The sequence below is a fragment of the Streptomyces sp. NPDC102259 genome (genome assembly GCF_044766465.1).
GTDB lineage: Bacteria > Actinomycetota > Actinomycetes > Streptomycetales > Streptomycetaceae > Streptomyces.
Genome location: NZ_JBIWMA010000002.1, coordinates 264,252 through 321,480, shown reverse-complemented (window position 1 = coordinate 321,480; position 57,229 = coordinate 264,252). Strand labels below are relative to the sequence as shown.

Genomic DNA, 57,229 nt, shown 5'->3' with positions numbered 1-57,229 from the left:
GACGGACTGACCAGCTGCACATCGACGCCCTGCGCGTCCATGGCGGCGAGCCGCACGGTGACGTCGGTGAGCCGCGGGACGCGCTCACGGACCATGGGACCGCTGACGGCCAGCGAGGCGGGGCCGTTGCGCCGGGCGTCCAGCTCCCTGGCCGCGGTCAGACCGGGGAGGCCCGCGACGAGGGCCTCGACCTCGGGGAGCAGGACGTGGGCGTGCACGTCGACGGTCGGCGACGGGTGAACGGTCACGGCAGTTCCTTGAGCATCGTCATCGTCCGGCCGATCAGGCCCGGGACGTCGGCGTCGCGGACGCCGTCCAGCTGCCACCGTCCGAGCCGCACGGACGCCTCGACGACGGCCCGCACCCGGGGGATGCGGCGCTCGTAGTACCGCTGGAGCAGGTCGTCGTCCCAGTCCCGGCCGCCGGTGAGGAGTTCCACGAGAACGGAGGCGTCCTCCAGGGACATGGCCGCGCCCTGCGCGAGGGTGGGCGGACAGCAGTGCGCGGCGTCGCCGACCAGCACGACCCGGCCGCGGTGCCAGGAGCCCTCGACCAGCAGCCGGTCGAACCAGGTGTAGTTGACCTTCGCCGGGTCCGTGATGTGCGGGGTGATCTCGGCCCAGTGACCGCCGTATCCCCGTGTGAGCCGGCGCATCTCGTCGGCGTGGTCGGCCGGGTCGATGGTGGCCCGGTCGCGGCAGGCCTCGACGACGTAGGCGTAGAGGGTGTGCTCGCCGGTCGGACAGTAGCCCGCGATGTACGCCGGGCCGCCGTACGCGAGATCGGTGCGCACCAGGCCCGGGGGACGTGGGGCGGTGGTGCGCCAGATGGCCATGCCGGTCGGCTCGGGTTTCGCGGTGATGCCGATGGCGGCCCGGGTCGCGGAGTTGAGCCCGTCGGCGGCGATGACCAGGTCGTAGCGGCCGTGGGCGCCGTCGCTGAAACGCACCGAGACGCCCTCGGCGTCCTGGTCCAGGGTCTCGGCGGTGGTGCCCAGGCGGACCCCCGCGCCACTGGCGCGGACGGCGTCGATGAGGATCTGCTGCAACCGGGGCCGCTGCATGCCCAGGGTGGCGGGCAGGTCGTCGCCGCCGGTCCGCAGGTCCTCGGCCTCGTGGAGGAGGGTGCCGTCGGGGGCGATGACGCCCAGCGAGCCGAAGGCCCAGCCGGCGGATTCGACCTGGTCCCGGACGCCGAGTTCGCGCAGCACGCGCAGCGCGTTGCCCTGGAGGGTGATGCCGGAGCCGGTCGTGGCGTTCCAGTCGGGCCTGGCCTCGATCAGGTCCACGGTGACGCCTGCGCGGCGCAGCAGGACGGTGACGGCGTTGCCTGCGGCGCCGCCGCCGATGACGAGGACCGTGCGGGGTGTGGTCATGGGAAGCTCCCTTGTCACGCGGGCTACTTGACCGCGACCGGGTTGACGGGTGAGCCGACGGCTCCGGTGATGGGCAGGGGTGCGGCGGTGAGCCAGAACGCGTACCGGCCGTCGGCCGCGCAGTCGGCGGCGAGCCCGTCGAGATCCCACATCTCCCCGATGAGCAGGCCCATGTTGGGGATGGCGACCTGGTGCAGGGGCTGGAAGGCCGCGTCGAACTCGTTCGGCCGTACCTCGAAGCCCCAGGTGTCGGTGGCGACGGCGGCGATCTCGGTGCGGTGCAGCCAGCCGGCCGTGGTGAACGACAGGCCGGGCGAGTCGCCGCCCGCGTAGTCGCCCCAGCCCTCGCGCCGGGCCCGGGCCAGCCGGCCGGTCCGCACGACGACGATGTCACCGCGGCCGACCGCCACGCCGTGCGCGTCGGCGGTCGCGGTCAGGTGCTCCTCGGTGATGGCGAATCCGTCGGGCAACTCACCTTCCTGTCCGATGACCTGGCCTACGTCCAGGAGGACCCCGCGTCCCGCGACGTACGGCGCCATGTGCTCGATGCCGGTGACCAGGTCGCCGTCCGAGGTGACGACCCGCTCGGCCGGCCGGCCGTTCCAGGCCTTGCCGTGGTCGAAGATGTGGCCGAGCCCGTCCCACTGGGTGGAGCACTGGAGCGGCATCGCGATCACGTCGTCGGCGCCGCCGATGCCGTGCGGGAATCCCTGGTTGCCGAGGGCGGCGTCGGTACCGGTGTCGAGCATGGTGTGCACCGGGTTGGTGCGCCGCCGCCAGCCCTTCTGCGGGCCGTTCATGTCGAAGGACTGCGCGAGCGAGAAACTGACTCCCCGGCGGACCAGCGCGGCGCCTTCGCGGCGCTTCGCCTCGTCGAGGAAGTTCAGGGTGCCCAGCACATCGGCCTCACCCCAACGACCCCAGTTGGAGTAGGACTTGGCTGCTTCGGCGATGGCGCTCTCGGGGTCGTGCGGGTCCAGGCTCACGACGTCGCCTCCGCGATACAGCGGGTGCGCTGGGCGCCGAGTCCGGTGATCGAGCCGTCCATGACGTCGCCGTCCCGCAGCAGCCGTCCCCAGTGCATGCCGTTGCCGGCCGGGCTGCCGGTCAACACCAGGTCCCCGGGCAGGAGTCGGGCGGTCTGAGAGGCGTAGGACACCAGTCGGGCGATGCCGAAGAGCATGTCCTTGGTGGACTCGTCCTGCATGGTCTCGCCGTTCAGCTTCAGGGTGACCCGCAGATCGCCCGGGTCGGCGACCGACGTGGTCGGCACGATCCAGGGGCCGAGCGGGGTGAAACCGGGGGCGTTCTTGCTGCGCAGCCAGTCGGTGCCGATGGCCTTCATGTCCCGGCGGAAGACGGTGGCGCGGTCGGTGAGGTCGTTGGCGATCGTGTACCCGGCGACGTGCGCCAGGGCCTCCGACACGGACACCCGGTAGGCCGGTCGACCGACGACGACCGCCAACTCCAGCTCCCAGTCGGGCTGTTCGGCCCAGGAGGGCAGGACGACATCGTCGTAGGGCCCGGTGATCGCGCTCGGCAGACCGATGAACACGTACGGCAGGTCCTCCGCCGCCCGCCGGTCCATGATGTCGGCGATCTCCGCCCGGGCCGCTTCCGGCGTGCGCGGATCGTCGGGCGCGCGCTGGGCGACCTCCAGGTCGATCACGTGCTGCCGGTAGTTGGCGCCGGACTGGAAGACCTGGCGGGGCTCGACCGGGGCGTGCACCCTCAGCCCGTCGAGCGACCGCCAGGCGGCGGTGGTGGCGGTGGCTTCGACGGTGTCGGTGGCGTCCCTGGCATCGGTGGTGGCGATGGCGCCGTCCGCCGCGAGGGCGCTCAGGCGCGGCAGCGCCTCGTCCCAGCGCTCGAAGAGCCGCCGGGTCGTCAGGGCGGGGTCGCCGAAGACGGTGCGAAGGTCCAGGACCCGCCCCTCGGGGAGCACGAGACCGGGGAAAGGTTCCTGGTCAGGGGCGGAAAGGGTGCCGAGGGCGAAAGGTCCGGAGAAGGACGCGGAAGGGGCTGCGGGTTTCACTGACATGTCCTCCTGATGGCGATGCGACCAATCTGGCCCCCCTCCCGTAATCTGGGAAATCGATTCTTTGGATATCGATCATCCATCGTGTGAATAACGCCGCCTGAGGGCGGCCCTCGGTGTGGAGGCGTCGTGTACCTGTCCGGCCTCGATCTCAACCTCGTCCTGTCCCTACGGGCGCTGCTGGAGGAACGCAACGTCACCCGGGCCGGACAGCGCATCGGGCTCAGCCAGCCCGCGATGAGCGCGGCCCTGGCCCGTCTGCGCCGCCACTTCGACGACGAGCTGCTCTCCCGCGTCGGCGGCCAGTACGAGCTCACCGCACTCGGGCGCGCCCTGCTCGACCGCACCGCCACCGCCTGTGACCTGCTGGAAAGGGTGTTCAGCAGCAGGGCCGAGTTCGTTCCCGGCCGTGAGGAGCACGAGTTCACCCTGCTCTCCTCCGACTACGCCGTCGCCGTGTTCGGCGCCGAGCTCGCCCGGACCGTGCACGCCGAGGCTCCCGGGGTACGGCTGCGCTTCCAGCGGCCTCCGACCGACGTGACGGAGGAGACGGCCCCCCTGCTCGGCGCGGCGGACGGGCTGCTGATGCCGCACGGCGTCATCAGCGGCTTCCCCGCCGTCGAGCTGTTCACCGACGGCTGGGCCTTTCTCGTCGCCGAGACCAACGAGGAGGTCGGCGACCGGCTGACCATGGACGACCTGGCACGGCTGCCCTGGGTCACCTACCAGCGCACCTACGACGCCCCCGCCGCCCGCCAGTTGAGCATGCTCGGCATCGAACCCCGCGTCGAGGTTTCCGTCGACAGCTTCCAGGTGCTGCCGTTCCTGGTGGCCGGCACCCGCCGGATCGCCCTGGTGCAGCAGCGCCTGGCCGAGCAGCTGCGCGGGGTGGCCGCCGTACGCGTCATGGCGGCGCCGTACGAGGTGGTCCCCCTCCAGGAAGCCCTGTGGTGGCACCCGGTCCACACCCACGACGCGGCCCATATCTGGCTGCGCGAGACCGCTGCCCGCGTGGGAGCGGAGCTGAGCGCGCTCGCCTCCGGAGCCCGGACCCCGGGCCGCGTCCGAGGCGTGAATGCGTGAATGCCCCCTCAGCCCGTCGTCAGCAGGCCCTTGAGCGCGAGGTTGAGCTCCAGGACGTTCACCCGGGGCTCACCGAGGAAGCCCAGGGTGCGGCCCTCGGTGTGCTCGTCGACCAGCTCGCGGACCTGGGCCACGGACAGGCCGTTCCTCTCGGCGATCCGGTGCACCTGGATGTCCGCGTACTGCGGGGAGATGTCCGGGTCCAGTCCGGAGCCCGAGGAGGTGACCGCGTCGGCCGGCACGTCCGAGGGACTGACCCGGTAGTCGGCCGTCGAGTTGTCCTCGACGACCGCCGCCTTCGCGGCCGTCACCCAGTCGATCAGGTCCTTGTCGTCGGCGGACCGGTTGGTCGCGCCGGACAGGATCAGCTTGTACCGGGTGTTGACGCTGTTGACGCCGAGGCCGTTGCGCGGACGGCCCTGGAACCACTTCAGGTCGGGCTCCGGGGTCTCCTGGCCCTTCTTCAACGGCAGGTCGTAGGCCTGGCCGATGAGGGAGGAGCCGACGACGTGGCCGTCCGCCTCGATCTCGGAGCCGTTGGCCCGGCCGGGGAAGACCCCCTGGGCGATCCCGGTGACCACCAGTGGGTAGACGACACCCGTCGCCAGGGTCAGCACGAGCAGGGCTCGCAGGCCCGCCCACAGCAACCGGGCCGTGTTCGTAACCGAGTTGTTCATAGCCTTCAGCACGCTTTCGAGAGGTTACAGCCCGGGAACGAGGGAGATCAGCAGGTCGATGAGCTTGATGCCGGCGAAGGGCGCGACCAGGCCGCCGATGCCGTAGATCGTCAGGTTGCGCCGCAGCATCCTGTCCGCGCTCACCGGCCGGTACCGCACGCCCCTCAGGGACAGCGGGACCAGGGCGATGATGATCAGCGCGTTGAAGACGACCGCGGACAGGATCGCGGAGTCCGGCGAGGACAGTCCCATGATGTTGAGCCTGTCCAGGCCCGGGTAGACCGCCGCGAACAGCGCCGGGATGATCGCGAAGTACTTCGCGACGTCGTTGGCGATGGAAAACGTCGTCAACGCGCCCCGGGTGATGAGGAGTTGCTTGCCGATCTCGACGATCTCGATGAGCTTGGTCGGGTTGGAGTCGAGGTCGACCATGTTGCCGGCCTCCTTCGCGGCCGACGTCCCCGTGTTCATCGCCACCCCGACGTCCGCCTGGGCCAGCGCGGGTGCGTCGTTGGTGCCGTCGCCGGTCATCGCGACGAGCTTGCCGCCCGCCTGCTCCCGCTTGATGAGCGCCATCTTGTCCTCGGGGGTGGCCTCCGCGAGGAAGTCGTCGACGCCGGCCTCCTCGGCGATCGCCTTCGCCGTCAGCGGGTTGTCGCCCGTGATCATGATGGTCTTGATGCCCATCCGGCGCAGTTCGTCGAACCGCTCGCGCATACCGTCCTTGACGACGTCCTTGAGGTGGATGACTCCCAACACCCGTGCGCCGTGCGTGTCTTCGACGGCGACGAGCAGCGGTGTCCCACCCGCCTCGGAGATCCGGTCGGTGAGCGCGCCCGCGTCCTCGGACACCTCGCCGCCCCGCTCCCGGACCCAGGCGACGACCGAACCGGCCGCGCCCTTGCGGATCCTGCGCCCGTCGACGTCCACGCCCGACATCCGGGTCTGGGCGGTGAAGACGATCCACCCGGCGCCGGACAGGTCACCCTGATGGCGCTCCCTCAGCCCGTACCGCTCCTTCGCCAGGACGACGACGGAACGGCCCTCCGGCGTCTCGTCGGCCAGCGACGACAGCTGGGCCGCGTCCGCGAGTTCGGCCTCGGTCGTCCCGCGCACCGGCACGAACTCGGCGGCCCGGCGGTTGCCGAGGGTGATGGTGCCGGTCTTGTCGAGCAGCAGGGTCGAGACGTCGCCGGCGGCCTCGACGGCCCGGCCGGACATGGCCAGTACGTTCCTCTGCACCAGTCGGTCCATCCCCGCGATGCCGATCGCCGACAGCAGCGCGCCGATCGTGGTGGGGATGAGGCAGACCAGCAGCGCCACCAGCACGACCATCGTGAGGTGGGTGCCCGCGTAGTCCGCGAACGGCGGCAGCGTCGCCACCGCGAGCAGGAAGGCGATCGTGAGCGAGGCGAGCAGGATGTTCAGCGCGATCTCGTTCGGCGTCTTCTGCCGGGCCGCGCCCTCCACCAGGCTGATCATCCGGTCGATGAAGGTCTCGCCGGGCTTCGTCGTGATCCTGATGACGATCCGGTCGGAGAGGACCTTCGTGCCGCCGGTGACGGCGCTCCGGTCACCGCCCGACTCACGGATGACCGGCGCCGACTCACCGGTGATCGCCGACTCGTCGACGCTCGCGACGCCCTCGACGACGTCACCGTCGCCCGGGACGACGTCACCGGCCTCGCACACGACGAGGTCGCTGATCCTCAACTCGGTTCCGGGGACCCGCTCTTCGGAGCGAGAGTGCCCGGCGAGCCGTCGGGCCACCGTGTCGGTCTTGGCCTTGCGCAGGGTGTCGGCCTGCGCCTTGCCCCGGCCTTCGGCGACCGCTTCCGCCAGGTTGGCGAAGACCACGGTCAGCCACAGCCAGGCGCTGATGGTCCAGCCGAACCAGTCGCCCGGGTCCTTGAAGGAGAAGACGGTGGTGAGCAGGGAGCCGATCCACACCACGAACATCACGGGTGACGTGACCATCACCCGCGGATCGAGCTTGCGGAAGGCGTCCGGCAGTGCCTTGACGAGTTGCCCGGGGTCGAAGAGCCCCGCGCCCACCCTGCTCTCCTGGTGACGGGTCCGGACGTCCTGGTGGGGTGCCCGGGTGGGAGTGACTGTGGACATCGAGTCCTCTTGCTTCGTTACGTCGGTCGTCATGACGCCAGCCCTTCGGCGAGGGGTCCCAGCGCCAGAGCGGGGAAATAGGTCAGCCCGGTGATGATCAGGATCGCGCCCACCAACAGACCGGTGAACAGCGGCTTCTCGGTGCGCAGGGTGCCGGCCGTGACCGGCACCGGCCGCTGCTCGGCGAGCGAGCCGGCCAGCGCCAGCACGAACACCATCGGCAGGAATCGGCCGAGGAGCATCGCCACGCCCAGGGTGCTGTTGAACCACTGCGTGTCCGCGTTCAGACCGGCGAAGGCCGACCCGTTGTTGTTGGACGCCGAGGTGTAGGCGTAGAGGATCTCGGAGAAGCCGTGCGCGCCGGAGTTGCTCATCGAGTTGCCCGGGGTGGGCAGCGCCATCGCCGCGGCGGTGAAGACCAGTACCAGCGCCGGGGTGATGAGGATGTAGCAGGCCGCGAACTTGATCTCGCGGGTGCCGATCTTCTTGCCCAGGTACTCGGGCGTACGGCCGACCATCAGTCCGGCGATGAACACCGCGACGACTGCCATGATCAGCATGCCGTAGAGGCCGGAGCCGGTGCCGCCGGGCGCGATCTCGCCCAGCATCATGCCGAGCAGGGTGATGCCGCCGCCGAGGCCGGTGAAGGAGGAGTGGAAGGAGTCCACCGCGCCGGTCGAGGTGAGCGTCGTCGACACCGCGAAGATGGACGAGGAGCCGACCCCGAAGCGGACCTCCTTGCCCTCCATCGCGCCGCCGGCGATCTGGAGCGCCGGACCGTGATGGGCGAATTCGGTCCACATCATCAGGGCGACGAAGCCGACCCAGATGGCGGCCATCGTCGCGAGGATCGCGTAACCCTGCTTGACGGAGCCGACCATGATGCCGAAGGTGCGGGTCAGCGCGAACGGGATCACCAGCAGCAGGAAGATCTCGAAGAGGTTCGTGAACGGGGTCGGGTTCTCGAACGGATGGGCGGAGTTGGCGTTGAAGTAGCCGCCGCCGTTGGTGCCCAGCTCCTTGATCGCCTCCTGCGAGGCGACCGCGCCGCCGTTCCACTGCCGCGAGCCGCCGAAGAACTGGCCGACCTCGTGGATTCCGGAGAAGTTCTGGAGGGCGCCGCAGGCGACCAGGACGATCGCGGCGACGGCGGCGAGCGGCAGCAGGATACGGACGGTCCCGCGCACCAGGTCCGACCAGAAGTTGCCCAGTTCACCGGTACGGGACCGCGCGAACCCCCGTACGAGAGCCACCGCCACCGCGATGCCCACGGCCGCGGAGACGAAGTTCTGCACGGCCAGACCCGCCGTCTGCACGACGTGCCCCATGGCCTGCTCGCCGTAGTACGACTGCCAGTTGGTGTTGCTGACGAAGGACGCGGCGGTGTTGAACGCCTGGTCCGGGTCGATGGCCCTGAAGCCGAGCGAGCCGGGCAGGTGGCCCTGGAGCCGCTGGAGCAGGTAGAGGAAGAGGACGCCGACCGCCGAGAAGGCCAGCACACCGCGCAGGTAGGCTGGCCAGCGCATCTCGGTGTCCGGGTCGGCGCCGATGCCCTGGTAGATCCACTTCTCGACGCGCCAGTGCCGGCGGGAGGAGTAGACCCTGGCCATGTAGGTGCCGAGGGGGATGTAGGCGAGCGCCAGCGCCGCCGTGAGAGCCAGCAGCTGGAGCACGCCGGCGAGTACGGGACCCATGGCCGCTCAGAACCTCTCCGGGAAGATCAGGGCGAGTACCAGATAGCCCAGCAGGGCGACGGCCACGACGAGGCCGACGATGTTCTCGGCGGTCACAGCTTGGTCACCCCCTTGGCGACGAGGGCCACCAGCGCGAAGACCGCGAGCGTGGTGACGACGAAGGCCAGGTCGGCCATCGCGAACTCCTTGAAGAGGTGCGGAAGAGGTACGGACAGTCCGAGAGAACACCGTCCGTGGCCGGAAACGACCGTCGTTGACACGTCTCTGACGGCGGCGCCCACGCCTTTGACGCGGCCCTTACGGCCGACGGTCGGTGGTGGGGTCCGCAGGAGGCGCGGACCGGGTCACGGGATCTCCTGCTCGGCCCAGATGATCTTTCCGTCGGCCGTGTACCTGGAACCCCAGCGATGGGCCAGCTGTGCCACCAGAAAGAGGCCGCGGCCCCCCTCGTCCATGATCCGGGCATGCCTCAGCCGTGGGGCCGTACTGCTGGCGTCGGAGACCTCGCAGGTCAGGCGCGCGTCGAGGATCAGCCGCAGCCGAATGGGCGGCGTGGCGTAGCGCACGGCGTTGGTCACCAGCTCGCTCACGATGAGCTCGGACGTCATGGCCAGATCGCCGAGCCCCCAGGCCTCCACCTGCCGGGTGGCCCGGGCCCGGACGTCGGCGACGGCGGCCGGGTCCACCGGCACCTCCCAGGAGACGACATGGTCGGCGCCGAGGGCGTGCGTGCGCGCCAGGAGCAGGGCGATGTCGTCGGGCTGGGGCACGGGCACGAGCTGCCGCACGGCCGAGGTGCACAGGGTCGCCAGATCGGCGTCGGACCGGGCCAGCACCTCGCCGAGCCGGGACATGCCCTCTTCGATGTCCCGGTCGGCTCCCTCCACGAGTCCGTCGGTGTAGAGACCGATCAGGCTGTTCTCGGCGAGCTCGATCTCGGTCGATTCGAAGGCCATCCCGCCGAGCCCCAGCGGAGGCCCGGCCGGAGGCTCCGGGAAGGACACCCGTCCGTCGGGGCCGACGACGACGGGCGGCGGATGGCCCGCCCGGGCCATGGCGCACCGGCGGGTGACCGGGTCGTAGACGGCGTACAGGCAGGTCGCCCCGAGGAAGGCGGTGGCGGACTGGTGGGCGGCCGGGTCGTCCGTCCGTTCCACGCTCAGCCGGAGCACGAGGTCGTCGAGGTGGGCCAGCAGCTCGTCGGGAGGCATCTCCATGTCGGCGAGGGTCTGCACCGCGGTGCGCAGCCGGCCCATGGTCGCCGCGGCGGCGATGCCGTGCCCCACCACATCGCCGACGACGAGGCCCACCCGGGCCCCGGACAGCGGGATGACGTCGAACCAGTCGCCGCCCACCCCGTCGGTCGCGTCCGCCGGCAGATAGGAGGAGGCCAGCTCCAACGCCGTTCCGCCCGCCAGGGCGTGGGGCAGCAGGCTGCGCTGAAGGGTGACCGCGGCCGTGTGTTCCCGCGTGTACCGGCGGGCGTTGTCGACGCACAGCGCCGCCCGCGCCACCAGCTCCCGGGCCAGCAGGACGTCGTCGGACCGGAACGAGACGGGGTTCAGGGACCGGACGAAGGTGGCGAGGCCCAGCGCGGTGTTGCGCGCCCGCATCGGCACGGAGATGAGGGAGTGCAGGCCGAACTCGCGGATGCTCACCGCCCGTTCGGGCTGTTCGGTGGTCCACAGCTCGTCGGAGGGATCGAGTACGGGGATGAGGATCGGCTCGCCGTCGATGAGCAGGTGGGCGTCGTGCGGCGGCGGCAGGAAGTCCACCCGGTCCCCGATCCGTGCCACGGCCTCCGGGCAGCCCTCGCGCACCGAACACATCCCCGCGCGGCGCATCACCGGCCGCACGGGCGCCGGGCCGGCGTCGGTCAGCCACGCGCCGTGCCCTTCGGTGCTGAGCACCGGCTCCAGGAGGTCGACGATGACGAAGTCCGCGAATCCGGGCACGGCGAAGTCGGCGAGCTCCTGGGCGGTGACCATCACGTCCAGGGTGGTGCCGACGCGGGTGCCGGCCTCGTTGACCAGCGACAGCAGCCGGCGGGCGTTCCACCGCTCGGTGACGTCCTGGACCATGTAGCAGACCCCGGTGACGGAGCCTTCGTCGTTCACCAGGGGGAAGAACGACGTGGAGTAGGCGTGCCGGCGGTGCGGGTCGGCCCAGCTCCACCCCAGGTACTCGTAGTCGGTGATCGGGACCCCGGTCTCCAGCACCTTGCCCATCAGCCCCTCGATGGCGACCGCCTGAAGGCCGGGCAGCAGGTCGCTCAGCCGGCGCCCCAGGCGCTGTTCACGGGGCACACCGCCGAACCGTTCCAGCGTGTCGTTCAGCCACACATAGCGCAGCTGTGGATCCATCACGGCCATCCCGACCGGGGAACGGGTCAGGAACCCGTCGAGGACGGACTGACCCAGCGCCCACTGCTCGCCCTGCCCGCGTGCCGAGAGCAGGAAGCACTCGTCGTCGCCGATCCGGAAGGAGGCGGAGACCCGCAGGTCGACGTCGACGGGGTGGCCGTCCCGGTGCCGTACGGAGATGACACCGCTCCACCCCATGCCGGCCCGGCACCGCGCCGCGACACCGGCCACCCGTGCCGGGTCCCGGTCCATCGCCACCAGCTCCGCCGCCGAGCGGCCGACGACCTCCGCGGCCGGACGGCCTAGCAACGCTTCCGCACCACGCGTCCAGCCGACCACGACGCCGTCCGCGGACACGATCGCCGCCGCGTCGGTGGACGCGTCGAGGAGATCGCGCGGTCCCGCGGGCGTCGGAGCGTCGAAAGCATCTCGCGCAGAATCCATGGGTTCCGTCCTTTACACGAACCATGGTCCTGCTTGTCCGCCCGATGCGCACGGCGCCGTCGACCTCCCCCGCGAGGCCTCCGGTTTCCCGACACGCCGAACCGGAGGCAGCATGGAGGTACAGGAGGAGGCTCCGCGATGACAGCCGAACCCATCCGGTCGGGCGGGGACGCCTACGGCCCCGACACGTCCGCGCCCACCGGCCTGCTGGACGTGCTGAGCGTGTCCGCGATGGTCATCGACATCGACGGACGCATCGTGTTCTGGACCCCCCAGGCGGAGGACCTCTTCGGCTACACCGCGCAGGAGGCCCTCGGCAAGTACGCGGCACGGCTGTTGATCCACCCCGAGCACCTCCAGTCCGTGGTGCGGCTGTTCGCGGAGGTGCTGGAGACCGGCCGGAGCTGGGCCGGCGCCTTCCCCATCCGGCACAAGGACGGCAGCAGCCGACTGATGGAGTTCCGCAACATGCGGCTGCAGGACGATCTCGGGGACGTCTACGCCCTGGGCATCGCCGCCGACCACAACCTGCTCCAGCGCGTCGAGACCGATCTGGCGCTGTGCGAACGGCTGATCAACCAGTCGCCGATCGGTCTGGCCCTCCTGGACCCCGACCTGTGCTACCTCCTGGTCAACCCGGCGCTCGAACGCATCGACGGCATCCCCGCCGAGGATCATGTCGGCCGTCGGCTCAGGGACGCGATGCCCCTTCCCGACGTCGACACCATCGAGTCCGCCCTGCGGCAGGTGCTCACCACCGGCACGCCGCTGCTGGACCAGTACCACGTGGGCCGCCCGCCGACCGACCCCGAGCACGAACACGCCTGGTCCCTCTCCTTCTACCGCCTGGAGGACCCCGGCGGGCGGGTGCTGGGCGCGGCCGCCTCGGTCGTCGACGTCACCGAACGGCACCGCGCCGCCGCGGAGGCCGACCGGGCCCGGCGGCGCCTCGCCCTCATCGCCGAGGCCTCCACCCGGGTCGGCACCACGCTGGAGGTGGACCGGACCGCCCACGAACTGGCCGAGATCGCCGTCCCCCAGCTCGCCGACGTGGTCGCCGTGGACATCCTGGACTCCGCCCTGGCCCTGCGCCGCTCGCGTCGGCCGGACAACGGTTCGGAGCTCTTCCGCGCGCTCGCGCTGAAGGCGAGCCACCCCACCGTGGCGCTGCGCGCCGCCGACCCGCCGGGCGACGTCGCGGCCTACGAGGGTGACCGTCTGGTCACCCTGTGCGTGCACACCGGCCGGCCGGTCCTGGTGCGGCACGTCAGCGAGCAGGACATCCCACGGATCGCCCGGGACGCCGAGGCCGGTGCGCTGCTGGCCCGGGCCGGGGTCCACTCGTACCTCGCCGTGCCGCTGATCGCCCACGGCGAGGTGCTCGGCGCCCTCGACCTCAAGCGCACCCGCAACCCGCTGCCGTTCGACGAGGACGACGTCATCCTGGCCGGTGAGCTGGCCGGCCGTGCCGCCGTGGCCATCGACAACGCGCGCTGGTTCCAGAGCGTGCGCAACACCGCGCTGACCCTCCAGCGCAGTCTGCTGCCCGACCACCCGCCGCATCACACCGGTCTGGAACTGGCCTCCCGCTACCAGCCCGCCCAGGCGACCAGCGAGGTCGGCGGCGACTGGTACGACGTCATCCCGCTGACCGACGACAAGACCGCGCTGGTCGTCGGGGACGTCATGGGCAACGGCATCGACGCCGCCGCCACCATGGGCCGGCTGCGCACCGCGACCTGTGCCTACGCGGACCTCGACCTGGAGCCCGGCGACGTGCTGCGGCACCTGGACAAGATCACCTGCGACCTGGAGCACTACATCGTGACCTGCCTGTACGCGGTGTACGACCCCCGTACCCGGCAGTGCCGCATCGCCAACGCGGGGCATATGCCGCCCGCACTGGCCGGTCCCGGCCATCCCCCCACGCTGCTGGAGCTCCCCACCGGGGCCCCGCTCGGCGTCGGCGGCGTCGCCTTCGAGACCACCACGGCCGAACTCGCCCCCGGCGATCTGCTGGTCCTGTACACGGACGGCCTCGTGGAGACCCGCCTGCACTCCATCGACGACCGTCTGGCGGTCCTGCTCACCTTCCTGGACGAGCCCGGCCGTCCCCTGGAGGAGATCTGCGACCTGCTGCTGTACGGCCTGCGCCACCCCGACGACCACGACGACGTCGCCCTGCTCATCGCCCGGACCCAGTAGCGGGTGCGTCGGCCATGACCAGCCCCGCGATGTGGGAGGTGACCGTGTCGAGGATGTCGGTCCAGGCGCCCGCGTCGCCCAGCACGAGGTAGTTGAGGGTCAGGCCGTCGGTCATGGCGGCCAGATACCGGGCCAGGACGGGGACGGGGACGCGCAGCCGGAGGTCCATGCGGCTGCGGAGCTGCTCGATGAGTTCCGTGTAGGCGTCGCCGTACATCTCGTACTGCCGCCGGGCCAGTTGCTCGAAACCCGGCTCGCGCAGGGCGTACTGGGTGAGTTCGTAGGTCAGCATGTGCTCGTCGGGATGGGCGCGGACGTGGTCCCAGTACGCCTGGAAGCCCGCCCGGACGGTCTCCTCGAGGGTGGCCCTCGGCCGTAGCGCGTCCTTCACGACGCTCACCGAGTGGTCGGTGAGCGTCGTGATGACGGACTCGACGAGGGCCTGCTTGGAGTCGAAGCAGTAGTGGAAGACGCTCAGGGACACCCCGGCCTCGGCGGCGATGGACCGGGTGGTCGTCTTGGGGACGCCGTCCCGGGCCATCGCTCTGATCGCCGCCTCCGTCAGCTGCCGGCGCCGTTGCGCCGACGGCATCCGTGCCATGTGTGTCCCCCCGTGGCTGCCTGCTAGGCGCTGTGGACGCCCACCTCGTACAGCGAGTATCCCCAATCCGTGCCCCGGTCCAGGCCGTGCACCCGGACGTAGCGGGCGGGGGTGCCGGTGAACCTGGCCGTGTCCAGACCGCCGTCGCCGGAGGTGGTGGACCAGGCGGTCGTCCAGGTGGTGCCGTCGGTGGAGAGTTCGACGCGGTACGACTTCCCGTACGCGCGCTCCCAGTCGAGGGTGACGCGGGAGACCAGGTTGGTGGAGCCCAGGTCGACCTGCCACCACTGGTCGTCGCTCCAGTCACTGGCCCAGCGGCTGGCGTCGTCGCCGTCCGCGGCCCGGCCGGGCTGGTAGCTGGTGAACGGGTTCGACTCGGACGAACTCGCCGTGGCGGTACGGCCCTTGGCGAGGTTCACCGAGGCCTGGTGCTGCTCGGTCGAGCCCCAGGTGCCGAGGTAGGACTCGGCGCCCCGGAAGAGGTCGTCCACCACGTCCTGGCCCGCGACGAGCCGGATGTCCTCGATCCAGTCGGGGATCAGGCCCACGTCGGCGCCGCCGTCGGTGTTGTAGTCGAAGGTGCGGGCGCCGACGGTCTGCTTGTCGATGAGGGAGCCGCCGTCGACGCTCTTGAAGGGGTACGTGACCTTGTTCGCTGCGTCGGCTCCGCGCGGGGCGGGGTGGTCGCCGATGCCGTTGAAGTCGGTGCCGTAGCCGTAGCCGACGTCGTACTTGTCCCGCAGCGCTTCGGTCCGCTCGGCCTCCTTGCCGAAGGCCTCGGAGCCGTGCATGTACTGGGCGACGAAACCGCCGAGGGAGTAGACCCGCTCGGTCCAGTTCAGGTCCATCCAGCTGTGCGAGGACAGGACGCCGGGGTAGTTCGCGGCCTCGAAGATGTCGAGCGCCTGGCCGGTGGCCTTGACGCTCATGTGGTCGATCTCGAGCATCATCTTGCGCTTCATCATGCCCCGCACGGCGTACTCGCCCAGGGCGGTGAGCCCGCGGGTGTTGCACTGGGCGTCCGCGTCGTACGAGGGGACCTCCGTGCCCGCGGGCAGGTCCGACTCCGCCGCGGAGGCGGCGGTGCCGATGGGGTTGTCGTGCTGCGGTCCGGTGCACTTCTCGGTCTGCCAGAACGTGCCGGTGGACAGGAACTGGCCGACGTTGATGGCCGTGCCGAGGCCGCCCTCGTCGAAGCGGACGCCGCACAGCGCGTTGTCGAACTTGTGGCACAGGAACATGCTGCGCACGCCCAGCGCGTACAGCTCGTCCAGCCCCTTGTCGACGTCGGCCTGGCTGCACTGCGCGATGTCGAGGATCTGCTTGCAGCCGAACGGCTCGGAGGTCTCGACGCCCAGGACGACCGCCAGCTTGCCCTGCTTGACGACCTCACGCGCCTGCGCGCTGTCCAGGACGATCCGGAACCAGCCCTTGCCGGTGCCGCCGTACATCTTGTCGATGTAGGCCTGGAGGTCGTACGTCAGCTTCGCCTGGAGGCGGATCGACGTCATCTCGTCACAACTGCGGTCCTTGAACGGGTAGATGGAGCAGATCATGCCGTTGGTGACCAGGTCGTTGACCAGCACCCGCTGTCCGCCGCGCCAGGCCCGCTCCACCCAGGCGTAGTAGTTCGCCTGATGGGTCATCGAGTCGTAGGCAGGCCAGTCCTTGAAGGTCGGCCAGCCGGCCGGGTCGTGCTTGCCGTCGCCGCCGTGGGTGATGTAGTCGAAGAGCGCGAGCGTGCCGTCCGGGTAGTGCTCGGGACAGTCCTTGAGCGCGTCGGCGACCCCGGCTTCGGAGAACACCTTGCCGCAGATGAGCCGGCCGCCGAAGGCCTCGTTGGAGAACAGGTGGTTGTGCGCGTCGACGAACCCGCGCACATCGCCCGCCGAGTCGGTGCCGGTGAACGGCTCGCCGGTCACATTGATCTGGGAGTCGGGGGTCGGTCTGGCCGTCGGCGTCCACCAGTCCGCGCCGGCCGCCGAGCTCGGTGTGGGGCCGAGGACCGTGGCGAGCACGAGCAGGAGCAGGGAGACGACGGTGACATCCCGGCGTCTGCGGTACGGGCGTCCGGTCATGGTCACAGCCCACGTCCCTCGGTCGGCGGGAAGGCGCGGTCGACGAGGGCTTTTCGACTGCCCATGAGATTGTCATGACCGGCGCAAGATAGTGCGACGAGGATCGCGACAGATGCCCTACCGAGTCAAGGGTCCGGGACGCTTGACCTGATAGGCGATGGTCCACGGACGGCCCGGCGCACGGCGCAAACTCCCCCGTCGCGGGCGATCCCACCTCGGTCAGGCCGTCATGGATCCGGGGCGCGCTGGAGTCGGGGGTCCGGGCCGCACTGGAGACACACGGGGCGCAAGGACATCTCGGAAATGTTTTGAACGCGTTCAAAACAGTAGTAGGGTCCTCTTCGACAAGGAGGGGGCCTCACTCATGAAGATCGTGCTACCCAGCGGCACCGGGCAGGTGGGGACCGTGCTGCGCCGCGCGCTGACCGCGGCCGGACACGAGGTCGCGGTACTGAGCAGACGGCCCACGGGCCCCGGCGAGATCCCGTGGGACGGCCGCACGCGCGGCCCCTGGACCGAGGTGATCGACGGCAGCGACGTCGTGGTCAACCTGGCCGGCCGCAGCGTCAGCTGCCGCTACACACCGGACAACCTCCGGGCGATGATGGACTCACGGGTGGACTCGGCCCGGGTCGTCGGCCGGGCGATCGCCGCCGCGGCGCGGCCCCCGCGGATCTGGCTCCAGATGAGCACCGCCACCGTCTACGCCCACCGGTTCGACGCCCCCAACGACGAGGCCACCGGCGTGATCGGCGGAGCCGAACCCGGCGTCCCGGACTACTGGGGCTACAGCGTGGACATCGCGACCGCCTGGGAGCGGGAGCAGGAGATGGCCGACACCCCGCACACCCGCAAGGTGGCGCTGCGGGCCGCGATGGTGATGAGCCCGGACCGGGGCGGGGTGTTCGACGTCCTGTCGCGGCTCGCCCGGCTCGGCCTCGGCGGCCCGGTCGCGGGCGGCCGTCAGTACGTGTCCTGGATCCACGACCACGACTTCGTCCGCGCGGTCGAGTTCCTCGTCGGACGGGACGACCTCGCCGGACCGGTGAACCTGGCCGCCCCGGCCCCGCTCCCCCACCGCGCGTTCATGCGCGCGCTGCGCGGCGCGTGGAAGGTCCCGGTGGGCCTGCCCGCGACGAAGTGGATGGCGGAACTCGGCGCCTTCGCCCTGCGCTCGGACACCGAACTGCTCCTCAAGAGCCGGCGCGTGGTCCCCGGCCGGCTGCTCGACGCGGGCTTCGCCTTCGACCACCCCGAGTGGCCACAGGCCGCCGCCGACCTCGTACGACGGGTGCGAGGCCGCTGACGGGCCGCGCGGACGTGCACAGGGGTCACGTCCGCGCGGCTGTTCTCGGTGGGCGTCAGCTCGTCGCGCGGACCGCTTCGAGGATCAGGTCCGCGACCGCCTTCGGCTGCGACACCGCGACGGCGTGCGAGGCGCCGTCGAGCTCGACGATCGTCGCCCCGGCCCGCTGGGCGCCGAAGCGCTCGACCTCGGGGTTGATGGCCTCGTCCGCGCCGGCGATCAGCGCCCAGGACGGCTTGGTCTGCCAGGCGGCCGCCGTGGCGGTCTCCTCGAACGCGGCGGCGGCCAGCGGGCGCTGGGCCGCGGCCAGGATCTTGGTGACGTCCCCGGGCAGGTCGGCGGCGAACACCGACGGGAAGGCGTCCTCCGCGATGGTGACCTCGACGGCGGGGTCGCCGCCCGGAACCGGGTACGTCCACTGCTTCAGGTTGCTGACCAGCGTGGAGAGCGGGAAGCGGCCCTGGAGCTCGCCCAGGCTCTCGCCCTCCGCCAGGGCGTAGGCGGCGACGTAGACGAGACCGACGACGTTCTCCGTGGTGCCGGCCACCGTGATGAGGGCGCCGCCGTAGGAGTGGCCGACGAGGATCACGGGGCCGTCGATCTGGGCGGCGAAGGAGGCGATGTACGCGGCGTCGGAGGCGAGGCCGCGCAGCGGGTTCGGCGGGGCGATCACGGGGACGCCGTGGCCCTGGAGTTCGGCGATGACGCCGGACCAGCTCGCGGCGTCCGCGAACGCTCCGTGGACCAGAACGACAGTGGGGGTGGTCATGGGAAAAGGTCTCCTGGAGAAGGTCAGACGTGCAGGGCGTCGCGCAGGGTGCCGACGGCGAGCGTGATGGCGGCTTCGGCGGCGTGGGTCGGGCGCAGCGCGTTCAGCATCACGAAGTCGTGGATGATGCCCTGGAAACGCACCGCGGTGACCGGGACACCGGCCGCGCGCAGCTTGTTCGCGTACGCCTCGCCCTCGTCGCGCAGCACGTCCGCCTCGCCGGTGATGACCAGGGCCGGGGGCAGGTCCTGGAGCTGCGCGGTGGTGGCGCGCAGCGGGGACGCGGTGATCTGGGCGCGCTCGGCCTCGTCCGTCGTGTACTGGTCCCAGAACCACTGCATGCCGTCTCGGCGCAGGAAGTAGCCCTCCGCGAACTGGTGGTAGGACGCGGTGTCGAAGCTCGCGTCGGTGACCGGGTAGAAGAGCACCTGCTGGACCAGCGGGACGCCGCCGCGCTCCTTGGCCATCAGGGTGAGGGCGGCGGTCATGTTGCCGCCGACCGAGTCCCCGGCGACGGCCAGCCGTCCGCCGTCCAGACCCTTGGACGCGCCCTCCTCGACGATCCAGCGGGCGACCGCGAAGTTCTGCTCGATGGCGACGGGGTAGCGGGCCTCGGGCGAGAGGTCGTACTCGGGGAAGACGACCGCGGCCTCGGCGCCGACGGCGAGCTCGCGCACCAGCCGGTCGTGGGTGTGGGCGTTGCCGAACACCCAGCCCGCGCCGTGGATGTAAAGAATCACCGGCAGGGTGCCCTCGGCGCCGGCCGGCCTGACGATCCGGGCCCGGACACTGCCCGTGGGACCGCCGGAGACGGTGACCCACTCCTCGTCGACCTCGGGCTTGTGGATCTCACCGGACTGGACCTCGTCGACGGCCTTGCGCCCCTCCGCCGGCGGCAGGTCGAAGAGGTACGGCGGGTTGGCGGTCGCCTCGGCGAACGCCGCGGCCTCGGGTTCGAGCACCGGCGTGACCGGCTCGACGACGTCGGACATGGCATCTCCTGCTGTATTCGATGTGCGTTGTCTTGCCCCGTCACGCTAAATCCGCCGCGCGAACGGAATTTGTCCGCCCGCGCACCGACGCTGTGCTCACAGTGCACAGCGGCCGCCCGAGTGGTGGGCACGGGATTCGGGCCGCGTTCAGCGCGGGCCGCTCAGCGCGGCGCGCCCCGCGGTGTCCCGCCATTCGCGCGGTGACATGCCGTAGGCCGACCGGAAGACCCGGCTGAAGTGGGTGGCGCTCAGGAAACCCCACCGGGCGGCCACGGCCGCGATGGTCCGGCCTCCGCGGCCGTACCGCATCAGGTCGCGTCGGCACTCCTCCAGACGTCGGCGCAGAATCCACCGGCCCACGGTGGTGCCCTCGTCCTTGAACAGCTTGTGCAGATAGCGCACGGAGATGTGGTGGGCGCGCGCGATGGTCTCCGGGGACAGGTCCGGGTCGGTCAGCTGGAGTTCGACGTACTCCAGGACGCGCTCCAGCACCGGGGAGTGCGCGCCGGCCGCGCCCGGCGCACCGGGCGTACCGGGCGCACCGGGCGTATCGCGGGACCCGTGCGTGCCGCGTGTCCCGGGCGCCGCTGTGCCCAACTGCTCGGCGGCGAGGGTCGCCAGCAGGTTCACCGCGTTCCAGGCGAGCATCTCGCCGACGGGAGGACGTGCCTCGGCCGTGGCGCGGGCCAGGTCGGACAACAGCGGCGACAACAGGGCGCCGAGCCGGGAGGATCGGGCGACCGGTTTTCGCGCGAGCCGCCGGACGTCGGAGTCCACCAGGCCGAGCAGGTCGGCCGGGACGAGGAACGTCGTCGCCCTGAACGGCTCGCGGAAGTCGAGCTCGGGCGCGCGGTGGACGTCGTAGAAGCAGACGTCCCCGGGCGCCAGACGCAGGCCGGGGGCATCGACCGGCTCCTGGGCGGCGGGAGCGGGGGCGGCGGGAGCGGGCCGAGCGCCGCTCCGCAGGCCGACGAAGAGGTACTCGCCGCCGTCACGGGCGAGCAGCCGGTGCGCGGGGTGCGGCGACGTCTCGCCCGGCAGCCGGGCCGGCGTCTCCTCGCCGGTCGTGATCTCGACGCCCAGGCGGGTCCGGCACACGGGCGGGTCGAGGGTACGGGCGCTGTCACAGGTACTGCTGCTGGTAGTGGGCATCTTCCGCCGTAGCCTCCGGGGACCGTCCATCACGTCGTCCGGACGGTAGTTCGGCGGATGTGCAAAAAGAGTGACAACGAAGTGACAGCGCCTTCACGGGCCGTGCGGGCGGCCCTCCGCCTCGGCGCGTTCCGTGGCGAAGGCCCGCAGCAGGTCGTGGAGGGTGTAGCGGCCCGGCGCGGGTTCGGTGAGGAGGTGGGCGTCGGCGAGCACGCCGAGCAGCAGCCGGGCTCGGCGCACCGGCAGCCCGGCGAGCGCGGCGGCCCCGGCCGGGGTGATGTCGGGTCCTTCGTGCCGGGGCAGCAGCCGGAACAGCCGCGCGCTGTCCGGCGCCAGGAGCCGGTAGGAGCCCAGGAAGGCCTCGCGGGTGGCGGCGAGGGCGTCGAGTCCGCCGTGCGCCTCGCGCAGTTCGGCGGCCACCGCGGCGAGCGGGAAGTCCCGTCGGCCGACGGCACGCGCGGCGACGGTGGCCAGCGCCAGCGGCAACCGGCCGCACCTGGCGACGATCTCGTCGACGGCCCGGGGTTCGGCGGCCACTCGCTCGGCGCCGATCCGTCCGGCCAGCAACGCGTACGCGTCCTCGGCGGACGGCGGTGCGAGGCGGAGCGGCCGTGCTCCCGAGGCGACCAGTCCGGGCAGGGTGTGACGGCTGGTGACCAGCGCCAGACAGCCCGGACCGGTGGGCAGCAGCGGGCTCAGCTGCCCGGTGTCCGCGGCGTCGTCGAGGACCACGAGGACGCGCCGACGGGCGAGAAGGGTGCGGTACACGCCGGTCAGGGCGTCCACCCCGTCCGGCATGCGGGGCGCGGGCACGCCGAGCGCCGCGAGCATCCCGCGCAGCGCGTCGGCCGGCTCCACGGCGGGCCGGGCCGGATCGGAGCCACGCAGCGCCACGTGCAACTGCCCGTCCGGGAAGCGGTCGGCGGCCCGGTGCGCCCAGTGCAGTACGAGGGTGCTCTTGCCGATCCCGGCCATCCCCCCCACCAGCACGGCCCCCGCCGCCGAGCCGGCCATCCCCTCCAGCCAGTCCAGCTCGACGACCCGCCCCACGAAGGACGGCAGAGCCGACGGCAGCTGAGCGGGCCGCACGAACCCCACGACACCCCGACCGGCGGGGGCGTCGGCCGTGCGGGCGGGTCCGCCCACGCCGACGCGAGTGGCAGGCCCGGGGGCAGCGGCCCTGTCGTCGGCGGAACCGGGGGTGGCGGGCCCCCGCTCGCCCGGCCGCGGGACGGTGAGGCCCCGCACGGTGGGACCGAAGCCGGCGCTCGCGGGAACGGGAGCCGCACGGTCGGCGAGGCGGCGCGCGGACAGCCCCGGGACGGCGGCCCCGGAAACACCTGCCTCGCCGGCGGCGAACCCCGGAGCGACAGCCCCCGGAGGGACAGCCCCCGGACCGTCCGGCCCGGAAGCGGGGGGCTCGGCCGGGGCCGGGGCCGTGGGGTCCTGGGCGGTGCGGCCCGGGGCCGCGGGTCCCGGGGTCGTGGGGTCCAGGGTCGCGGGGGCCGGGGTCGCGGGGGCCGGGGTGGTGGTCCTCGTGGTTTCGATCGGTCGGCCGAGGTGGACGACGGGCCCGCTCTTCAGTCGGTGTCCGACGTCCTGGCGCAGTACGCGCGTGTGGGCCGCCGCCAGTTCCGCGCCCGGGGTGAGGCCCAGTTCGCGGGTGAGGCGCCGGCGGACGTCCTCGTACGCCCCCAGCGCCTCCGCCTGGAGTCCGCAGGCGGCCAGCACCAGCACCAGCCTGGCGTGCAGCGACTCGTCGAGGGGGTCGTGCGCGGTGGCCCGGCGCAGGGCGGGCAGCGCCTGCTCGGCGTGGCCGCACAGCAGCGCCGCGTCGGCCGCCAGCCGGGCCGTCTCGAGGAGTTCCCGCTGCACGGCCGTGAACTGGACGTGTTCGCGCGCGGACGCCGGGATCCCCATCGCCACCGGCCCCCGCCACTCCCCCAGCGCCAGGACGAACTGCCGGGCCGCCGTCTCGGGCCGTCCGGTGGCCGCCGCCCGCTTGCCCTGCCGGGTCAGCTCACGAAAGCGCAGCAGGTCGACCTCGTCGGTCGCCGCCTCCAGGAGGTAGCCGCCGGTCCGGCGCGGCAGACGCCGGCCCGGAGCGCGGGGCGGCAGCCCCGGTTCGAGCAGCCGCCGCAACGTGCCGACGTAGCGCCGCACCACGTTCAGCGCGCTGGCGGGCGGCCGATCGGACCACAGCACGTCGACGATCTCGCTCGTCGGCACGGGCCGACCCGCGTGCGTCAGGAGCAGGGCGAGCAGGGCGCGTTGCTGGGGGAAGCCGGGATCGAGCTCGTCTTCGTCCCGCCACACCCGTACCGGACCCAGCACCTCGAAGCGCATCACGTCACCCGGGGGTGTCGTCGTCCGGCGGCGTGATCGAGCCGGAGCCGGATGTCAGACGGCACCGGCGTGACCGTCCCGTGCGTCCAGCAGTGCCTCGACCCGCTCGGCGTCGGGGTGGTTCAGGCCCCTGAACAGGACGAGAGCCTCCTCCCAGGCGGTACGGGCGCTCTCGTGGTCGCCGGTGGCCAGGTGGGTCTCGCCGACCCGGACGAGGATGTCGGCCTCGACGTAGGGCACGCCCAGGTCGCGCAGCAGGGCGAGGGCGTTGCGGTAGCCGAGGAGCGCGTGCGGGTGGCGGCCGAGGTGGTGGTGGGCGTAGGCGATGCTGTCCCAGGTGGCGGCCTGCCCGTAGCGGTCGCCGAGTTGCTGGAGCATGGTGAGGGCTTCGAAGCAGTGCGTGAGGGCCTGCCGGTGGTCCCCGAGCAGGGCGTGGTACCAGCCGACCGAGTTCAGCACGCTGGCCTGCGCGGCGCGGTCGCCGAGCGTACGGAACAGGCCGAGGGCGAACCGGTTGTGCCGCAGGGCGCCGGGCAGGTCGCCCTGCTGGTCGCACTCCCAGCCGAGACTGCGGTGGGTGTGCGCGCGGCCCGTGTCGTCGCCCAGGTCGGTGAAGAGCTCCAGGGCCCGCTCCAGTCGGGGGACGGCCCTGGCGTGCAGACCGAGCCGGCCCTCCACGCGGGCCAGTCCGCGCAGGCCGCGGGCCTCCAGCGCGGGGTCGGCGAGCCGTCGGGCGGCGTCGAGCGCGGTGCGCTGCACGGCGAGCCCGTCGTGCCAGTGACCGCGTCGGTCGAAGAACGGCTCCAGGGACCAGGCCAGTTGGCAGGCGAGACGTTCCTGCACGGGCTGCCCCGACGTGGCGGCCAGGTCGACCACGGCGAGCAGCACCGCGTGTTCGGCGGTGAGCCAGGCCAGGGCGCGGTCGTCGTCGGCGAGGGGTTCGGGGTGGACGCCGTCGGGCGCCGGCGGCAAGGGCAGCGGGTCGGCGTTGGGGGCCAGCAGCCGGTCCGCGGCGTGGGTGGTGTGCAGGTAGTGGTGGTACAGCCGGTTCAGGGCCGCCCGGCGGTCGGCGTCGGAGTCCCGCTCGTGGACGAGTTCGCCGGCGTGGGCGCGAAGAAGGTCGTGGAAGGCGTAGCGGCCGGGACTGTGTTCGCCGACGAGATGCAGACCGGTCAGCTCGGCCAGCAGCGGCCGGGCCCGGCGTACGGGCAGGCCCGCCAAGGCGGCCGCGGCCGGCAGGGAGAGGTCGGGGCCGGGGTGCAACGCGAGCAACCGGAACAGCCGGGCGGCCTCGGCCGAGACCGCGCGCGAGGACCAGGAGAAGACCGTGCCGACGTCCACGGAGGCGTCGGAGCGGGCGAAGGCGTCGAGGCTGCCGTGGGCCTCGCGCAGTTCGGCGGCGACGGCGGCGAGCGGGAAGTGGGGGTGACCGGCGGCGCGGGCGGCGACGCAGGCGAGGGCGAGCGGCAGTCCGGCGCACAGCTCGCCGATCTCGTCGGCCGCCCGGGGCTCGGCCGCGACCCGCTCCGCGCCCAGTCGGCGGACCAGGAAGGCCCGCGCCTGGACGGCGTCGAACGGGCGCAGGACCAGGGAGTGGGCGCCGTGGGCGGCGACGAGCCCCGTCAGTTCGTCGCGGCTGGTGACCAGGGTGAGGCAGCCGGGCGAGCCGGGCAGCAGGGGCCGCACCTGCTCGGTGTCACGCGCGTTGTCGAGCACGACGAGGACCCGACGGCCGGCGAGCACACTGCGGTAGAGGGCGGCCTGTGCGTCCACCCCGTGCGGGACGCGTTCCGGCGGCACGCCGAGCGCGCCGAGGAACCCCCGGACGGCCTCCCCCGGGTCCAGGACGGCGCCGGACGGATCGAAGCCGCGCAGGTTGACGTAGAGCTGCCCGTCGGGGAACCGGTCGGCGATCCGGTGGGCCCAGTGCACCGCGAGCGTGGTCTTGCCGACGCCCGCCATACCGCCGATGGCACTGATCACCACGGCCCCGGGCCGCGACCCGTCCGCGCCGGACAGCGCGAACGCCTCGTCGAGCTCGACGTCCCGGCCGGTGAACGCCGTTATTTCGTGCGGGAGTTGGGCAGGCAGCGGAAGGGAGGACGGAGGGGCCGGCGCAGGTGCGGGCGCGGTAGAACCGCCCGGCCCCGGCTCCTCGGACACACCACTCGACACATCGCTCGGCGCGTCACTCGACGCACCGGACGACGCGGCCCGCGCACCCTGCACCACCCCGTGCAGCACCGCGTCGCGCGCGTCGCGCAGTTCCGCTCCGGGGTCGATGCCGAGTTCCTCGGCCAGCCGCACCCGTACGGCCTCGTAGGCGGCCAGCGCCTCCGAGCGGTGGCCGGCCGCCGCCAGCGCGAGGAGCAGTCCCGCCTGGAGGGGTTCGTCCAACGGGTGCCGCGCTGCGGCCTGTCGCAGCTCGGGCAGGACCGCCTCCGGCCTCCCGGCGCGCAGTGCGGCGTCCGCCGCCTGCCGCACGGCGGCCGGCCGTTCACGGTCCACCGCGTCGAACGCCGGGTGCACACGGGCCTGCGCGGGAATGCCGACGGCGAGCGGCCCGCGCCACAGCGACAGTGCCTCGGTGAGGAGTTCGAGCGCCTGCGCGGGTGACCGGTCCGCGATCCGGCGCCCTTCCTCGCGCAGCGCGCGAAACCTCAGCAGGTCCGAGGAGTCACCGTCGGTCACCAGCCGGTACCCACCGGCGTCCCGCACCAGCCAACGCCCCTCCGCGCGGGCGGCGAGACCGGGTTCCAGCAGCCGGCGCAGCGAACCCACATGGCGCCGGACGACATTGACCGCGCTGCGCGGCGGAGCCGCCCCCCACAGGACGTCGACGATCTCGCCCACGGCGACCGGCCGCCCCGCTCCGACCAGCAGCAGGGTCAGGAAGGCACGTTCCTGCGGTCCTCCGAGCTCCAGTTCCGCGTCCCCCCGAAACACCCGAAGGGGCCCCAGGACCGCGAACCGCACCGGCTCCAGCGGCACGCCATCCCCTCCCTCCGGTCTTCTTCCCCCGGCTCGACTGTACGACAGGAGAGGGATTACCCAGAGTTACACATGGCGCGTTCCAGCTGCTCAGAGACGGCGGTCGAACGAAAACCTAGTTGAGCTAGGTTGAAACCTAGGGATACTAGGAAACGGTCGAGGGCACGAGGCCCCCACCCGTACGGACAACCGACTGGAGCAAGCCATGAACCCGCCCCGGACCGGCACCCTCGCAGTGCCCGGCGCCACCCTGCACTACGAGACGCGCGGCAGCGGACCGGTCCTGCTGCTCATCCCCGGCGGCGCCGGGGACGCCGGAATGTACGCGGGCATGGCACCGGAGCTGGCCGCCCGCCACACGGTCGTCTCGTACGACCCGCGAGGTCTGTCCCGCAGCCCGCTCGACGGACCGGCGGACGCTCCCCGCGCCGACGAACGGGTGTCGGTCTGGAGCGACGACGCCCACCGGCTGCTCGAACTGCTCTCCCCCGACGAGGAGGCGGTCGTCCTCGGTTGCAGCTCCGGCGCCGTCGTCGCGGTGGATCTGCTCGCCCGGCACCCGCAACGGCTGCGCCGGGTGGTCGCGCACGAACCACCGCTGCTGGGGCTTCTGGAGGATCCCGCCCCGCATCGAGCGCTGTTCACCGAGGTACGCGAGATCTTCCACGCCGAGGGCGCCGACGCCGCCATGACCCGGCTCGGCGAGGGGCTGGCGGACGGATCGGACCGGCCGGCGCCCGCGCGGCCGACGGAACTGCCGCCCGAGATCCAGGAGATGGCCGTCCGGATGCACGCCAACCTGCCCGTCTTCCTGGGCCGCGTCCTGTGTCCGTTCTCCTCGGCCGTGCCCGACCTCGCGGCGCTCCGGCCCGTGGCCCACAAGCTGGTGCCGGCCGCCGGGCGCGACTCCCGGCGCCAACTGCCGCTGTACGGACCGGCCGCGCGCCTCGCGGAGCTGCTGGGACGCGGACTCGTCGAGTTCCCGGGCGGCCACCTCGCAGCCGTCGAGTCCCCGAAGGAGTTCGCCGACCGACTGCTGACCGTCCTGGACGGACCGGCTCGGTGACGGCGCACCGGCCCGCACCGGGTCGGCCGCCGGACACCCAGGGCCCGGGACGACATCGCCCCGGATCGCCCCGGACCCCGAGAACCGTCGAGTGACCGCCTGTCAGCAGGTGCGGCCGGTGTAGTGGGCGCCCTGGATCTTGGCGGCCGAGCCCAGCCAGGACGTGCCGGGACCGACGCACCGCTCGTAGTCGGCCGCCCAGGCCACGTCGACCTTGATGACGACGCGTGAGCCGTCGGACGTGCAGTGGTTGTAGAAGGCGTCGGAACCGGTCTCGTAGAAGCCGCACGGGTCCGCGGCCGCGGGGCCCGCGGTGGCGGCCGTCAGCGCACCCAGAGAGGTGAGGACGAGAGCGACGGAACCGAGGGTGCTGAGCACCGTACGACGAACACGCACAGCGGAACTCCTTGCCGAGATGAGGGGGCGGTGGCGGGAAAAGCCCAGGTCCGCCATGGGACCGAAGGCCTGCACCAGGATCGTGCGAGCCCCTCGGAGATGATCGGGCGACGGGCCCCGTTCACCCCGCGAATCGTTTCGCCGCTACTCCGTCGGAGTGGTCGTCCCCGGAAAGGCGACTAGGCGGGGCCGGGTCCCCGGAATGGCGGGCCGTTTCACCCGGGTGAGCGCCTTGAGTGGTGGAGCGGGGCTCGCTGACTGACGGTGGATCACGTCGGGCCGGGTCGTGTCAGCTGACGAAGTGTCGGCTGCCCGGTCGTGACGGAAGGACCATCAGATGCGTTCTGCTCGCATGATCCTGGCCACCGCGGCGGCTTCGGCCGCCCTCGCCATCGGCGCCCCCGGTGCCTACGCCGGTGACACGGACCACGACGACTCCTCGTACAGCAAGGAGGACAGCTCCTCGTACAGCAAGGAGCACGACAACGAGGACGACTCCTCGTACAGCAAGGAGGAGGACAAGGAGGAGGACTCCTCGTACGGCAAGGAGCACGGCAAGGAAGACCAGGGCAAGGAAGACCACGGCAAGGAGGAGGAGCACGGCAAGGAGCACGGCAAGGAGGAGCACGACTCCCCGCACGGCGGCGTGCACACCGGCGGCGGCGCCCTCGCCTCGGTGAACGACAGCGACCACGGCGCGGCCAAGGACCCCAAGTACGACCCCGAGACGTACAAGGACAAGGACACCTGGACCAGCGGTGAGCACGACAAGGACTCCTGGAACGGCGGCAAGGAGGAGGAGTCCGGCGGCTGGAGCAAGGAGCACGACAAGCCCAGCGGCGGCATGCACACCGGCGGCGGCGCCCTCGCCACCCCCACGGCGACCGCGGCCGGACTCGGCGTCCTCGCCGTCGCCGGCACCGGCCTCTACGCCCTGCGCCGCAAGAAGACGGTGGGGGGTGTGGCCTGACCCATGCCTGACGCGATAGCGAAGCCGCGGCCGCCACACATGCCCCCTGTGGCGGCCCGGCCCGCTTCCCGCGGACCCGGCCGTCTTCGGCCGGGCGTCTCCCGGCCGGGATCGTATGCAGGAACCACTACGCCCCTGTCGGCCCGTCCTCCGCGACCGTACACTGACAAATCGTAGACGTGCGGATGCAGTTGACCGGGGGGAGCCGCCATGTCGGGGGACCAGTACGGCAGATACAACGACACCGACCACAACACCTTCTACTACGTTCCACCCATGCCGTCGGCCCCGCCGCCGGCGCCGGCGGACGGCGCTCGGGCCGTCGCGGTGGCCGTGCTCAACCTCAGTGGTCTGGGCCTGGGCTACGCGCTGGTGCGCCGCTGGGCCCTGATGGCGCTGTGCTGGATCGCCACCGCCGTCCTGCTGTTCGTGGCGCTGCCCGCCGACCCGGACGGCGTCCCGGGCTTCGCCCTCGTCCTGTACGTCCTGTTCCTCGTCGCGGTGGCGGCGGACGGTGCGCGCGTGGGCCTGCGCACCCGGTTGACGGGACTGCGGCGGGCGCCGCTCGCGCTCGGGCTCGGACTGCTGCTGCTCGTCGTGCCGGCCGGGGGTGTCGTGCTGTACGACGACGCACGGGACGAAGCCACCCAGCAGATGCTCCTCGACCGGCTCGACGAGGCCGACCAGCTGGTGCAGGCCTCCGGTGACAAGCCCTTCGACTCGGCCCGGGCCGACTACCGCGAGGCGCTGGGCGTCTACGCGGACCTCACGTCCGACCACCCCGGTTCCCGGGCGGCCGAGCGGGTGCCCGCACGGATGAAGACCTACTACACGACGGTCGGCGCCGCGTACGCGCAGGGCGACTACTGCGAGGCGGTGGAACCGCTGAAGTATCTGCGCACGGTCCCGAAGAGCCTGCCCGGGACGGACCTCGGGGCGCTGAAGACCTGGCCCGACGACCGGCTGGCCACCTCGCTGTACGAGTGCGCGTCGACGGCGCTCACGGCGGGCGAGGCCAACTGGGGCTCGCAGTACGGGGAGCTGCTGGCCACCTTCCCCGATTCCGAGCAGGCCGCGAAGGTCGAACCCGCCGTGGCCGCCGCCGTCGTCCGCACGGAGAAGGACCTGCACGGCGCCGAACCCTGCTCCGCGGTCCAGCGGCTGCGCACGCTCGGCTCGCAGATCGACGGCCTGGAGGCGGAGCAGGCGGACATCGGAGCCGCTCTCGACAAGGACAGCAGCCGGGCCACGACCAGCGCCGACACCGGCACGTACACCTGCGGCGTGGACCAGTACCGGGACGGCGACTTCGAGTCGGCGCAGACGACCATGACCGAGTACGCCTCCGCCCACAAGACCGCCAAGAACGCCGGCCTGGCGAAGAAGATCGCCATAGCGGCGGAGATCGCCCAGACCCTGCCGGCCGCGGGCAAGAAGCTGCCGACGACCCGTACCGGCGGCAGCATCTCGGTCACCGTGCAGAACGACAGTCCCGACGCGGTCACGGTCCTCTTCACGGGTCCGGTCACCGGCAGTTTCACCCTCAAGGCCTGCGGCGGCTGCAAGGCGTACTCCCTCGGCAGCACCATCAACCCGTCGTTCGAACCGTGCAGCGACAGCGGCAGGAACTATCCGCAGCGCACCATCAGCCTGCCGGTCGGCACCACGTTCTTCCTGCACAAGCCGAACGGCGACAGCTCCGCCACGCCCGCCTCGGACACGGCCAAGCTCGAGTCGGGCTACATCTACACGGAGTGCGCCTACACGACACAGAGCTTGGGGACGGGCCTCTGAATTCCGTGTGAAAAACCAGCGTATTTCCGCCCGCTGAAAGGCTGTCAGTCGCGCACCGAGTTACCTGTGGGTCGCATGTGACGGGTGATAAGGTGCGCCGGAATTCTCTCGCGCAGGGCCCCCACACGAAAGCCTTGAGATACTCCATGAACGACATAACGGCGGAATCGCCCGTGCATTCCTTTGTCCCGGGCGGTCGACGCCGGCACCGCAAGGCCAAGCAGAGCGGTACCGGCGTCCGGCGGGCGATCGTGCTCGCCCTGGCCCTGCCCGTCACCTCGGCGGCCCTGGCCGGCCCCTCGGCGTTCGCCGCCGAGAAGGGCATCGGCACGACGGCCAAGGACACGGCGGCGGGCCGGACGCTCGACGCGGACGACCAGCAGCTCATCGCCAATCTCGAGGCCCGCGTCGTCGACCCGCGCCTGGGGTCCGAGGTCAGCGGCGTGGTCCTCGACTCCGAGTCCGACACCACTTTGTGGGACCACAACGGCGCGACCGCGCTGATGCCGGCGTCCAACACCAAGCTCGCCACGGCGACCGCCGCCCTGACCGTGCTGGGCCCGGACCACACGTTCACCACCAAGGTCGTCTACGGCAACGGCACCCTGACCGTGGTCGGTGGCGGCGACCGTACGCTGACCAGCGCCGACCTCGCCGAACTGGCGAAGACCGCGGTCGCCGGGCTCAAGGCGGCGGGACTGACGTCGGTGAAGGTCGCCGTGGACGACAGCCTCTTCGGCGCACCGACCCTGGCCAACGGCTGGAACACCGGCTACTACCCCGACTCCGTCGCCCCGGTGCGCGCGCTGGTCGTCGACGGGCACGGGGTCCAGGACACCTCGATCGACGCCGGGCAGGTCTTCGCCCAGCAGCTCACGGCGGCCGGGGTCACCGTCGACGGCGCCGTCACCCGCGCCAAGGCGAGCCCGGGCGACGTCCCGGTGGCACGGCACCGGTCGGCGCCGCTGTCGGAGATCGTCCACAAGATGATCAAGGTCAGCGACAACAACATCGCCGAGACCCTGCTGCGGATGACCGCACTCGGCGCGGGCCGCCCGGCCACGTTCGAGGGCGGCACGGACGTCGTGCGCCAGGTGTTGAGCCTTCGGTACGGCGTTTCCCTCGACAACTTCGAGATCTACGACGGAAGCGGCCTTTCGCGGGCCAATCGTATTCCGGCCGCCACGCTCGCGGAAATCCTCGAACTGCTGACGGAATCGCGTTACTCCCGGACCCTGGGCTCCATCCTCGACGGATTGCCCGTCTCCGGCGAGGCCGGCAGCACGCTCGGTCCGGAATGGGGCCGCTTCGACGACGTGAACTCCACGTGCGCGGTCGGCAAGGTGCACGCGAAGACCGGCACCCTCACCGGGGCCATCGCCCTGAGCGGTCTGACGCAGGGCAAGGACGGCAAGTGGAAGGTCTTCTCGTTCATCGAGAACAACTCCACGGCCAACCCGGCCGACATCAAGGACGCCATGGACGGCCTCGCGGCCACCGTCAACGGCTGCTGGGCGTAGCGAACACGTGGGCGCGGCGAACCCGCGCACATGCGGAAAGGGCCGGCGCCATCGGGGCCGGCCCTTTCGCGCGGCACAGCCCGCCCGTCCGTCGAGATGTGAGCCACACCACAAGAAAACGCTGCCGTTTCGATGACTTCGAGGGCTAGCCTGATCAGCAAGTGAACGAAACAGTTTCGTTCATGAGAGGCATACGCCCCCACTCGCATGGAGAACACAGCCATGGCCTCCGTACTCATCGTCAACGACCAGTCCCTTCAACGCGTCGGCCTGCGGATGTTGCTGACCGCCGAGCCCGATCTGACCGTCGTGGGCGACACGGCGAGCGGGGCCGAAGCGGCCCGGATGAGCGCCGCGCTCGGTCCCGACGTCGTCCTGCTCGGTGGCCACCGTCCCGAGACCGACGCCATCGAGACCATCCGCCGCATCGCCCACCCGCCGCGCCTCAGCGCGGTCCCCGGCCCCGGCGTACCGGGCGGGCAGCCGCCGCGGATCCTGGTGCTGACCTCCACGGGACACGAGGGGCACGCCTACGCCGCCCTGCGCGCGGGCGCCGGCGGATTCCTCCTGAAGGACGCCACACCCCACGAACTGACCGCGGCCATCCGGGTCGTGGCCGCCGGAGACGCCGTCATCACCCCCGAGCTGACCCGCGCGCTCATCGACACCGTCCGCCATGAACGCGCCCCGCGTCCCGGTGGGCGGGCGGTCGGACTCGACGCCTTCACCGAGCGCGAACGCGATGTCCTCGTCGCCGTCGCCTCCGGCTGGTCCAACGCGGAGATCGCCGCACGGCTGTCCATCGCCCCGACCACCGTGAAGTCCCACGTCAGCCATATCCTCGCCAAGATCGGCGCCCGCGCCAGGGTCCAGGCGGTCGCCTTCGCCTACGAGTACGGCCTGGTGCGCCCGGCAGCCTGACGACGGCCGCCCCGCTCCCCCGGAGCCCAGCGACCCGTCCCCGTCGGGCCCCGGCCCGGGACGGCGACGCCCGCCACTGCGCCCCCGCTTCTCCCCCACGTCCCACGGCCCCGTACCCGACACTGCGGGGACGGGGCCGCCGGGCGCCTAGCCGCGGTCGCGCTGGTGCACGCGGGCCAGGAGCAGGTTCGGGTCGTCCTGGGTGAAGTACGCCGCGCTGGGGACGTAGGCGGTCCGGCCGCGAACCGCCACCGAGGTGGGGTTGGACAGTCCGTCCTTCCGGGTGAGGACGACCCGGTGGGTGCCGTCCGGGCTGATCTGGGCGATCTCGCTGCCGCCGGTCTGGGCGGCGAGAACCGTGTCACGGTGCCGGTCCACGAACGCGAAGTCGTCGATCGCGTAGACGCCCGTCGCCCGGGTCTCGATCACGCCGGCGCAACCGCTCTCGCGCACGGGGATGCGCAGCAGCGTCCCGGCGTTGGTGTTCGACACCCACACGGCGTCGCGGTGGACCCGCAGGCCGTTGACTCCGACGCGGGCCGCCGGCCGGGCGTTGCGCGGCTCGAGCGCGGCTCCCGTGGCCCAGGCCGTGGGCTTGCCGCCCGAGCGCGGAACGCGCCAGACGGTGCCCAGCACCGAGTCCGCGACGTAGAACACGCCCCGACGCTCGTCGAGGGCGAGGCCGTTGGGGAACCCGGTCGGCGGCAGCTGTGCGATCTGCTGGGGCTTGCCGCCGCCGGACGGGATGCGCCAGATCCCGGTCGCGCGGGTGCCGGTGGCGTAGTTGACGTACAGGGTGCCGTCCTGTGCGCGGGCGATACCGAGGACGACGGCAGCGCCGACGACGGGCGTCTGCGGGTTCGCCACGGCGGGCAGCGTCGCGAGGATCCGGGTCCGGCCCTCCCGGGTGACGTTGACGACCTGCCGGGCGGAGGAGAACGTCAGGTCGGCGGAGCCGTCGGGTTCGAGCGCGATGTTCTCCGGTGACTGGCCCTTGGCGAGGTCGAAGTGGGCGACGACGCGCGGAGCGGAGACCGCCGGCTCGTCTCCGGTCGCGGGAGCCGTGGCGAGCAGGCCGAGGGCGAGGGCGGCGGCGGTGACGCCCGCCGAACGGGGGACTCGGGGCATGGGACCTTCCCTGTGGGGTAGCGGAAACGCCGCTGTGCGGCGGCCAGACGACCATCGCGCCGGGCGGGCGGCGGCGGCCGCAGTCGTGGCCGGGGGATCGCCCGCGTGGCCCAGGGCATGGACCCGCCTGCCGCTCACCCGGGTGACATGGCGATGCAGCAGACTGTGCGGTGCGGACGGCGGTCCGGCCGGCCGTCCCACGGCGGCTCACCCGGACGCACGCTCACCCGGACACTCACCCAGAAGGAAGCACAGCGTGATCATCTTCGGCACCAAGGGATACCTCTACCAGCTGGCGATACTGACGCTCGTGTGCGGCCGCTGCGGCAACCCCGCCGCGCACACGCTGCGCAAGCGGGTCACCAAGTTCACCCTGTTCTTCGTGCCGCTGTTCCCGATCTCGACGAAGTACGGGACGCAGTGCACCTTCTGCGGCGCCGAGCAGAACCTGACCAAGGAGCAGGCGGAGCAGTTGACGGCGCAGGCCGTGGGCGGCGCCGGCGGCCAGGCGTACGGGCAGCCGCACCAGCAGCCGTACCAGCACTGACGGCCGCCCCCTCCCGGCGGCTCACCCGGTGAGTCCCGCCCGCGCGCAGGCGGCCAGGAGCTCACGGGTGCAGATCTGGCCCTCGGTGTACAGGCCGCCCTTGATCAGGGTCCGCTCGACGTCACGGGCCCGCACCGGGCGCGGCTGGAGCAGCACGGCCGGGATGCGTTTCGTGGTGGGGCTGTCGACGGTCGTGGTGGCGCTGTCGCGGGGGTCGTCGCCCCGCCCGACGGCGACGGCCATGGCGGCGACCGCGGCGGCTTCCTTCGTGAACGGCTTGTACACCGTCATGTACTGCTCCCCCTTGACGACGCGCCGCACGGCGTCGAGGTCGGCGTCCTGGCCGGTGATCGGCGGGAGGTCGGTGACGCCGGCGCTCTTGAGGGCGGCGACGACGCCCGCGGCGATGTTGTCGTTGGCCGCGAGGACTCCGTCGATCCCGTCCGGGCCGAGGGCCGCGATGGCGGCGGACATGTTGGTGTGCGCGTTCTGGGTGCTCCACTCCGGGGTGTCGTAGGACCGGGCGATCCGCACCCGGCCGGTGAGGACGGACAGGGCGCCCTTGCGGTACGCCTCCGCGTTCGGGCTGGTCGGATCGCCGTTCATCATGACGACGTCGTCGCTCCCGGCCGCCCGCCCCAGGGCCTTCAGGAGCGCCTCGCCCTGGAGTCTGCCGACCTGGAGGCCGTCGAAACCGACATAGCCGGTGATCGGGCCTTCGGCGAGGCGGTCGTAGGCGATCACCGGGACACCCGCCCGGTCCGCTTCCTGGATGGAGGAGCGCAGCGCCCGGGTGTCGGCGGCGTCGAGGATCAGGACCCTGGCTCCCTTGGTGATCATGGAGATCATCTGCTGCCGCTGCCGGGTGACGTCGTTCTCGGCGTTGGCGTATTCCGTCCGGCAGCCGGGGCAGAGCTTCTTCACCTGCGCCTCGATCAGCGGTCGGTCCGCGTGTTCCCAGCGCGGGACCGCGCGGCTCGGCAGCAGCAGACCGACGGTGAAGCCTTCGCCGACCGCCTTCTCGTCTCCCCCGCAGGAGGCCAGGGGCGTCGTCAGGAGCGCCGCGGCGAGCACCGCGACGACAGCCCCGCGGCGCGTCCTCACGGCACTCCCTCCGGCACGGCGATCTCGCTCCACACCTGTTTGCCGCCGGCCACCGGGACCGACCCGAAGGCGTCCGACATCGCCTCGACCAGCAGCAGGCCCCGGCCGCCGGTCGCCTCCCAGTCGACGATCACCGGTTTGGCGGGCGCGCGCGGCGAGGAGTCGCTGACGGAGACGCGCACCCGGTCCCCGCGCAGCACCAGGTCGAGCCGGACCGGCCCCTGGGTGTGCACCAGGGCGTTGGTGACGAGTTCGGAGACGACCAGCAGCACCGCGTCGGCCGCCTCCTGGACCTTCCAGCGGCGCAGGGTGCGCGCGGTGAAGCGGCGGGCGTGCATGACGGCGTCGGGCAACCGCCACACCATCCAGCCGGCCCGGATCGGCCGGGTCTTCATACCGTCGTAGCGCAGGAGCAGCAGTGCCACGTCGTCCTCCCGGCGGCCGGCGTCGCCGAGGAGCGCGTCGGCCATCTTCCCCGGGTCGGCGGGGTCCGCCGCGGCGAGCGCGACCCGCGTGCGGCGCATGCCCTCGTCCAGAGGCAGGTCGGCGGCCTCGACCAGACCGTCGGTGACCAGGGCGAGGACCGTGCCGGGGGCCAGTTCGACGGCCGTCATGGGGAAGTCCGCCTCGGCCAGGATGCCGAGCGGCGGCCCGCCCGCCACCTCGACCTCCTCCGTGGAGCCGTCGGGAAGGCGCAGCAGGGGGGCCAGGTGCCCGGCCCGGACGAAGAGGATGTTGCCCTCCTCCAGGTCCAGTTCGGCGTAGCAGCAGGTGGCGAACAGGTCGGTCTCCATGCCGACGAGGAGCCGGTTGGCGTGCGAGACGACCACGTCGGGCGGGTGACCCTCGGTGGCGTAGGCCCGGACGGCGGTCCGCATCTGGCCCATGATCGTCGCGGCGCCGGCGCTGTGTCCCTGGACGTCGCCGATGACCAGGGCCACCCGGTCCTCGGAGAGGGCGATGACGTCGTACCAGTCGCCGCCCACCTGCAGCCCGCGTCTGGCGGGCAGATAGCGGGCGACGGCGGTCCCGCCGGGCAGTTCGGGCAGCCGTCGGGGCAGCAGGCTGCGCTGGAGCATCGTCGCGAGTTCCTGCTCGGCGTCGTGCGCGTGGGCGCGCTTGAGGGCCTGGCCGACCAGGGCGGCGGTGGCGGTGAGCAGGGACCGTTCCTCGGGGGCGAACTCGTGCGGCCGGTCCCAGCCGACCAGGCACACCCCGGCGACCTGGCCCTTGGCGGGGAGCGGCAGGACGGCCAGTCCCCCGGCGCCGACGTCGGCCAGACCGGCTTCGAGGGCGGTGCCGGCGGGCCAGAGGTCCATCCGGCCGTCCCGCAGGGCCGCCTGGAGGGTGGGCAGGGCGCGCAGCGACGCGTCGGGCCATTCCGTGCGCCACTCGGTACGCCACACGTCCGGCCAGGCGCTGGGCTGGGGCGGGTCGAGGGCGGTGACCATGACCCGGTCGTCCTGGACCGCGGCGAGCGCCACGTGGTCGGCGGCCAGCGGCTCGCGCAGGGCGGCGACCACCACGCGGCCGACGTCGCGGACCGTCGCGGCCTCGTCGAGGGCGGCCGTCAGCCACTGGATCCGGGAGACGTCGTCGCCGCCGCGGCGCAGCACCGAGGTCGCCGTCACCACGCCCAGAACCTGTTGCGGCCCGTCGTCCGCGCCCGGTTCCGCCCGGCAGCTCAGGCTCAGCCAGCGCATCTCGCCGGTGGGGCCGCGGACCCGGAACTCCAGGTCCCGTCGGCCGAAGGCGTCGGTGGTCGGCTCCAGGAGCGACATCAAGGCGTGCATGTCCTCCGGGAGGGCGTGCGCGAGCAGGGTGTCGACCTTGCCGTCGAAGTCGTCCGGGGTGATGCCGACCAGTTCGAGCAGGGTGTCGTCGGCCTCGATCAGGCCGGTGTCCGGGGAGAGGACGAAGGAGCCGAGGCGCAGGCTTCGCAGGGCGGGGCCCAGCAGCGGTGTCGGTATCGGCGGGTCGGCGCCGGGCCGGAGCAGCGCGGCGACCGCGTCGGCGTACCGCTCCAGGAAGCGGCGCTGCTCGACCCCGAAGCCGTCCGCCGAGTCCCCCAGGACGAGGAGGCAGCCCAGCCGGTTGCCCTGGATGCCGAGGGGCAGCGCGCCGAGCGGGGTGTCGTTGGTCAGCCAGAGGGGGTGGTCGGTGCGGAAGGCCCGCGCCGCGGGCGAGTCGCCGGACAGCGGCAGGCGCTCCGGCGGTGACGAGCCGGAAATGACGCTTCCGGACGTGTCCACCAGCCGAAGCTCGCGTGTGCCGGCCCCGGGCGCGTAGACCGCCGCCAGTGTCGCTCCGGCGAAGCTCAGAGCCCGGTCGAGGCATGTCCGCAACGTACCTCCCATCCTGCCGCAGGTGCCGACAGGTTGAGATCAGGGCACCCACCCACCAGAATCGCATATAAGGATCAACCGAACATATCCACCGCTACCCACCACCCTATTGTCGTCTACGGCAGGTATCACTCATGAAGGCCTGCATCAGGGACACGGCCGCGGCGGTGACCGCGGTCTCCACCGCGGTCGTCCTCGCGGCCTGCGGTGCGAGCACCGGCGACGAACCCGGCCGAGCGGACGGGCCGCGCATCGGTCTGCTGCTGCCGGACGTCACCACGGCCCGCTGGGAGACCCAGGACCGGCCCCTGCTGGAGAAGAAGATCGGCGAACTGTGCCCCGACTGCGCGGTCGAGCACGCCAACGCCAAGAACGATGTGGCCCTCCAGCAGGAACAGATGGACTCGATGATCACCAAGGGGGTCGACGCCATCGTGCTCGTGCCCGTGGACTCCCGGTCGCTCGGCCCCGCGGTCACCAAGGCCCACGAGGCGGACATCCCCGTCATCTCCTACGACCGTCTCGCCGAGGGACCCATCTCGGGTTACGTCTCCTTCGACGGCGTGGAGGTCGGCAGGCTCCAGGGCCGGGCGCTGCTGAAGGCGATGGGCGACAAGGTGCCCGGCGCCCAGATCGTCATGATGAACGGCGATCCCAGCGACCCGAACACGAAGTCGTTCGAGGACGGCGCCCGGTCCGTGCTCGACGGAAAGGTGAAGATCGGCAAGGCCTACGACACCCTCCAGTGGCGCACGGAGACCGCGCACATGAACATGTCCGGGGCCATCGCGGCCCTCGGCGTCGAGTCCATCGACGGGGTCTACGCGGCCAACGACGGCCTCGCCGCCGGGAGCATCTCCGCCCTCAAGGCGAACAAGGTCGACCCGCTGCCCCCGGTCACCGGGCAGGACGCCGAGCTCTCCGCCCTGCGGCGCATCCTCGGCGGCGACCAGTACATGACCGTCTTCAAGCCGTTCAGGCCCGAGGCCGCCGCCGGCGGCGCCATGGCCGTCGCCGCGGCCCGCGGGGAGAGCCTGGAGCGGGTGGCCACGGCCGAGGTGCCGACGCGCGGCGGGGAAGCGGTCGCCGCCGTGCTGCTCACCCCGGTGTCGGTGACCGCCGACAACATCGGGGACACGGTGGTGAAGGACGGCCTGCACACCGCCCGGCAGATCTGCACCCCCGAGCTCCGGGCCGCCTGCGAACGCGCCGGACTGCCCTGACCCGCGCCGAACGCCCACCCCGCCGACAGGACACACATCGACCCGACACCGCCGGACCTGACGTCCTGGGGAAGGAGATGGTTTTCGTGCCGGAGATCCGCTCCGGACAAGCCGCCGCCCTCCTCGGGCACGACCGGCGCGGCCGGCCGTCGAGGCGGGTCCTGTGTGGCGCCCGCGACGGGGCGAGGTGGTGACCCGCATGCGGGCCGTCGCCCGTGCCGTGCGGAGCGGGTCGGCGGCCGTCCGGCGCAAGCTGAGCGCCGGTGAGCTGGGCTCGCTGCCCGTCGTCCTCGTCCTCGCCGTCGTCTGGATCACCTTCCAGTCGCTCAACCAGAACTTCCTCTCGCCCCGGAACCTGTCCAACCTCAGCGTGGACATCGTGGGCACCGGGATGATCGCGGTCGGCATCGTCTTCGTGCTGCTGCTCGGCGAGCTCGATCTGTCCGTCGGCTCGATCAGCGGGCTCGCGGCGGCCGTCTTCGCCGTGCTGAACGTGAACAACGGGGTGCCGGAGTGGCTCGCGCTCATCGTCGCGGTGCTTACGGGCACCGTCGCGGGCACCGTCCAGGGCTACTCCATCGCCAGGACCCGGGTGCCGGCCTTCGTGATCACCCTGGCCGGGCTGCTCACCTGGAACGGCCTGATGCTGTCCGTCCTCGGGGACAGCGGCACCGTCAACCTCGACGAGAACGGGCTGGTCGCCAAGCTGACCAGCTTCTACTTCACCGACGACGCCGTCGCCTACGGCCTGGCGGCGGTCGCCGCGGCGGCCGTCTTCCTCGTCTCCGACCGCGACCGGCGCCGCCGCAGAGCCATCGGGATGCCGCACCGGTCGCTGCGCGGCATCGCGCTACGCACCGGAGCGCTCGCCGTGGTCGCGTTCGGCGTCGCGTACCTGCTCAACCGGTTCCAGGGGCTGCCCCTCGCCCTGCTGATCTTCCTCGTGGTGGTGGCCGGTCTCGACGTCCTGCTGCGCCGCACGCGCTACGGACGGCAGGTCTACGCGCTCGGCGGCAGCGTCGAGGCGGCCCGCCGCGCCAGCCTCAGCGTGACGTGGGTGCAGACCGCGGTGCTCGCGGCCTCGGGCACGATGGCCGCCGTCGGCGGCCTGTTCCTGGCCTCGCGCATCACCTCGGTGAGCCAGAGCTCGGGGTCCGGCGTGCTGCTCATCAACGCCATCGCGGCGGCCGTCATCGGCGGCACCAGCCTGTTCGGCGGTCGCGGTACGACCTGGTCGGCGGTGCTCGGCATGCTGGTCATCCAGTCGATCGCGTCGGGCATGGCGATCACGGACACTCCCCCGGCCGTTCAGTTCGTCATCACGGGCGGGGTGCTCTTCGCCGCGGTGATCATCGACTCGTTGTCACGGCACTCCCAGGCGGCACGCAGACGGGACTACTGAGGACCCGTGCGCGGACGGGACCGAGGGCACGTGCGTACAGGGCTCGGGCACGTGCGTGGACGGCACTGAGGGCACGTGCGTGGAACGGTCACGCCGACCGTTCCACGCACGGCGGTCACGGGGTCTGTTCGTCGTCGACGAACGCCGTGATCAGGCTGTGGGGTGCGCCGTCGCCGAACATGAGCTCGTGGAGCCGGGTGCCGTCGGCGGCGGCCGCGGCGGCGCGGGGGAACATGGCCCGCTCGTACGCGGTGAGCGCGGCCTCGACGTCGTCGGGGTGCGCGGCGAGTGCCTCGCCGAGTTCGGCGCCGTCGTACATGGCCAGGTTGGCGCCTTCGCCGTTCGGGACCGAGAGATGGGCGGCGTCGCCGAGCAGGGTCACCCCCGGCACCCGGTCCCACCGGTGTCCGATCGGCAGAGCGTGGAGGGGGCGCAGGACCGGCGCGGTGTCGGCGTCGGTGATCAGCGCGGTGAGCTCGGGCGCCCAGCCGTCGAACTCTCGCGCGATCCGCTCGCCGGCCTCGGCCGCCTCGGTGAGATCGACGGCGGCGAACCAGTCCTGCGGCCCGGCGAGCATCACGTAGGTGTGCAGGGTGCCGCCCTTCTCCCGGTGCGCCACGACGCCCTTGCCCGGGGCGAGCGCGAGGAGCGCCCCGCCGCCGACCGCCTTCGCGCTGGCCGGGTGCCGGGTGTCGCCGTCGAGCAGATAGGTCTCGACGACCGACATGCCGGCGTACTCGGGCGGGGTGGCGGAGAGCAGTGGCCGCACCCGCGACCACGCGCCGTCCGCACCGACGAGCAGGCTCGTGGTGACGGTGGTGCCGTCGGCGAAGGTCACCTCGTGGCGGCCGTCGCCTAGGGCACGGGCGCCGCTGACCTTGTGGCCCCACCGGACGGTGCCGGCCGGGAGCGAGTCGAGCAGTATCTGCCGCAGCTCGCCGCGCTGCACCTCGGGGCGTCCGCCCGTGCCGTCGTCGGGCTCGTCGAACAGGACGGCCCCGTCCCGGTCGAGGATCCGCAACGCCTGGCGGCCCTCCAGGACGAGGCCGCGGAACTCGTCCATCAGACCGGCCGCCCGGAGAGCCGGTTGGCCGCTGTCCTCGTGGATGTCGAGCATCCCGCCCTGGGAGCGAGCCGTCGGTGAGGCCTCGGCCTCGTAGACCGTGGACGTGATGCCGTGGACGTGGAGGACCCGGGCGAGGGTCAGTCCGCCGAGCCCGGCGCCGATGATGGTGACGTCGATGGTCATGGTGAGTGATTCCTTGCGTCGCACGCCTGCCGGATGGGCACCCGGCGGGATCCCTCGAAAGGTCCCAGCCCCGGCCGACAGGCCGCCGACACCGGCCCGACAGCCCCGACAAGCCGCCGACACCGCGGCCCCGCGGCCCGTCCGCCCCGGGCTGCGGTATGTGGTCCTTGCGGGACCCGGCCGAGCGCGCGTCCGCTGCCGCGAGGGCGACGCCCTCGCCGCGGCGGCCGCCGACTGCCCGACTGCCGACTGCCGACTGCCGACTGCCGACGGTGGAGTTCGACGGAACGGGGTCGAGTTCGCCGAGACCGCTCCCCCGGGGGCCGGCCGGGACCGGGCCGTGCTGTCGCCCGGACGCGGGCCGGCCGTAATCCGGTTGACCTGGCCGCGCGTCGACGCTGCACTGTGGCGGGACACCACGGGTCGTGGTGCCGTCATTCCGGGGAGGCGCCGCCAGCGATGGAGATCCGTTCCACGACCGAGCAGGACCACGACGTCTTCGTCGACACACTCCATGGCGCGTTCGGGCGCTTCCCGGAGACCCCGGCCGAGGACGGCGGCGGGGTCTGGTGGTCCGCGCTCGAGCCGGACCGCAACCTGCTCGCCGAGACGGCGGACGGTCGGCCCGTCGGCACCGCCGCTGCGTACTCCTTCGAGCTCACCCTGCCGGGCGAGATCATCGTCCCGGCCGCCGGGGTGACCGCCGTCGGCGTCCTGCCCACGCACCGACGCCAGGGCGTCCTCAGCGCGATGATGCGGCATCAGCTCACCGAGCTGCGCGCCCGCGGGGAGTTCCTCTCCGTGCTGCTGGCCTCCGAGGCCCTGATCTACCGCAGGTTCGGCTACGGACCGGCGACCTACACCCGGCGGCTGACGGTGCCGCGCCACAAGGCCGCCCTCGCCCTCCCCCGGGCGCGCGGAACGGCCGCCGCCCCGGCGGCCGGCTCGGACACCGGCACGGACACCGGCTCGATCGAGCTGCTGCGGCGTGCCGAGTGCGGCGAGATCCTGGAAGAGGTCTACGACCGGTATCGCCGCGCACAGCCCGGCGCACTGTCCCGGCCGCACCGCTGGTGGGCCCGGCGCGCGGGGCAGCCCCCGATCTCTCCGGCGCCGCGCCACGTCGCCGTCCACCGGGACGCCGACGGCGTCCCGGACGGGTACGCCTGCTACTCGATCGGCGAACGCGAGACCCTGACGGTCGACGAGACCATCGCCTGCGACGACGCCGTCTTCACGGCCCTGGCCCGCTTCGTGCTGGGACACGACCTGGTCACCCAGGTCGTGTTCAAGCACTTTCCGCCCGAGCACCCGCTGCGCTGGCAGTTCGCGGACTTCCGCGCCGGCCAGGTGAGCGACGACACCGACTGGCTCTGGGTGCGGTTGCTGGACGTCCCGCGTGCGCTGACCGCGCGCGGCTGGTGCGCGGACGGCGAGCTCGTCCTCGACGTCGACGACCCGTTCCTCGGCGAGCACGGCCGCTACCTGCTGACCGTCCGGGACGGCAAGGCCGACTGCGTCCCGACGGACCGGGAGCCCGACCTCTCCCTGGACGTGAGCGACCTGGGCTCGGTCTACCTCGGCGGCACCGTGCCGAGCACGCTCGTGCGTGCCGGACACGTCCGGGCCCACCGGCCGGGCGCGGCCGCCCTCGCCGACGCCCTCTTCCGCGCCGAACGCCCCCCGCACTGCCTGCACTGGTTCTGACCGCGCGCCGGCCGAGCCCGATCACGTCCCGCCGGAGCGTGCGCGGGCGATGTCTTAGGTGAATGTTGCACCACTTTTTGAACGCAGTGCCGTCGACGCGTCGTAGTGAGGGGTACCCGGCGCGTCACGCGCGAGGCGCTCCACAGGCGATAGGTCGATCGTGCCGAAGAACTCACCCGCGGTCGAGGGACGAAGAAAGCCCCTCACCCGCAACTGGCCCCTGGCCAGACGGCTTCGGGCCGTGCTGCTGATTCCCGTGCTCGTCGCCCTCGTGCTCGGGGGCGTACGGGTGAAACGCTCGGTCGACACCTGGCAGGACGCCGACGACGCGGTCCGCGTGGCCGAGCTGATCCAGGCGGCGAACAAATACGCGAGCGACGCGATCAACGAACGCGATCTGTCGGTCATCCCCCTGCTGACGGGCGCCAGGGAATCCGACACGGTCGTACAGGCCCGGAAGATCACGGACGCGGACGCGCGGGTGTTCGACGCGGCGGTCGCCCGGATGCCGAAGACCGGCGGTCTCGTCCGGCGCGTACAAGTGGTCCGCGCCGGTGAGGCGCAGCTCGCCGCCGTGCGGGCCAACGCGTTCACCTCCCGGATGTCCGGAGTGCAGACGGAGGAGAGCTACCACACCGTCCAGCACCCCTTGATGGAGATCTCGAACGAACTGGGCTTCGGCAGCAGCAGCCAGGCGAGCATCGGCCGCACGCTCTACGCCGTGTCCCTGACCCAGGCGGCCGAGTCCCTGATCCGGTCCATCGGCACGCATCTGCTGGTGGAGGACCGCGACCGGCTCGCCACGGGCGAACTGGCGTCCCAGCTGGCCTCGTTCCGCTCGTACGCCTACCTCGAGCAGGTGGGGCTCCAGGAGTACGCGGGCGCCGGCACCGCCGAGGACGTGACGAGGCTTCAGCAGGCGCTGACCGCCGCCGAGGAGCGGGGCAGGCAGCAGACCGCCGCGGCGGCCGCACAGGCCGCGGCGGCGGGGCGGACGTTCGTCACCCCACCCGGCATCGACGAGATGATCGCCGAGATCGCCGACGGAAAGCCGGCCGAGGAGCTGGCCGCGCGGGGCATCACACCCGAGTCGTTCTTCGCCGCGTCCACGCTGGGCTTCGACGCCTACCGAGGCATCCAGGTGAACCTCACCGACGACGCGCTCGCGAGCGCCCACGACATCGCCGACGACGCGCGCCGGGACGCCGTCACCAACGCGGCGCTCGTGCTCGCCTCGGTGCTCGTGGCCTTCCTGCTGGCCTCCTGGGTGGCCCGCACGATGAGCACCGGGATGCGCCGTCTCAGCGCCTCCGCCATCGAGATCGCGGGCCAACGGCTGCCCGCTCTCATCGACCAGATGTCCCGGCCCGACGCCGGCGAAGTGGACACCCGGGTCGTCCCGATCCCGATCGACAGCACCGACGAGATCGGCGAGGTGGCCCGCGCCTTCGACCTCGTCCATCGCGAGGCGGTCCGGCTGGCCGCCGAGCAGGCCCTGCTGCGGGGCAACATCAACGCGATCTTCACCAACCTCTCGCACCGCGGCCAGTCCCTGATCGAACGTCAACTGGCCCTCATCACCAGCCTGGAGGACAACGAGACCGACCCGGAGCAGCTGGCGAACCTCTTCCGGCTCGACCATCTCGCCACCCGGGTCCGCCGCAACGGCGAGAACCTCCTGGTGCTCGGCGGTGAGCGGCCCGCCGAGCAGTGGGACCGGCCGCTGCCGCTGGTCGACGTGGTCCGCGCGGCCTGCTCGGAGGTGGAGCAGTACGAGCGCATCCGGCTCTCCGGACTGCCGGAGGCCCAGATCGACGGCCCGGCCGTGCCCGACCTCGTGCATCTGCTCGCCGAACTGCTGGAGAACGCCACGGTGTTCTCCTCCCCGCACTCGCAGGTGCGGGTGAGCGCGGTGCGGCTCCCCGACGGCCGGATCACGGTCGAGATCCACGACGAGGGCATCGGGCTGGCGGCGGACGACTTCGCGGTGATCAACCGCAAGCTGGCCGACCCGCCCACCGTCGACGTCGACATCTCCCAGCACATGGGGCTGTTCGTGGTCGGCAGGCTCGCCGAACGGCACGGCATCCGCGTCCAGTTGCGCCCCTCCGGCGAGAAGTCCGGCACGACGTCCCTCGTCATGCTGCCCGACACGGTCATCCGGCCGCTGCCCGGCTCCCTGCCCGACTCCGACACCCTGACACTGGCCCTGCTCAAGACCGCCCCGGAGTCCGAGTACGCGGGCGCCGCGATCTCTCCCGGCGGCCAGGACTCCGGCGACGCGTTCACGGACTACGAGTCATGGCACGACGAGCCGGCCGGGACGCGGCCCGCAGCGGAGCCCCCGCCGGCCGACGCCCGCCCGCGACGACTCTCCCGACGCACACCCCGGAGCAACCGCCGCCGCCCGCCCTCCGACTGACACCCCCGGAGCCGGGGCGGGGGCGGGCGGCGGCGGGACACGCCACCGGATGGCCCATCTCCGCGTTTCCGGGCCCTCCGGTCATACCGTGCACAATATGAAGAAATGCCATATCGCGTACTTGGCGTGCACCGCAGCGCTGATGGGGACGGGGCTCGGTGCCGCTCCGCCGGTCGCCGATCACACGGTCCATGTGGTCCACCCGGGGGAATCCATCCAGAAGGCGGTGGACGCCGCGCAGCCGGGCGACACCGTTCTGCTGACCTTCGGCACCTATCACGAGAGCGTCGACGTGAGCACGCCCGGGCTCACCCTGCGCGGCGTGGGCCGCGGCACGGTGCTCGAGCCGGCCGCGGGCGCGAGTACCGTCAGCACGGCCCCGAGCACCGCCCCCAGCACCGGGTCGGACACCTCGAAGGGCTCGCAGGGCTCGCAGGGAACGAAGGCCGCGACCAGCTGTGCCGCGAGCGGCAACGGCATCTGTGTCGTGGGCACGAAGGACCACAACGTCGACGGCGTCACGATCGCCTCCCTGAAGGTGACCGGCTTCGCCAAGACCGGCGTCTACGCCACCGAGGCCGACGGGCTGACCGTGCGGCGCGTCACCGCGGAGAAGAACGGCGTGTGGGGCATCGCCACGGAGCAGTCCGTGCACGGCCTGTTCCATGACAACACCGCCCGGGACAACGGCGACGCGGGCTTGTTCCTCGCCAACTCCGTCAAGGAGGAGCTGGGCGCCACGGACACCGAGGGAACCGTGGTCGAGCACAACCGGCTGGAGGGCAACCGGATCGGCGTCACCGTCCGCCGGCTGCGCAACCTGACCCTCGCGGGCAACCAGCTCACGGGCAACTGCGCGGGCGTGTTCGTCGTCGGCGACGAGAACAAGCCGAAGGCCGGCTTCGTGACGGTGCGCGACAACCGCATCGAGCGCAACAACAAGTCCTGCCCGAAGACCGCCCGGCTGGACGCCCTCCAGGGCACCGGCATCGTCCTGACCGGCGCCGAGGACAGCCTGGTCACCCACAACGTGATCAAGGACAACGTCGGCAAGTCCCCGCTGTCCGGCGGCATCGTCCTGTTCAAGAGTTTCGTGGGCACGACCAGCGACCGGAACCGGATCAGCGACAACCTGCTGCGGGGCAACTCGCCGGACCTCGTCAACACCGACACCGGCAAGGGCAACACCTTCGAAGGCAACTCCTGCCGCACGTCGAAGCCCGCCGGTCTGTGCTGACCCCACGAACGCCACGACCTCCACGAACTCCAAGCAGGAAGGAAGGCGGCACATGACGACCGCTCAGTCTGCCCCTCCGCCGTCGATGCGACTGCGGGAACTCGCGTTCGGGGCGGCATGTGCCGCCGCCCTGCGCGCGGCCGCCCGGCTGGGCGTCGCCGACGCCCTCGGCGACAGCCCCATGGCCGTGGAGGACCTCGCGGCCGCGGTGAAGACCGAACCCCGCCCGCTGCGACGGCTCCTGCGGGCCCTGTCCTGCTACGGCGTCTTCACCGAAGGGCCGAACGGGACGTTCGCGCACACCGACGTCTCCCGGCTGCTGCGCGAGGACGACCCGAACAGCCTGCGCGCCATCTCGCTGTGGTGCACCGAGCCGTGGACCTGGGACGCCTGGCCGATGCTGGACGAGGCGGTGCGCACCGGCCGCAACGTGGTGGAGGACCTCTACGGCAAGGAGTTCTTCCCCTACCTGAACGAGGACGCACCGGAGTCGGCCGACGTCTTCAACCGCGCCATGACGACCTCCAGCGTGCAGTCGGCGCGGGACGTCGCGGAGTTCCTCGACCTCACGGGGAGCTCGTCGGTCGCCGACATCGGCGGCGGCCAGGGGCACGTGGTGGCGAGCCTCCTCGACAAGTACCCCTCGATGCGCGGAGCGCTGCTCGACCTCCCCCGGGTGGTGGAGAACGCGGTGCCGCGTCTGCTCGCGGGCGGCGACCTCGCGGACCGTGCGCGCGTGGTGCCCGGCGACGTCCGTACGGCCGTCCCGGTGAAGGCCGACGTCTACGTCATCAAGAACATCCTGGAGTGGGACGACGAGAGCACGGCCCGCACGCTGCGCAACGTCCGGGAGGCGGGCGGCCCCGGGACACGGGTCGTGGTCATCGAGAACCTCGTCGACGACTCGCCCTCGATGCGGTTCAGCACCGCGATGGACCTGCTGCTGCTCCTCAACGTCGGCGGGGCGAAGCACACCACCCAGAGCATGGTGGACCGGCTGACCGAGGCGGGCCTCGTCATCGACGACATCAGCCCGGTCAACCCGTACCTGCACGCGTTCGACTGCCACGTACCCGGCTGATCCGACCGCGTCCCCGTACTCCCGCATGCCTGTGTCCCTCAGCGAAAGACACACACAGACCACCGGTCGCCGGGCCCGCAGCGTCGCGGGCCCGGCGACCGGTGATGGTCGGCGGCGGTCAGCCGGCCGGCTCGCGCTCCCAGAGGTAGAAGCGCTGCGCCATGGCGTCCTTCGGGGAACGCCAGGTCTCGGGGTCGTACGCGCTGACGTACGCGGCCAGCCGCTCGCTGACGTCCCGGAACTCCGGGTGTCCGGTGATCTTGGCGATGGCGGGCCCGGGCTCACGCTCGGACTCGATCAGGTGCATGTACACGTCGCCGAACTGGAACAGGCTGCGCCGGGTCACGCCGACGAGCTGCGGCAGCTCTCCCCGGTCGGACTCCTCGAACACCTTGGCGATGTCGGGCGCCGATCCCGGGGCCATCCGGGCGACGATCAGAGCTTGGTGCATGGTGCTGTTCTCCGTCCGGCTCAGTCGGTCAGACCGGGGGTTGCGCCGCGCTCGGCGGCGGTCTTCTCGATGCGGTCCCGGATCAGGCCCAGCTGGACCTTGGAGTTCCGGTTGATGTTGTCGGTCATCCACTCGTCGTCGACCGGCGCCTCCGGCTTCATCGCGAAGTCCTGCGTCCAGATCATCCGCGTACCGGCCGGCACCTCCTCGTACCGCCAGTGGATGTCCATGTGGGCGAAGGGACCCGTCTCGACCCGGCGGGCCTTGACGGTGAGCGTGTCGCGGTCCGGCTCGCGCTCCGAGACCCAGCTCCACACGGTGCCGTTCTCGTCCGGGTGCATGGTCAGCCGGAACGTCGTCCGGCGGCCCTCCCGGGAGAGGATCTCGACGGAGGCGTACTCGCTGAACAGCCGGGGCCAGTTCTCCAGGTCGTTGGTCACCTCCCAGACCAGGTCGAGAGGCGCCGCGATGGTGATCTCGTTCTGCGTGTGTCCGGTCATCTCACGCTCCTGTCATGAGGGCACTGTTGACGAGGTCGAGGAACTGCCGGGGCGACTTGGAGCGTTCGGCGTCGGGAGGCATCGGCGTGCCGTACCGGTTCTCCAGCTCGCCCACGATCCCCAGCAGGCCGAGCGAGTCGACGCCCAGGCGGTCGAAGCCCGCGTCGTCGCGGCGGAGGTCCTCCGGGGCGACGGTGACGCCGGCGGACTTCTTCATGAGTTCGGCCAGCTCTTCCACAGTGATGCGGTCAGTCATGCCATTCCCTTCCTCTACTGCTCCACGGCGCCTCGCTACGAGGCGTCGGTGGCGCCGTGCCGCAGCACCAGCGCCGAGTTCGACCCCATGAGTCCCCGGCTCAGGACCAGCGCCGTGCGTACTTCGGCGGTGCGGGCCCGGCCGGTCACGAGGTCGAGGTCGTGGCAGATGTCGAAGACGTTGGGGGTGGGTGGGATCACGCCGTGCTCCATCGCGAGCACCGCCGCCGCGGCGTCCATCAGGGGCGCCGCGCAGTAGCCCCGGCCGATCCCGGTCTTCGGCGCAGTGACGGGCACACGGGTGCCGTGCGCGCCGAGGGCGTCGGCGATCGCCAGGGCCTCGGCGCGGTCCGCCGCCGGTACGCCGAGGGCGTCGGCGAAGACCACGTCGATCTCCTCGGGAGCGCAGTCGGCCTCCTCCAGGGCTTGCCGGACGGCCTGGGCGAGCCCCTCCCGGGACTCCTCCCAGCGGGCGGCCCCGGTGAAGGTCGCGGCGTGTCCGGCCAGGTGGGCCCGCACCCGCGCGCCCCGTGCCCGGGCCGCGGACTCCGCCTCCACCACGAGCATGGCGCCGCCCTCGGCGGGCACGAACCCGCAGGCCGCGGCGGTGAACGGGCGGTAGGCGCGGGTCGGGTCGTCGACCGTGCTGAGTTCCTCGTAGCCGAGTTGGCAGACCATCGAGTAGGGCGCGATCGGCGCCTCGGTCGCCCCGGCCACGATCACATCGGTGCCGCGGCGCACCGCCCGTGCCGCATGGGCGAGGGCGTCCAGGCCGCCGGCCTCGTCGGCGGCGACGACCGAGCAGGGGCCCTTGAAACCGCGGCGGATGGAGATCTGGCCGGTGCTGGCGGCGTAGAACCAGGCGATGGACTGGTACGGGCCGACGAACCGGCTGCCCTTGCCCCACAGCTGCTGGAGCTCGCGCTGGCCGAACTCGCCGCCGCCGGAGCCGGCTGCGGTGACCACGCCCACGGAGAAGGGCGCGCCGTCGGTCTCCGGCCGGCCGAGCTGAGCGTCGTCCAGCGCGAAGTCGGCCGCGGCCATCGCGAAGTGCGTGAACCGGTCGGTCTGGACCAGGAAGCGCTCCTCGATCACGGCCGACGGGTCGAAGTCGCGGACCTGGCCCGCCACTCGCAGCGGCAGATCCTCGCAGCCCTCGCGGGTCACCCGGTCCAGGACGCTGATGCCCTCCCTGGTGGACTTCCAGAAGGTCTCGGTACTGGCTCCGTTGGGCGCGATCACACCGACTCCCGTGACGGCCGCGCGCCGTGGAAGGGGTTCTCTCATCGTGTCTTCTCCCTCGGCCGGTTCATGACCACCGCGGACTGGAAGCCGCCGAAGCCGCTGCCCACCGAGAGCACACTGGCGAGCTTGCGCTCGCGGGCCACCCTCGGGACGTAGTCCAGGTCGCACTCGGGGTCGGGCGTCTCGTAGTTCGCGGTCGGCGGTACGACCTGGTTGGCCAGGGCCAGCACACAGGCGACGAGTTCGATCGCCCCGATCGCGCCGAGGGAGTGGCCCACCATCGACTTGATGGAACTCATGGGCGTGTCGTAGGCGTGCGTGCCCAGGACCCGCTTCACGGCGGCGGTCTCGTGGCGGTCGTTCTGCTTGGTGCCCGACCCGTGCGCGTTGACGTAGTCGATGGCGGTGGCGTCCAGCCGGGCGTGGTCGAGGGCTTCCTCGATGGCCCGGGCCATCTCCAGGCCTTCGCTGGTCAGGCCTGTCATGTGGTAGGCGTTGCCGAACGTGGCGTAGCCGCCGAGCTCGCAGTAGACGTGCGCGCCGCGGGCCCGGGCGTGCTCGAGCTCCTCCAGGACGAGTACGGCGCCGCCCTCGCCCATGACGAACCCGTCACGGTCGGCGTCGAAGGGACGCGAGGCGTGGGCCGGGTCGTCGTTGTTGGAGGAGGTGGCCTTGATCGCGTCGAAGCACGCCATGGTGATCGGCGAGATCGGCGAGTCCGAGGCGCCGGCTATGCAGATGTCGGCCCGGCCCTCCTCCACGGTGTGGAAGGCGTACCCGACCGCGTCGAGTCCGGAGGTGCAGCCCGTGGAGACGGTCTGCACCGGACCGCGCGCCCCGAACCGCTCCGCCACCGTCGACGCGAGCGTGCTGGGCGTGAACGCGCGGTGCAGGTGCGGGGCCGCCTCCCGGTGGTCCACGTCCCAGCGCTGTCCGCCGTGGCTGACCAGGACGTAGTCGCTCTCCAGCCGGGTGGTGCCGCCGACCGCGGTGCCCAGGGAGACGCCGACCCGCCAGGGGTTCTCGGCGGCGAGGTCGAGACCCGCGTCGCGTACCGCTTCGTCCCCGGCGACCAGGGCGAACTGGATGTAGCGGTCGCACCGTTCGACGTCGGTCGCGTTCAGGCCGTGGGCCGCCGGGTCGAAGTCGCATTCGGCGGCGATCCGCGACCGCAGACCGGACGGGTCGAAGAACGTGATGGCCCGCGTCGCCGTGCGCCCGTCCGCCAGGAGGTTCCAGAACGCCGGTACGCCTATGCCGCCCGGGGCGACGATGCCTATGCCGGTGACCGCCACTCGTCTCGTCATGAGCGCACCTGACGTCGCGCGGCCGACTCCGCCCCGACCACCGCGGGCTCGGCTTCGGTGCCCTCGGTGTCGACGTGGCCGAGCGGCGGGCTCGGGGCCAGCGGGCCGAGGTGGAAGACCATACGGGCCTCCACCTTGCCGACGTTGCGGAAACGGTGGCGCACGTTGAGGGGGATCAGGAGCCCCTGCTCGGGCTGGAGCGGGTGCGGCACACCGTCCAGGTCCACCTCCAGCTGCCCGCACACGACGTACACGAACTCCTCGGAGTACGGGTGGTAGTGCTCACCGATGCGGTCGCCGGGCTGGATGAGGGCCATGCCCATGAAACCGCTGGTGGCGCCCACCGTGGCCGGGGTGAGCATGGCGCGCAGGTCACCGCCTCGCCGGGTGTTGGGCTCGACCTCGCTGAGGTCCACGATTCTGTGACGAGAAGTGATCACGACGTTCCTCCGATGAAGTACTGCACCGACGTGGCAGGGGCGGGGCACCGCCCCCGCCACGTGATGACGAATCAGGCGTCGGGCGACCGGCGGTCGGTGACGAGATCCATGCGCGCCAGTTCGAGGAAGCGCGCGAGACGGCCCTCCTTCGACGCGGACGCGCCGGCGGCGTCGTCCTGGAGCGTCGTCAGCTCGGCCACCTGTCCGGGGTCGGACAGACCGAGGGCCTGCACGGGGTCGGCGGCCTCGATGCCGCCGCGCACGTCGATCAGCCGGACGACGACGTCGTCGCGCTGGAAGATCGTGCTGCGCAGCACCGGGCTGCGCGGGTCGTCCGCCGCCGCCTCGTCCTGCCGGGCGAGCAGCTCGGCCAGCTTCATGCCGCGGTCGGGCCGGGTCGGGTAGTGCAGGGCGTACCGCTCGGCCTGCGCGTCCTGCCGCTCCGCCGTCACGTGGTGGACGGCCGGCAGCGCGGCCCGGGTGAAGAAGACCCGGGCGGACTCGGGGTCGTTGAGGTCCCGGTCCTGCTCCAGATGGGGGTTGATGGCCTCCTCGACGGCCCGCACCTCGGGCTGCCGGGAGACGTGGCGCAGCGCGGAGAGCAGGTCGCCCCGCACCTCGATGGCCCGCACCACGCGGTTGCCGTGCATGAACAGCGAGGTGCGGCACAGCCGGGTGGTGTCGTCGACCTGCGGCTCGGGTGAGGCGTAGTCGGCGAGGATCTTGGCGACGATCTCCTCGCTGCCCGGCTTGACGGTGAAGGTGAGCGCGTGCCGGATCACGCCGTCGCCGATCCTGGGCGCGGTCTGGAGCCGGCGCTTGGCCTGGTCGGGGGCCGCCGCCGGGCCGCCGGTCTCGCGGACGACGTGGAAGCGCAGCGAGCGGGTGTCGCGCACGCAGCTGTGCAGCGGCTCCACCATCGCCACGTGCTCCTCGCTGTTGACCCAGGCGAGGAACGGCGGGGCGCTCTCCCACTCGCTGGTGATGAGCCACTGCGAGGGGTTCTCGATGGACTGGCACAGCTGGTCGCTGACGTGCCCGGGGACGGACGCGACCTGGTTGCAGAGCTGCTCGTACGCCTCGAGGAACTGCTGCTGGGCCCCGTCGTAGACGTCGACCAGAAGGACGACGCGGAGCCGGGAGCCGTCGAACACGGACTGGGAGACACGTTGCGACGCCTGTCGCGCCCGCGAACCTGCAACACGTTCGGACGTGGTGGTCATCCTGCGCACATCTCCTTCGCGGAGGGGATAGGTGAACGTCGGCCGCGGTGATGCGACGTCAGCGTGCCTCGATCCTGTGCCCGTCCCCGCGAGCGCGCGACTCGGATGAACTACGTGGGTGACTGGGCGGGTGGCCGGGTGGGTGGCCGTCAGACGAGATGGGCGAAGACGACCAGGTTGTCCGTGTAGTCCTTGACCTGCCGGTCGTAGGCCCCCGCACAGGTGATGAGCCGCACCTGCGCCTCTGCGGTGTCGCTGTACACCCGTTCGTCGGGGAAGTCGGCCTTGTCGAAGGTCTCCACGCTGTCGACCCGGAAGGACGCCTTTCTGCCGTCGGCCCGCAGGACCTGGAATCGGTCGCCCTTCACCAGTTCGCTGAGCCCCGCGAAGACGGCCGGGGAGGTCTTGGTGTCGACGTGCCCCGCGATGATCGCGGTGCCCGTCTCTCCGGGCGCGGCTCCCTTGGCGTGCCAGCCGACGAGGTTCACGTCGTTCGCGGGGGGCGGCTCCAGCTGACCGGTGTCGCCGATGGCGAGGTCGACGAAGGGGGCGTCGACCCCGATCTTCGGGATGAGCAGCCGCACGGGCCGGGAGCGCGGCAGGTGCTTGCCCACCGCGTCCGCGCCGTCCGCTTCCCCGCCGGCCGGGGAAGACGCGTCCGGGGCGCGGGCCGCGGGGACCGACCCGGCGGCGGGCGGGGCGTGCGGCGGGCCGGCGATGCCGGTCGAGGTGTCGCTGCCACCGCCGAACAGGTTCAGCGCCAGGAGCACCGCGACCGCGGCGCAGATCATCATCACGCCGGCGCGGGAGGTTCCCTCTTCGGTGGACGCCGGCTCGTCACCGGAGGGATGGGCGGGGTCGGAGGGAGTAGGGGTGGGGGAAGGGGGAACTGCCATCGGGGACCACCTCATTCGGGCACGGCAGCGGGGCGGACAGAGCACGGGGAGCGAGCCGGGCCGCCACACGGGGGTACCGGTGGCGGCCGCGGCTGCGCTATCGCGTCCGGCATGGGTCAGGCCACGCTTCCGGCGGTCTTCTTGCGGCGCAGGGCGTAGAGGCCGGTGCCGGCGACGGCGAGGACGCCGAGTCCGGCCGTGGTCGCCGCGGGGGTGGCGAGGGCGCCGCCGCCGGTGTGCATGCCGCCGCTGGGCTTGTCGTGCTCCTTGCTCCAGCCGCCGGACTCCTCCTCCTTGCCGCCGTTCCAGGAGTCCTTGTCGTGCTCACCGCCGGTGGAGCTGCCGTTCTCGGTGTCCTTGGCCGCGCCGTGGTCGCTGTCGTTCACCGAGGCGAGGGCGCCGCCGCCGGTGTGCACGCCGCCGTGCGGGGAGTCGTGCTCCTCCTTGCCGTGCTCCTCCTTGCCGTGGTCTTCCTTGCCCTGGTCTTCCTTGCCGTGCTCCTTGCCGTACGAGGAGTCCTCCTCCTTGCTGTACGAGGAGCTGTCCTCCTTGCTGTACGAGGAGTCGTCGTGGTCCGTGTCACCGGCGTAGGCACCGGGGGCGCCGATGGCGAGGGCGGCCGAAGCCGCCGCGGTGGCCAGGATCATGCGAGCAGAACGCATCTGATGGTCCTTCCGTCACGACCGGGCAGCCGACACATCGTCAGCTCGGGTGACCCGACCGGGACGTGATCCACCGTCAGCCGCCCGTCGCCGCGGCACCACTCGGGGCGTTCACACGGGTGAAGCCCGCGGGGTCAGGCGATCCCCAGCCCGGTCTTCAGGACCCGGCGCAGCACCGCCTCGGCAGCCGCGTCCGGCCCCGGCGACCGCCAAAGGACGAACCCGTCGGGCCGGACGAGTACGGCGCCCCCGCGTGCCGTGCCGTGGCGCTCCGCCCAGTCGGCGTCGCCCTCGGGCACCAGGTCCGCGTCGGCTCCCGGGCCCACCCGGTACGACCTGATCGGGACGACCAGTTCCTCGGCGAGGCGGTTGGCGGCCTCGTGCCATCCGCTCGGCTCACCGGCGTCGCTGAGCAGGACGAGGGACCGCTCGTACAGGTCGAGGGTCGAGAGCCGTTCGTTCCCGCGGCGGACCCACAGGTGAGGCGCCCTGCTGCCGGGGCCGCCGGTCAGGTCCAGGCCCTCCGGCACGACCGGGACCGCGGGGTCGGCGCCCACGACGGCGCCCTGCGGGTAGCGGTAGCCGAGGGCCACGTTGAGGATGCCTCGCTGGGGACCGCCGCCTCCCGCTCCGGGCGGCGCGGCGAACCCGGGGTGGCTGTGCTCGGCCGACCGGGCGGCGGCCCGGGCGCTGGTGGCCTCGGCCACCGGGCGGCGCTCGGCGTCGTAGGTGTCCAGCAGCGCCTCCCCCGCCCAGCCGTCGAGGACCGCGGCCAGCTTCCAGGCGAGGTTGTGCGCGTCCTGGATACCGGTGTTGGAACCGAAGGCCCCGGTCGGGGACATCTCGTGGGCCGAGTCGCCGGCCAGGAACACGCGCCCCGTCCGGTAGCTGCGGGCGACCCGCTGGGCGGCGTGCCAGGGCGCCTTGCCGGTGATCTCCACGTCGAGGTCGGCGACCCCGACCGCGCGGCGGATGTGCTCGGCACACCGCTCGTCGGTGAACTCCTCGAGCGTTTCGCCGTGTTCGGGGTGCCAGGGGGCGTGGAAGACCCAGTTCTCTCGGTTGTCCACCGGCAGCAGGGCGCCGTCGGCCTCCGGATCGGTCAGGTAGCAGACGATGAACTGGCGGTCGCCCACGACGTCGGCGAGGTGGCGGGAGCGGAAGGTCAGGCTGACGTTGTGGAACAGGTCTCCGGGCCCGCTCTGTCCGATGCCGAGCTGCTCCCGGACGGGGCTGCGGGGGCCGTCGGCGGCGACGAGATAGTCCGCGCGGATGGTGGTGTGCTCACCCGTCTCCCGGCTCTTGACCACCGCGGTGACGCCGGTGGGGTCGCTGTCGAACGACATCATCTCGCTGGAGAAGCGCAGGTCGCCGCCGTACCTCCGGGCGTGGTCGAGGAGGACCGGCTCGAGGTCGTTCTGGCTGCACAGGCACCAGGAGCTGGGGCTGAAGCGGGCCAGGCCCCCGCCCGGGTCGATGTCCCGGAACAGCCACTCGCCGGCGTCGCCCACCAGGGTGGGCGTCTGGAGGATGCCGTGGTTGTCGGCCAGGGTGGCGGCGGCGTCCCGGATCGCCTGCTCGACACCGGCCACCCGGAAGAGCTCCATCGTGCGGACGTTGTTGCCGCGGCCGCGCGGATGGATGGAGGTGCCCGCGTGGCGCTCCACCAGTACGTGCGGTACGCCCAGCCGTCCCAGGAACAACGAGGTCGCCAGGCCGACCAGGGAGCCGCCGACGATGAGGACCGGGACCCTGATGATGTGGGGGCCGATCTCTTCGGCTTGTTCTTTCGTCACTCTCGCCTCCAGCGCGTCGATTCCGCCGACCCGGCCGGATACGGCGGAGATCCTCATGCATGCCCCGTGGAGGTGACGGCGGCTCAGGCTTCACCCGCCTGCGTCGC

The 57,229-nt window shown here is 72.1% G+C and carries 47 protein-coding genes (1 of these 47 running past the window's edge); 15 read left to right on the top strand and 32 right to left on the bottom strand.

Annotation, left to right across the window (positions count from 1 at the left end; all coding sequences use genetic code 11):
- The 4 genes in view from ACIRPU_RS06040 to ACIRPU_RS06025 are tightly spaced (at most 23 nt apart) and all read right to left on the bottom strand, a layout consistent with a single transcriptional unit that may run on beyond the window.
- A protein-coding gene (locus ACIRPU_RS06040; RefSeq protein ID WP_403862270.1) for an amidohydrolase family protein crosses the window boundary here: on the bottom strand, positions 1–248 show its 5' portion. It extends 760 nt beyond the left edge of the window; only the first 248 of its 1,008 coding nucleotides appear in the window; its start codon is at positions 246–248; its stop codon lies beyond the left edge, outside the window.
- Positions 245–1,375, bottom strand: a complete 1,131-nt coding sequence (locus ACIRPU_RS06035) for an FAD-dependent oxidoreductase (RefSeq protein ID WP_403862267.1) — start codon at positions 1,373–1,375, stop codon at positions 245–247. Before ACIRPU_RS06035 ends, ACIRPU_RS06040 begins: the two co-directional genes overlap by 4 nt.
- Before the next feature lie 23 nt (positions 1,376–1,398).
- Positions 1,399–2,361, bottom strand: coding sequence for a cyclase family protein (locus tag ACIRPU_RS06030; RefSeq protein ID WP_403862264.1), 963 nt, complete (start codon positions 2,359–2,361; stop codon positions 1,399–1,401).
- Complete coding sequence (locus tag ACIRPU_RS06025) at positions 2,358–3,416, bottom strand: fumarylacetoacetate hydrolase family protein (protein WP_403862261.1); 1,059 nt, start codon at positions 3,414–3,416, stop codon at positions 2,358–2,360. Before ACIRPU_RS06025 ends, ACIRPU_RS06030 begins: the two co-directional genes overlap by 4 nt.
- A gap of 126 nt (positions 3,417–3,542) precedes the next feature.
- Here ACIRPU_RS06025 and ACIRPU_RS06020 point away from each other — a divergent pair, with 126 nt between their 5' ends.
- A complete protein-coding gene (locus ACIRPU_RS06020; protein WP_403862257.1) occupies positions 3,543–4,496 on the top strand; it encodes a LysR family transcriptional regulator in 954 nt (317 codons plus the stop codon).
- Positions 4,497–4,504: 8 nt separating this feature from the next.
- Here ACIRPU_RS06020 and ACIRPU_RS06015 read toward each other — a convergent pair whose 3' ends face one another.
- The 6 genes from ACIRPU_RS06015 to ACIRPU_RS05990 form a co-directional block, all read right to left on the bottom strand.
- On the bottom strand, positions 4,505–5,173 hold the full coding sequence (locus tag ACIRPU_RS06015) for a potassium-transporting ATPase subunit C (protein ID WP_403862254.1): 669 nt from the start codon (positions 5,171–5,173) through the stop codon (positions 4,505–4,507).
- A 24-nt stretch (positions 5,174–5,197) separates the two neighbouring features.
- Positions 5,198–7,327, bottom strand: coding sequence for a potassium-transporting ATPase subunit KdpB (gene kdpB / locus ACIRPU_RS06010; RefSeq protein WP_403862251.1), 2,130 nt, complete (start codon positions 7,325–7,327; stop codon positions 5,198–5,200).
- Complete coding sequence (gene kdpA / locus ACIRPU_RS06005; protein WP_403862248.1) at positions 7,324–8,988, bottom strand: potassium-transporting ATPase subunit KdpA; 1,665 nt, start codon at positions 8,986–8,988, stop codon at positions 7,324–7,326. The genes kdpB and kdpA overlap by 4 nt, the downstream gene beginning before the upstream one ends.
- Positions 8,989–8,994: 6 nt before the next feature.
- Positions 8,995–9,084, bottom strand: coding sequence for a K(+)-transporting ATPase subunit F (gene kdpF / locus ACIRPU_RS06000; protein ID WP_016434100.1), 90 nt, complete (start codon positions 9,082–9,084; stop codon positions 8,995–8,997).
- The gene (locus tag ACIRPU_RS05995) at positions 9,081–9,248 is read right to left on the bottom strand and encodes a hypothetical protein (protein ID WP_355702062.1); all 168 of its coding nucleotides are present in this window, start codon (positions 9,246–9,248) and stop codon (positions 9,081–9,083) included. Before ACIRPU_RS05995 ends, kdpF begins: the two co-directional genes overlap by 4 nt.
- A gap of 84 nt (positions 9,249–9,332) precedes the next feature.
- The gene (locus ACIRPU_RS05990) at positions 9,333–11,795 is read right to left on the bottom strand and encodes a SpoIIE family protein phosphatase (RefSeq protein ID WP_403862245.1); all 2,463 of its coding nucleotides are present in this window, start codon (positions 11,793–11,795) and stop codon (positions 9,333–9,335) included.
- A gap of 138 nt (positions 11,796–11,933) precedes the next feature.
- Here ACIRPU_RS05990 and ACIRPU_RS05985 point away from each other — a divergent pair, with 138 nt between their 5' ends.
- Positions 11,934–14,000 (top strand): SpoIIE family protein phosphatase, encoded by a 2,067-nt coding sequence (locus ACIRPU_RS05985; protein ID WP_403862242.1) that lies wholly within the window; start codon positions 11,934–11,936, stop codon positions 13,998–14,000.
- Here the strand turns inward: ACIRPU_RS05985 and ACIRPU_RS05980 are convergent.
- The gene (locus tag ACIRPU_RS05980) at positions 13,981–14,601 is read right to left on the bottom strand and encodes a TetR/AcrR family transcriptional regulator (protein WP_403862239.1); all 621 of its coding nucleotides are present in this window, start codon (positions 14,599–14,601) and stop codon (positions 13,981–13,983) included. The genes ACIRPU_RS05985 and ACIRPU_RS05980 overlap by 20 nt on opposite strands.
- A gap of 23 nt (positions 14,602–14,624) precedes the next feature.
- Positions 14,625–16,679 carry a discoidin domain-containing protein gene (locus tag ACIRPU_RS05975; RefSeq protein WP_403862236.1) on the bottom strand — a complete coding sequence of 685 codons (2,055 nt, stop codon included), beginning with the start codon at positions 16,677–16,679 and terminating at the stop codon, positions 14,625–14,627.
- A gap of 364 nt (positions 16,680–17,043) precedes the next feature.
- On the opposite strand from ACIRPU_RS05975, the gene ACIRPU_RS05970 reads away from it, so the two are divergent.
- A complete protein-coding gene (locus tag ACIRPU_RS05970) occupies positions 17,044–17,985 on the top strand; it encodes a DUF1731 domain-containing protein (RefSeq protein WP_403862233.1) in 942 nt (313 codons plus the stop codon).
- A 55-nt stretch (positions 17,986–18,040) separates the two neighbouring features.
- On the opposite strand, the gene ACIRPU_RS05965 is transcribed toward ACIRPU_RS05970, so the two are convergent.
- The 5 genes from ACIRPU_RS05965 to ACIRPU_RS05945 form a co-directional block, all read right to left on the bottom strand.
- Positions 18,041–18,754, bottom strand: a complete 714-nt coding sequence (locus ACIRPU_RS05965) for an alpha/beta hydrolase (protein ID WP_355702068.1) — start codon at positions 18,752–18,754, stop codon at positions 18,041–18,043.
- 23 nt (positions 18,755–18,777) lie between these two features.
- Positions 18,778–19,746, bottom strand: coding sequence for an alpha/beta hydrolase (locus ACIRPU_RS05960; protein ID WP_403862230.1), 969 nt, complete (start codon positions 19,744–19,746; stop codon positions 18,778–18,780).
- A 147-nt stretch (positions 19,747–19,893) separates the two neighbouring features.
- Positions 19,894–20,844 (bottom strand): helix-turn-helix transcriptional regulator, encoded by a 951-nt coding sequence (locus ACIRPU_RS05955; RefSeq protein ID WP_403862227.1) that lies wholly within the window; start codon positions 20,842–20,844, stop codon positions 19,894–19,896.
- A 147-nt stretch (positions 20,845–20,991) separates the two neighbouring features.
- A complete protein-coding gene (locus ACIRPU_RS05950; RefSeq protein WP_403862224.1) occupies positions 20,992–23,244 on the bottom strand; it encodes a BTAD domain-containing putative transcriptional regulator in 2,253 nt (750 codons plus the stop codon).
- A 54-nt stretch (positions 23,245–23,298) separates the two neighbouring features.
- Positions 23,299–26,235 (bottom strand): AfsR/SARP family transcriptional regulator, encoded by a 2,937-nt coding sequence (locus tag ACIRPU_RS05945; protein ID WP_403862221.1) that lies wholly within the window; start codon positions 26,233–26,235, stop codon positions 23,299–23,301.
- Positions 26,236–26,440: 205 nt separating this feature from the next.
- On the opposite strand from ACIRPU_RS05945, the gene ACIRPU_RS05940 reads away from it, so the two are divergent.
- Positions 26,441–27,301: an alpha/beta fold hydrolase gene (locus ACIRPU_RS05940; RefSeq protein WP_403862218.1), complete on the top strand. Its 861-nt coding sequence runs from the start codon at positions 26,441–26,443 to the stop codon at positions 27,299–27,301.
- Positions 27,302–27,403: 102 nt separating this feature from the next.
- On the opposite strand, the gene ACIRPU_RS05935 is transcribed toward ACIRPU_RS05940, so the two are convergent.
- The gene (locus ACIRPU_RS05935; RefSeq protein WP_020125770.1) at positions 27,404–27,679 is read right to left on the bottom strand and encodes a DUF6355 family natural product biosynthesis protein; all 276 of its coding nucleotides are present in this window, start codon (positions 27,677–27,679) and stop codon (positions 27,404–27,406) included.
- A 355-nt stretch (positions 27,680–28,034) separates the two neighbouring features.
- Between ACIRPU_RS05935 and ACIRPU_RS05930 the strand changes: the two genes are divergently transcribed.
- From ACIRPU_RS05930 to ACIRPU_RS05915, 4 genes are all read left to right on the top strand, one after another.
- Positions 28,035–28,667 carry a hypothetical protein gene (locus ACIRPU_RS05930; protein WP_403862215.1) on the top strand — a complete coding sequence of 211 codons (633 nt, stop codon included), beginning with the start codon at positions 28,035–28,037 and terminating at the stop codon, positions 28,665–28,667.
- Positions 28,668–28,877: 210 nt separating this feature from the next.
- Positions 28,878–30,461, top strand: a complete 1,584-nt coding sequence (locus ACIRPU_RS05925; RefSeq protein ID WP_403862212.1) for a hypothetical protein — start codon at positions 28,878–28,880, stop codon at positions 30,459–30,461.
- 146 nt (positions 30,462–30,607) lie between these two features.
- A complete protein-coding gene (gene dacB, locus ACIRPU_RS05920; protein ID WP_403862209.1) occupies positions 30,608–31,981 on the top strand; it encodes a D-alanyl-D-alanine carboxypeptidase/D-alanyl-D-alanine-endopeptidase in 1,374 nt (457 codons plus the stop codon).
- A gap of 222 nt (positions 31,982–32,203) precedes the next feature.
- Positions 32,204–32,902, top strand: coding sequence for a LuxR C-terminal-related transcriptional regulator (locus ACIRPU_RS05915; RefSeq protein WP_403862206.1), 699 nt, complete (start codon positions 32,204–32,206; stop codon positions 32,900–32,902).
- Positions 32,903–33,049: 147 nt separating this feature from the next.
- Here ACIRPU_RS05915 and ACIRPU_RS05910 read toward each other — a convergent pair whose 3' ends face one another.
- Positions 33,050–34,030 carry an SMP-30/gluconolactonase/LRE family protein gene (locus ACIRPU_RS05910; protein ID WP_403862203.1) on the bottom strand — a complete coding sequence of 327 codons (981 nt, stop codon included), beginning with the start codon at positions 34,028–34,030 and terminating at the stop codon, positions 33,050–33,052.
- 256 nt (positions 34,031–34,286) lie between these two features.
- Here ACIRPU_RS05910 and ACIRPU_RS05905 point away from each other — a divergent pair, with 256 nt between their 5' ends.
- The gene (locus tag ACIRPU_RS05905; protein ID WP_355709899.1) at positions 34,287–34,577 is read left to right on the top strand and encodes a zinc-ribbon domain-containing protein; all 291 of its coding nucleotides are present in this window, start codon (positions 34,287–34,289) and stop codon (positions 34,575–34,577) included.
- A gap of 21 nt (positions 34,578–34,598) precedes the next feature.
- Here the strand turns inward: ACIRPU_RS05905 and ACIRPU_RS05900 are convergent, their stop codons facing one another.
- Entirely contained in the window at positions 34,599–35,681 is a 1,083-nt protein-coding gene (locus ACIRPU_RS05900; protein WP_403862200.1) for a substrate-binding domain-containing protein, read from the bottom strand.
- Positions 35,678–38,038, bottom strand: coding sequence for a SpoIIE family protein phosphatase (locus ACIRPU_RS05895; RefSeq protein WP_403862198.1), 2,361 nt, complete (start codon positions 38,036–38,038; stop codon positions 35,678–35,680). Before ACIRPU_RS05895 ends, ACIRPU_RS05900 begins: the two co-directional genes overlap by 4 nt.
- Before the next feature lie 122 nt (positions 38,039–38,160).
- Here ACIRPU_RS05895 and ACIRPU_RS05890 point away from each other — a divergent pair, with 122 nt between their 5' ends.
- Positions 38,161–39,249 (top strand): sugar ABC transporter substrate-binding protein, encoded by a 1,089-nt coding sequence (locus ACIRPU_RS05890; RefSeq protein ID WP_403862196.1) that lies wholly within the window; start codon positions 38,161–38,163, stop codon positions 39,247–39,249.
- A 199-nt stretch (positions 39,250–39,448) separates the two neighbouring features.
- Positions 39,449–40,651 carry a sugar ABC transporter permease gene (locus ACIRPU_RS05885; protein ID WP_403862194.1) on the top strand — a complete coding sequence of 401 codons (1,203 nt, stop codon included), beginning with the start codon at positions 39,449–39,451 and terminating at the stop codon, positions 40,649–40,651.
- A gap of 115 nt (positions 40,652–40,766) precedes the next feature.
- On the opposite strand, the gene ACIRPU_RS05880 is transcribed toward ACIRPU_RS05885, so the two are convergent.
- Complete coding sequence (locus ACIRPU_RS05880; RefSeq protein WP_403862191.1) at positions 40,767–41,900, bottom strand: FAD-dependent oxidoreductase; 1,134 nt, start codon at positions 41,898–41,900, stop codon at positions 40,767–40,769.
- A 459-nt stretch (positions 41,901–42,359) separates the two neighbouring features.
- On the opposite strand from ACIRPU_RS05880, the gene ACIRPU_RS05875 reads away from it, so the two are divergent.
- The 4 genes from ACIRPU_RS05875 to ACIRPU_RS05860 all read left to right on the top strand — a co-directional run bounded on the left by ACIRPU_RS05875 (position 42,360) and on the right by ACIRPU_RS05860 (position 48,347).
- Positions 42,360–43,607, top strand: coding sequence for a GNAT family N-acetyltransferase (locus tag ACIRPU_RS05875; protein WP_403862188.1), 1,248 nt, complete (start codon positions 42,360–42,362; stop codon positions 43,605–43,607).
- A 220-nt stretch (positions 43,608–43,827) separates the two neighbouring features.
- Positions 43,828–46,029, top strand: a complete 2,202-nt coding sequence (locus ACIRPU_RS05870) for a nitrate- and nitrite sensing domain-containing protein (protein ID WP_403863538.1) — start codon at positions 43,828–43,830, stop codon at positions 46,027–46,029.
- A gap of 97 nt (positions 46,030–46,126) precedes the next feature.
- On the top strand, positions 46,127–47,266 hold the full coding sequence (locus tag ACIRPU_RS05865; RefSeq protein WP_403862185.1) for a nitrous oxide reductase family maturation protein NosD: 1,140 nt from the start codon (positions 46,127–46,129) through the stop codon (positions 47,264–47,266).
- 52 nt (positions 47,267–47,318) lie between these two features.
- Positions 47,319–48,347 (top strand): methyltransferase, encoded by a 1,029-nt coding sequence (locus tag ACIRPU_RS05860; protein ID WP_355709915.1) that lies wholly within the window; start codon positions 47,319–47,321, stop codon positions 48,345–48,347.
- Positions 48,348–48,465: 118 nt separating this feature from the next.
- On the opposite strand, the gene ACIRPU_RS05855 is transcribed toward ACIRPU_RS05860, so the two are convergent.
- From ACIRPU_RS05855 to ACIRPU_RS05810, 10 genes are all read right to left on the bottom strand, one after another.
- The gene (locus tag ACIRPU_RS05855; protein ID WP_403862181.1) at positions 48,466–48,798 is read right to left on the bottom strand and encodes a TcmI family type II polyketide cyclase; all 333 of its coding nucleotides are present in this window, start codon (positions 48,796–48,798) and stop codon (positions 48,466–48,468) included.
- Between the two features lie 20 nt (positions 48,799–48,818).
- The gene (locus tag ACIRPU_RS05850; RefSeq protein WP_355709919.1) at positions 48,819–49,298 is read right to left on the bottom strand and encodes an SRPBCC family protein; all 480 of its coding nucleotides are present in this window, start codon (positions 49,296–49,298) and stop codon (positions 48,819–48,821) included.
- Between the two features lies 1 nt (position 49,299).
- Complete coding sequence (locus ACIRPU_RS05845; RefSeq protein ID WP_385677740.1) at positions 49,300–49,554, bottom strand: acyl carrier protein; 255 nt, start codon at positions 49,552–49,554, stop codon at positions 49,300–49,302.
- A gap of 35 nt (positions 49,555–49,589) precedes the next feature.
- Positions 49,590–50,840: a beta-ketoacyl synthase N-terminal-like domain-containing protein gene (locus ACIRPU_RS05840; protein ID WP_384125050.1), complete on the bottom strand. Its 1,251-nt coding sequence runs from the start codon at positions 50,838–50,840 to the stop codon at positions 49,590–49,592.
- Positions 50,837–52,105 carry a beta-ketoacyl-[acyl-carrier-protein] synthase family protein gene (locus ACIRPU_RS05835; RefSeq protein ID WP_384125048.1) on the bottom strand — a complete coding sequence of 423 codons (1,269 nt, stop codon included), beginning with the start codon at positions 52,103–52,105 and terminating at the stop codon, positions 50,837–50,839. The genes ACIRPU_RS05840 and ACIRPU_RS05835 overlap by 4 nt, the downstream gene beginning before the upstream one ends.
- Complete coding sequence (locus tag ACIRPU_RS05830) at positions 52,102–52,521, bottom strand: cupin domain-containing protein (RefSeq protein WP_384125054.1); 420 nt, start codon at positions 52,519–52,521, stop codon at positions 52,102–52,104. Before ACIRPU_RS05830 ends, ACIRPU_RS05835 begins: the two co-directional genes overlap by 4 nt.
- A gap of 95 nt (positions 52,522–52,616) precedes the next feature.
- Entirely contained in the window at positions 52,617–53,768 is a 1,152-nt protein-coding gene (locus ACIRPU_RS05825) for a SchA/CurD-like domain-containing protein (RefSeq protein ID WP_403862176.1), read from the bottom strand.
- A 149-nt stretch (positions 53,769–53,917) separates the two neighbouring features.
- Positions 53,918–54,664 (bottom strand): class F sortase, encoded by a 747-nt coding sequence (locus ACIRPU_RS05820; protein ID WP_403862173.1) that lies wholly within the window; start codon positions 54,662–54,664, stop codon positions 53,918–53,920.
- A 116-nt stretch (positions 54,665–54,780) separates the two neighbouring features.
- On the bottom strand, positions 54,781–55,326 hold the full coding sequence (locus ACIRPU_RS05815) for a hypothetical protein (protein ID WP_403862170.1): 546 nt from the start codon (positions 55,324–55,326) through the stop codon (positions 54,781–54,783).
- 134 nt (positions 55,327–55,460) lie between these two features.
- Positions 55,461–57,179, bottom strand: a complete 1,719-nt coding sequence (locus ACIRPU_RS05810) for an FAD-dependent oxidoreductase (protein WP_403862166.1) — start codon at positions 57,177–57,179, stop codon at positions 55,461–55,463.
- Positions 57,180–57,229: the final 50 nt, after the last annotated feature.

Excerpts from the sequence above, each read along its gene's own strand:
- ACIRPU_RS05890 (WP_403862196.1), top strand. The coding sequence starts at position 38,161 with ATGAAGGCCTGCATCAGGGACACGGCCGCGGCGGTGACCGCGGTCTCC.
- ACIRPU_RS05985 (WP_403862242.1), top strand. The coding sequence starts at position 11,934 with ATGACAGCCGAACCCATCCGGTCGGGCGGGGACGCCTACGGCCCCGAC.
- ACIRPU_RS05820 (WP_403862173.1), bottom strand. The coding sequence starts at position 54,664 with ATGGCAGTTCCCCCTTCCCCCACCCCTACTCCCTCCGACCCCGCCCAT.
- ACIRPU_RS05990 (WP_403862245.1), bottom strand. The coding sequence starts at position 11,795 with ATGGATTCTGCGCGAGATGCTTTCGACGCTCCGACGCCCGCGGGACCG.
- ACIRPU_RS05885 (WP_403862194.1), top strand. The coding sequence starts at position 39,449 with ATGCGGGCCGTCGCCCGTGCCGTGCGGAGCGGGTCGGCGGCCGTCCGG.
- ACIRPU_RS05965 (WP_355702068.1), bottom strand. The coding sequence starts at position 18,754 with ATGACCACCCCCACTGTCGTTCTGGTCCACGGAGCGTTCGCGGACGCC.
- ACIRPU_RS05975 (WP_403862236.1), bottom strand. The coding sequence starts at position 16,679 with ATGACCGGACGCCCGTACCGCAGACGCCGGGATGTCACCGTCGTCTCC.
- ACIRPU_RS05875 (WP_403862188.1), top strand. The coding sequence starts at position 42,360 with ATGGAGATCCGTTCCACGACCGAGCAGGACCACGACGTCTTCGTCGAC.
- ACIRPU_RS05845 (WP_385677740.1), bottom strand. The coding sequence starts at position 49,554 with ATGACTGACCGCATCACTGTGGAAGAGCTGGCCGAACTCATGAAGAAG.
- ACIRPU_RS05865 (WP_403862185.1), top strand. The coding sequence starts at position 46,127 with ATGAAGAAATGCCATATCGCGTACTTGGCGTGCACCGCAGCGCTGATG.
- ACIRPU_RS05940 (WP_403862218.1), top strand. The coding sequence starts at position 26,441 with ATGAACCCGCCCCGGACCGGCACCCTCGCAGTGCCCGGCGCCACCCTG.
- ACIRPU_RS05925 (WP_403862212.1), top strand. The coding sequence starts at position 28,878 with ATGTCGGGGGACCAGTACGGCAGATACAACGACACCGACCACAACACC.
- kdpB (WP_403862251.1), bottom strand. The coding sequence starts at position 7,327 with ATGACGACCGACGTAACGAAGCAAGAGGACTCGATGTCCACAGTCACT.
- ACIRPU_RS05850 (WP_355709919.1), bottom strand. The coding sequence starts at position 49,298 with ATGACCGGACACACGCAGAACGAGATCACCATCGCGGCGCCTCTCGAC.
- ACIRPU_RS06015 (WP_403862254.1), bottom strand. The coding sequence starts at position 5,173 with ATGAACAACTCGGTTACGAACACGGCCCGGTTGCTGTGGGCGGGCCTG.
- ACIRPU_RS05970 (WP_403862233.1), top strand. The coding sequence starts at position 17,044 with ATGAAGATCGTGCTACCCAGCGGCACCGGGCAGGTGGGGACCGTGCTG.
- ACIRPU_RS05840 (WP_384125050.1), bottom strand. The coding sequence starts at position 50,840 with ATGAGAGAACCCCTTCCACGGCGCGCGGCCGTCACGGGAGTCGGTGTG.
- ACIRPU_RS06025 (WP_403862261.1), bottom strand. The coding sequence starts at position 3,416 with ATGTCAGTGAAACCCGCAGCCCCTTCCGCGTCCTTCTCCGGACCTTTC.
- ACIRPU_RS05915 (WP_403862206.1), top strand. The coding sequence starts at position 32,204 with ATGGCCTCCGTACTCATCGTCAACGACCAGTCCCTTCAACGCGTCGGC.
- ACIRPU_RS05980 (WP_403862239.1), bottom strand. The coding sequence starts at position 14,601 with ATGGCACGGATGCCGTCGGCGCAACGGCGCCGGCAGCTGACGGAGGCG.
- ACIRPU_RS05815 (WP_403862170.1), bottom strand. The coding sequence starts at position 55,326 with ATGCGTTCTGCTCGCATGATCCTGGCCACCGCGGCGGCTTCGGCCGCC.
- ACIRPU_RS05930 (WP_403862215.1), top strand. The coding sequence starts at position 28,035 with ATGCGTTCTGCTCGCATGATCCTGGCCACCGCGGCGGCTTCGGCCGCC.
- ACIRPU_RS05855 (WP_403862181.1), bottom strand. The coding sequence starts at position 48,798 with ATGCACCAAGCTCTGATCGTCGCCCGGATGGCCCCGGGATCGGCGCCC.
- ACIRPU_RS05810 (WP_403862166.1), bottom strand. The coding sequence starts at position 57,179 with ATGAGGATCTCCGCCGTATCCGGCCGGGTCGGCGGAATCGACGCGCTG.
- kdpA (WP_403862248.1), bottom strand. The coding sequence starts at position 8,988 with ATGGGTCCCGTACTCGCCGGCGTGCTCCAGCTGCTGGCTCTCACGGCG.
- ACIRPU_RS06035 (WP_403862267.1), bottom strand. The coding sequence starts at position 1,375 with ATGACCACACCCCGCACGGTCCTCGTCATCGGCGGCGGCGCCGCAGGC.
- ACIRPU_RS05835 (WP_384125048.1), bottom strand. The coding sequence starts at position 52,105 with ATGACGAGACGAGTGGCGGTCACCGGCATAGGCATCGTCGCCCCGGGC.
- ACIRPU_RS05825 (WP_403862176.1), bottom strand. The coding sequence starts at position 53,768 with ATGACCACCACGTCCGAACGTGTTGCAGGTTCGCGGGCGCGACAGGCG.
- ACIRPU_RS05860 (WP_355709915.1), top strand. The coding sequence starts at position 47,319 with ATGACGACCGCTCAGTCTGCCCCTCCGCCGTCGATGCGACTGCGGGAA.
- ACIRPU_RS05910 (WP_403862203.1), bottom strand. The coding sequence starts at position 34,030 with ATGCCCCGAGTCCCCCGTTCGGCGGGCGTCACCGCCGCCGCCCTCGCC.
- ACIRPU_RS05960 (WP_403862230.1), bottom strand. The coding sequence starts at position 19,746 with ATGTCCGACGTCGTCGAGCCGGTCACGCCGGTGCTCGAACCCGAGGCC.
- dacB (WP_403862209.1), top strand. The coding sequence starts at position 30,608 with ATGAACGACATAACGGCGGAATCGCCCGTGCATTCCTTTGTCCCGGGC.
- ACIRPU_RS05950 (WP_403862224.1), bottom strand. The coding sequence starts at position 23,244 with ATGCGCTTCGAGGTGCTGGGTCCGGTACGGGTGTGGCGGGACGAAGAC.
- ACIRPU_RS05880 (WP_403862191.1), bottom strand. The coding sequence starts at position 41,900 with ATGACCATCGACGTCACCATCATCGGCGCCGGGCTCGGCGGACTGACC.
- ACIRPU_RS05895 (WP_403862198.1), bottom strand. The coding sequence starts at position 38,038 with ATGGGAGGTACGTTGCGGACATGCCTCGACCGGGCTCTGAGCTTCGCC.